Source organism: Providencia sp. Marseille-Q8014 (assembly GCF_965112055.1).
This window is the reverse complement of sequence record NZ_CBCOPT010000001.1, coordinates 1,903,159-1,960,829: the sequence shown is the minus strand read 5'-3', so window position 1 is coordinate 1,960,829 and position 57,671 is coordinate 1,903,159. Positions and strand designations below refer to the sequence as shown.

Genomic DNA, 57,671 nt, shown 5'->3' with positions numbered 1-57,671 from the left:
GACTATTAGGGGATTACCCATTAAGTAAAGTTAAGATGATGTTTACTCACTCAACCCATACGATAGTCGCTTATGATAAGAATTTCATCGTTGGTGTTGTATTCAGTTTTAGCCCATATGCGGACACTCTGCCGCCTCTTGCTAAATATATTACACAACAATTTAGTGAGTTTATGGAAAATAATTGGTTTTACGGTCCTGTATGTATTGATAAGACCTATCGTGGAAAGGGTATTCTCCAAGCACTTTTTGATGCGCTTCGTGCCAAGCATGCAGGAAATCCTATTGCCTTTATTAATGCCAGTAATCAACGCTCTTTAATTGCTCATCAAAAAATAGGTATGCAGGAAGTGGCTCAGTTTACGTTTAATAATGTAGATTATTATCTTGTCACTCACTAATGGCTCGATACTTATAAATAGGCCACGCTGATCTTTTTGTGTTATTTTATGTACTAAATAGTACATTTTTTTGTTTTTATTTCCGTCATTATCGGTTACATTAGAAAAATGTGTATTATGGAGTACTCTTTTATGACTGATTTTTTAACTTCCAACCGAAAAGCGTGGGATAAGCAAGCGCAGCAACAGCAGCCTTGGTCTATTCCTGTTGACTCACAAACGGTAGCCAAAGCAAAACAAGGCGATTGGCAAATTCATTTAACCCCTTCTCCCCTACCTAAAGTATGGTTAGGTGATATTAAAGGTAAACGGATCCTGTGTCTCGCTTCTGCTGGGGGGCAACAAGCGCCTATTTTAGCCGCTGCTGGCGCAGATGTGACCGTATTTGATCTTTCCGACAAACAATTAGAGCAAGATAGGCAAGTTGCGATTAGAGATAACCTAAAATTAGAAACTGTCCAAGGAGATATGCGTGACCTACATCTATTTACGGATAACAATTTTGACCTTATTTTTCACCCTATCTCAAATCTCTATATTCCAGATGTCAATCCTGTATGGCAAGAGTGTCAGCGAGTCTTAAAACCACAGGGAAGATTGCTATCCAGTTTTTTTAATCCTGTTGTGTTTATTGGTGATCGTGATCCACAGCTACGTGAACAACAATTGATTAAACCTATTTATAAACTGCCTTTTTCTGAAATAGAAGTACTTACGGAAGAGCAAATTAGCTTGAAACAACACAATGAGGAAGCTTTTGTCTTTGGTCATTCATTAACTGATCTAATTGGTGGGCAAATAAATGCTGGTTTTAATATCGCAGGTTTTTTAGAAGACTGGCAACCTAATCCACGATTTGTCATCGATAATTATCTACCGACTTTCTTAGCAACATTCGCCATTAAAGTCGCCTAATTTGAAATTATTCAGGTTGATTTTCTGTTAGATCAGCCTGATTGTTATCTTGACAATATCTCGCCCACACTAATTCAAACTGTTCTTTTGGAATAATGTCATCTATTTCTTCAACAAAGGGAATAGATACCATCGTTTTGCCTACCGCATTTTTATGATACCTAACAATAAAGCGCTTGAAACCGTAAGGGAGTTCATTCTTAAACCCGAAGACTTCCCCACAATAATACCCCGTCTCTTCACCATCTGCCGTTTTGTTCAGCATATGATAATTAACGTTTCTATATTGGGCCGCAGTTGGATAAGCAAGAAAATCTTCCACTGAATTTTCAATTTTTTTCTTAGTGTCGAATTCTGATACCTGAGCGATATCAGTCATAATACCGGCAATATAGGCACCACCCACAATAAGCAATAGCACTAGGCTTCTTAATAACATATTTCTCACAGTGATTTTTATGAAATGTAAACTGATTTATTATAGTAAATTGTAACAAATTGCGACAGAAAAATAATCACCTTAAAAAAATAATTTAATCCTATATCATCTGCTTTTGTTGCTTATTGTATAAGAGATTAACTTATATTGCTTGCAAAGTTATTGATATATTTGCCAAAGATAGATCAATATGGCTGCGGCTAAAATCCAATTGAGGGTTGCAACGCCTAAGCAAACCCACGCTGAAGTCTTCATCGCTAACAAATAAACTGTTAATAAATACAACATATAAGGGATTAATGACCACAAGCCAAATAGTGCGGTTTTACGTAAAGCTAACGCTCCCTGCTCTTGAATCACTATGATGTGTGCAATTAATGCAAAAGTTGGAAATAAAGGAACCAAACCAGCAATATAAAACAGCTTACTTTTTGATAATAAAGCAATAATTAAAACTGCAAGCGCACCTAACGAGCACTTTATAAATAATGAAAACATTATGACCTCTTCATGTTATTCAATTATTGAACGTCATTATCGCTGAACAAGCAAAAATACTCAGCGATTTTATACCGCATCGAGTCACGTTAAGTTTACCTGAGGAACATGGGGCAATACAATTTTAAAACAATAAGTTATTTTTAATAACATTAAGTTAGCTTCTGTATATATTTAAATTATTTTCCTTTTGAATATAAAGTATACACTGTTTTTGCCGATATCTTTGATTAGTGCCTACGCCTGACTTCTGTACGACTGCCATAAGGTATTGCCAGATTGTTTATATCTATTTGGTCATCACTTTATATCTATCAAGTAGTTTATTTGTACATGCTCAAGCATGTTATCGACAGTATGTAAGGAAATAATCAATGATGTCTGCTATTGCAAAAAAAACTAAATTACCTAATTTCCGATTTTCGTTTTCAGGTCTTAAAACAACTACACTCATTTGGCTGTTATCAGGATTACTGATTGTATTATTGCTTTCTTCTTGTTGGTTATTTTTTAGCTATCTAAAAAACTACCAAATAACCGTCGATAAACTGGACAACATTTATCAAGAGCAATCCACGTTAAATAAGACATGGCAATCTCTTTTACAAGCGAGAAATACTATAAATAGAGCAAGTTCAAGACATTTATTAGTTATTAATAAAATGCAAACAGCAAATACTGACGTTGATAGTTTAGTCAAACAATTTCATGAAAAAATAGAGGATACAGAACAGCAATGGCTAGAATTCGCCAGCTTATCACAAAATAAAAATGAGTTAATATTTAATGAGTTAGATAAAAGTTATATTGAACTAAGAACCGCGCTAATAGAGTTGTCCAGTTTTTTAGTACAAGGCAAAACGTATGATTTTTTGAATCAACCGACACAAAAGTTTCAAGATGCATTTGAACAAAACCTCAATTATTATCACCAAAATCTCAATCAAAGCTATCATGAAATATCCGTTGCGAGTGAACAGCTATACCGAAAAAGCATTATAGGTATCATTACGGTCATTGTGATTCTAACGCTAGTCACATTATTAATTCGCTTCATTCTTCAATATCTATTTATTCGTCCTCTAAACCAAGTCATTGACGGCATCGAAAAAGTCAGCCAAGGCATTCTTTACCACAATTTTGATCACACAGGCCTTGCTGAAATAAAGTTACTTAAATCACATGTTTCTAACATGCAAAAAAAACTGATCGATATTGTCAAGAATATCCATTCAAACGCGCATAGTATAAAAAATGAACTAAATGAAATTACACAAATGAATCAAGATCTTTCTATTAGAGCAGATCAGCAAGCAGCTGCAATAGTTGAAACTGCGGCAAGTATAGAAGAACTCGATTCCTCTTTTAAACTTAATAGCGCCCATACTCATGAATCATGCCAATTAATGGAGAAAACCAGCATAACGATTGACAAAAGCAATGAGCTTATTTCTGATGTAGTTGAAAATATGGATGATATCGTCGATTTTTCGAAAGAAATTAGCAAAATTACCTCTACAATTGATAATATTGCCTTTCAAACTAACTTGCTGGCTTTAAATGCCGCTGTAGAAGCCGCGCGTGTAGGTGAGCATGGTAAAGGCTTTGCCGTCGTCGCTAATGAAGTGCGCGAGCTTTCCATGAGCTGTAACCAAGCTTCTAAAGAGATTAAAACGCTGATCGATAATTCGAATGAGAAAATTCATCATTGCTTTCAACTTGCCGCGGATGCTAATGACAATATTGTTTCCATTGCGAAAAGTACATCCAATATTAATGATATGATCCAAAGTATTTCTCATGCATCCACTGAACAAACCCACGGCGTTGGACAAATTCATCTTGCCATTAATGAGCTGGACAATACAACCCAAGCTAATGCAACAATGACTAAGGAATTACAGAGTTCTCTACAATCTTTAAAAAAACAATCTGAATTACTAAAAGAAATTATGGATATATTTCACCTTGATGCGACTTCTAACACATTAGAAACACAGAATACTTGAACTCAAAATATTTAATTTTTTAACTGGGTAGTGGCTTATTAGTCACTACCTTCGTAATTTTCTTGCACATAGAAAGCATTTTTAATAAGTTATTTTTTGGCTTTATTCTGATATAACGATGTTGCTAATAAGAGATTAACCAAATATATAATGAGTTAACATGACAATAAAAATATCCGTTCTTGTTGATAATAATACCCTTATTGATAGCTATTTTTGTGGTGAACCCGGAGTTTGCTATCATATTGATGCTGATGGACATCAAATTCTTTTTGATACTGGCTATTCAGACATATTTATCGATAATGCACACACAATGGGCATAGACCTAGCAAATATCACTGACTTAGCCTTATCACATGGACATAATGACCATACTTGGGGGCTAAATCATTTAATACAACACTATGACCGTCGTAACAGCCTTTTCCCTAAAAAAATACGTCTGATCTATCATCCAGATGCCCTTCTTCCCAAACGTTTTGGTGATAAAGTTATCGGCGCTAATATTCCTAAAGCTGTATTAACGGCTTATTTTGAAAACCATGAAACCGTTAAGCCATTTTATCTGACTGATAATGTTATATTCTTAGGACAAATTCCCAGAACTAATACTTTTGAAGGAAAAGAACCTATTGGTACGACAGTTGATAATAACAATCAGCCTATTGATGATTATGTATGGGATGACAGTGCATTAGCGATTAAAACGTCTGAAGGCCTAATCGTTATTACAGGCTGCTCGCATGCAGGTATTTGTAATATCGTTGAATATGCGAAAAAAGTTACCAAAATGGATAAAATAGTCACTGTTATCGGTGGGTTTCATTTACAACAAGCTTCTGATGAAGTCTTAAACCAAACTGGTGACTATTTTAGCCAACTTGATGCTAAACAGATACATCCTTGTCATTGCACTGATTTAGCAGCTAAAATTCATCTTTCAAAATATACTAAAATTCAAGAGGTTGGTGTCGGGTTAGTATTAAACTATCCTTCATAATCACCCGCAGAGTGATGGTGCCTACTCTTCACCATCACTCGATAATTTTGTTGTATTCCTCAATAATAGCTATACTCTTGAGCCAAGATCACCATCGCTTTTTGCGCCAGAAATCATTCTCGTGAGTTCTTCACAACGAATAATTTTCCCGTCTGATAAATGGAAACAAGCGAACACTTCAAATTCACTCACCTCTCCATTTTTTTTCTCTGCATGTGCAATATGCTGAGTATGAACACAGTTCTGCCCTTCAGCAATAGATTTGATCGTGATAGTAATACTATTGGTGGCTTCTTTTAGTACTTTGAGATGAGCAACAAATTCATCATAATCTATTTGCTTACCATCAACAATTTGGATGTAATTCGGTGAAAAATATTGTTCAATAACCGCAACTGAGCCAATTTCTTTGCCAAGTACGCTTGTAAGAGCCTGTTGAACAAAATTCATATTATTCATATTTAATTTCCATCTATTTAAAAACATTATTCAATACATATTTTGTCATTGCACATTCTTTTCAAGTCTATTCTTCAAAAATGCCATGAAAAAATTAATTATAGGTAAAAAACGCGAACAAAAGCCAACAAATAGGATTTTATGCGCATATAACAATAGCACTGCTTTTTGTATTCAATACTATAAGCTTGACTATTTTAATCCTCTGATAAAAATAGAATTTATTAACCTTAATACATATGAGTCATCATGTTAAATCCAATTGTTGTCACATATCATACCGTTGGTTATTAAGGCCACATGAAATTTTTTAAGTGAATTCACCTATCAAGATAGCCTCTCAGAAGAATAAGCCTTTAGCCTAAAGCTATATACCTCTTTTTATTTCAACCATCTTATTATTAAAAAAATCTTATTCTCACTTTTAATTTAAAATAAAATCTGCCATTTGTTTTATATTCATGTCGCCTTAAAATTCATTCTAATTATCGATTGGCTTTTAATTGCCATTTAAAATCAATCAATTAAATAAAACTAAATTTAATTGATGTTCATCACAATAAATAATAGCTGATTTATCCTCTGCATATTATTAATAATAAAATTTACATACCCCCCACAAACAGAGGAGACTATCATGAAAAGTTTCTTGCTTATACTTACTATTCTTTGTTCATCAGCTTTCGCAGCTTATGCCACTGAAACGGTAACATGGTGTCCGCCAAATCCAAGTATTGACCCTCTCACTGGCGAAGCAATTTGTATCAACTATACGCCAGGAATAGGTGGTATTGATTCCGGTGGTGAAGGACCATAACGCATTACTATCTTAACTTAATATTAAAACCCTCGACATGAGGGTTTTATCATCATTATTCATAAAGAAATCTTTGTAACCATCTGACTAGATGCTCAAAACTTCAATTAAACTAGCTAGATTTTTATTGATTAAATTAATGACCAAAACGAATTTTCCAACATACAAATAACGTCCATTAATAAAATTAATGATTATTCATCATTGTCCATAAAAACACCTTCAAACTCTGCCTAAACAACTTAACCATAATCTTCACTGTCAAAGGTGGATATCCGCCTTAGATCATCATGCTCTCTTTTACATGTAAAGAGAAGGCTCCCCATCTGGCCTTGTTTTAAACCGTCTATGTGCCCATAAATACTGTTCTGGCGCTTTCATGATTTCTTTTTCTAATACAGAGTTAATCGTTGCCGCATCACGTAATGTGTCATTAGTTGGATAATCAATCAGTTCCTTACCTAACACTAAATCATAATTCACACCATTTTTATTCCGTAGCAGTGTTACCGTAAGTGTTGGAGAATGAGACAGTTGCGCAAGTGTTGATGTGCCTTTTGAGGTTGAGGTATTTTGAACTGAGAAAAAGGGGACGAATACCGTTCCTTTTTTACCAAAATCTTGATCGGGTGCGAACCATATTGCTTTCCCACTTTTCAATTCTTGGACCATAAATTTTAAATTCTTACGATCAATCATCCCTTTGCCTGATCTGCATCGACCTTTAGTTTGAATATATTCCATCGCTTTATTATTATGCGGCCGATACATAGCGTTCACAGGAAAACAGAGACCCATTATCCGCCCTCCCAGCTCCAGCGACATAAAGTGAACGCCAACTATAATGACACCTTTATTTTTCGCAATGGCTTCTTGGTAGTTATCAATTCCTTTTACCTGAAATAATTTTTTAACTCTTTTATCACTCCAAAACCATGCAATTCCCGTTTCAAATAATGCAATACCTAAAGATCGTAAGTTTTCATGAACGAGATCATCTATTTCTTTACTATTTTTATTTGGAAAACATAGCTCTAAGTTTCTTTTTATAATTGAAACTCTTCTTTTAATAAAATACTTCGAGTTTTCCCCCAGAAATGCACCAAGCCACAAAAGCCATTTGTAAGGTAATTGAACTAATAAAAACAATAGGATGATTCCCAACCATGTTATAATATATTTAGGATGGAGCAGTTTTAGGGAGAATAGATTTTTAGCGTACATATATTTCTCTGTATTTTATCTTTACGGTATGCAATCAAAATTAGACATTAACAACTAATTTTAATTCAAAAAGATTATGACATGATTATTTATAAAAAACGATTATTTTGATTATATAAATAAAGATTATATTATCTCCTCTTGCAAAGGGAATGCATTTCTGTTTAAGTCATCAATAATTGACGCCAACTAAGAATAAAAAAGGCTGCACAATATGTGCAGCCTAATATATTGATGTAACCTATTATGATGATTGCTTATCTTTATTCTCTATCGCTATCATTTGTGGTTTTTCCTCCTCTGGCAATTCATATTCAATATTAATTGTGAGCAGCCCACTGGATAGGTCCGCTTTCTCTATTTGGACATTCTTACCGAGGTCAAACTGTAAGGTAAATTGTCCTTGAGATATACCTCGATGGATCCACTTTTCGTTATCTTCCTGAATTTTTTCTTCTTTTTTCCCTTCTACCAATAAGCGACCACCTTTTAATGAAACCGTTAAATCACTTTCTTGATATCCAGGAACACTCACCGTCAGCTCATAGCGGTTATCATCAACCTGTTTGAGGTTATAAGTTTGTATAGGCGATGAAATAGGCTTACTTCCTGTCAGTTGACTAAATAAACGGTCTATTTGGTCAAATCGATTGGAAAGTATATTATCAGAAAGTGTTGGAAATAATGAAAAAGGTCTAATGTTAGCCATAATTCCTCCTCCAATATTAATTAAACTTAAGGGTCTCTTACCTACCCATGATATAAATAGGAACTCATAATCGTTTTTCAAGTCCCCAAGACATAATTTTTATATTTCCTTTTAACCCCCTTGATTATCAATCAACTAATCAATTATCACCCAACGCTACGTATAATCAACTATGGGGATAAGCTATAAATTTTTCAAGGTGCTAACACCAGGAGACATATAAATGATACCAACAGCGCTAGTTTGCATGCGTCTAGTGATAATAATACCGACAGATTTCCTTGATGAAATCCCATGCTAGCCATTAAATTACGTTAAAATAACTTATATTCAAATAGCAGCATAATGGATAAGCAAATGAAAGAAGCCATCAAAAAGAGACCGACCCCATACACTCCTAAAACATGCCCTTTCTGTCATTTTTATGGAATACGCAAAAATAAAAATAACTGGTCATGTGACATGTGTGGGCGCGTGTGGACAAAAGATAATGACCCAAGGTTAAAGGAATAGCGAAGTGCATTTGCAAAAATGTAAACAAGAGAATATTGGGTTTTATCCACCCAGAACAGCTTGCCTTAGTCAGCAATTTTTGATTATTACGTTTGTCGGCATTGAAGCGTTCAATAACAGAGTCTGAATAAAATTACTTAAAGCTACACGCCTCAAAATTCGAACTTTCCTCAATCAACGGTGCGGTCAGATTATTGGGAAAGATATCAAAGTGATATTGAATTTTATTCGTGTACATTTCCATGTGCTTTTTTATGAATTTCATCTTTCATTGCTTTCGTTATTTTTTGGTAAATTTCTAACGTTCCATCACTAGAAACGGTACCCATATAAATATCATCACCACTCTTCTGAATAACAACTGAAACTTTTACCGGTTCTATCTTACCAAGATCTTTTGGTTCTACTTTCCCATTGATTGTATAAGTCATGCTGGTGACTTCTTGCGTTAGCACACTGGATTTTGGGTCAAAACGCCATCTAGATTCCTGCTTTACCTCTTCGACATCATTCCCTGCTTGAATCAATAATGAGTCTATCGCAACTCCATCTGGAGCTAGTATCATAAGTTTAAGAATTTTTATTTCTGGAGTGTTATAAGCATCAAACCAATAGCCATATAAGTCACTCTCGGAGTATGGTTGAGGAAGTTTTTCAATTTTTTGTATTTTGTTATTAGTATCAGCAACACTGACACTAAATATACAAGGAAGTACAAATAGCAGAGCAATTGAAGAGAGAGCTTTTTTCATCATATTCACAAGTAATTTATGATTTATCAGTAATAAAGCAAAATACAGCTTCTAACGCTGTCCCACAACCTCAATTCAAGAGTGAGCATCGGAATATTAACTGAGTGGAAGTGCAGATTCTATTGATTATCCAATTTATAAGTGGTGATACCAATGACTTCACCAAAAGGAACTTTCATGACGACAAACTCGACAGTACCATAGTGTGTTTTAATGGTTTTCTTTATACCCTTATTTTCGAAAGTGGCGCATAATTTTGTTAATTCCGTTAATTGTGTCGTGTCAACACCCAGACTCGAAAGGTACTTAATTTCTTCAGGTATGCTACCGCAATCACTCTTTTTAGATTCACTCACATGATACCCATTTGTCACTGAAATCAGCTCGTTATCTTTAAATAACAGTATGGCATTCATAGTCCACGGAGTGAAAGGCGCTTTATCATTTGAAAAATACAAATCGATATCGCATGCCTTATATTCGCGCATACTTTTGCAATTTCTTAAATCGATATCTTCATTTTTATTGACGTCTTCAAAGCTTTGTTTCCACTTCAAGCCGAATGGCGCTTTAGTTTCATTATTTAGCTCCGCTGTATAACCATTAAAGCAAGCCATTGTTAATAAACCAGCTACAACTCCCTTTTTCATACATCACCATATTCATATTTAAGTTAAGTACGTAAATACTAGGATAATTGCAGATTTCAGACAATAAAAAATCACCAAAATAACTGATAAAACAACTAAGCCAACGGTATTCGTTGTCATCTACTTCTTATCAATACTCAATACGAGAATTTGAATAACTTCATTTTGCGCATCCGATGCAAATATATCGTCAACATTTATTATCGGTGGTTTATTTTGATATATGACATCAAAAATAGAATATCTAGCACCTTCAAATTCACACAACTTATCTAAATCATATTCAATACAAAAACCATTATGGCTATCAGCATAATGCGCCCATAACAATTCATCAGTAAAAGTCTTACTCAAAGAGTAAATTCCAGACTTATCTTTAGTAGCAATTAAATCACTAAATGCTCCCTTTAATAAATCAAGTGAATTTAAAGAGGTTTGTTTTGTATTACCAAGCGCACTATTTAAAACATCTAATTGATCAAATACTTGATCTGTTAATACTAGACCTTCACATGGGTCGTTTAACTTATCATAATTAGGAGACCAAAAATAATCCTGTTCTAATGAAGATAAATCCCTTGAAAACACATCTTTATCTCCACCTCTATACTTGAATACTCTCATACTAGTTTCCCTTAGGACGATGTCATCAAGATATAAATTATCTGTAGATAATGTAGGCTATTTTTGATAACCGTTTCAAATGTGACAATAAAAAACGGGAACTATTAAGCTCCCGTTATTAATCACACCACGTAATAAATTACATGTGTTTGATGATTGCGTCGCCGAACTCGCTACATTTCAGTAGCTTAGCGCCGTCCATCAGACGTTCGAAGTCATATGTTACGGTCTTAGCTTCGATTGCGCCTTCCATACCTTTAACGATTAGGTCAGCGGCTTCAGTCCAGCCCATGTGACGTAACATCATCTCAGCAGAAAGAATAATTGAACCTGGGTTCACTTTATCCTGACCTGCATATTTAGGTGCTGTTCCGTGTGTTGCTTCAAACAGCGCACATTCTGAACCAATGTTTGCACCTGGAGCGATACCAATACCACCAACTTGTGCCGCTAATGCGTCAGAAATATAGTCACCATTTAGGTTCATACATGCGATAACATCATACTCCGCTGGACGCAGCAGAATTTGTTGCAAGAAGGCATCGGCAATCACATCTTTAATGATGATATCTTTGCCATTTTTTGGATTCTTAATTTTAACCCAAGGGCCGCCATCAAGTAATTCACCGCCAAACTCTTCTAGAGCTAGTTGGTAACCCCAATCTTTAAAGGCACCTTCAGTAAACTTCATAATGTTGCCTTTATGCACTAGAGTAACTGAATCACGCCCATTATCGATCGCATATTCAATCGCCGCACGAACTAAACGTTTTGTCCCTTCTTCTGAGCAAGGCTTAATACCAATACCACAGTTTTCTGGGAAACGAATTTTGGTGACACCCATTTCATTTTTCAGGAAATTGATGACTTTATCTGCTTCTGCGCTACCCGCTTTCCATTCAATACCTGCATAGATATCTTCTGAGTTCTCACGGAAAATAACCATATCAGTCAGCTCAGGCTGTTTAACTGGGCTTGGTGTACCTTTATAGTAACGAACTGGACGTAGGCAGATGTAGAGGTCAAGCTGTTGACGTAGTGCAACGTTCAAAGAACGAATACCACCACCAACTGGGGTTGTCAGAGGGCCTTTAATCGAAACACGGTAATCACGGATTAAATCGAGAGTTTCTTGCGGTAACCAAACATCTTTACCATATAATTGAGTAGATTTTTCGCCGGTATAGATTTCCATCCAGGAAATTTTGCGCTCGCCGTTATAGGCTTTGTTAACTGCCGCATCAACCACTTTCAACATCGCTGGAGTTACATCAACACCAATACCATCACCTTCAATGTAGGGAATGATTGGGTTGTTTGGAACATTCAGTTTGCCTTTGGCATCAATGGTAATTTTAGCGCCTTCTGCCGGAACTACTACTTTGCTTTCCATTAACCTCTCCTTTCACTTGCGCATTTGCTTGTTAATTTTTTGTAAGAGACCCGTCAATACTACTTCAATCTTTCTCTAACGCCAATGGTTAGTCGTTCAAGGTTTTATGTGGATCGCATTAAACGTGTTTATCAATGATTGTTACATCCCTATAAAAAAGAAAGAATCGGATTAAAATCATAACATTACAAATCCCTTTGAATTACTGGCGATATCACATAAAAATTATGTCGAAGCAATAATTTATTAAACCAATAAAAAATTGGTGAAAAAAGAAACTATTAACAGGTCACTTTCAATCAATAGCATTGTTAAATTTTATTTAATTTATATATATAATATTTGTTAATGTGTTTTTTATATTAATGTAATTTATTAAATATCACTGAGCCTATATAAATATATTTATTCGTTATGTCTATTTTTAAATAAAACGGATTTATCCAATCTTTTTAAGACAAAAGTGCCAATAGAAAATTCAGTCGCCTTTCTACCTGATAGGTATTTTTTACAGTATGTTTGACACATGTAAATCGAACGCATTTTCTATTTACCCCCCTCAAAATGATAGAGAAACAACGATATTTTGTGAGTACATTGCTCCGAAAATAGCAAATTACTGTAAACCGTTATTTATCGATTAACGGAAATAACATCGCATCAATCTACAGCTGCTGACAATGACGCTTTTTAAATAAATGGATTAAGTACCCACCGTTTTCTGCTCGTTAACTGTGGCTAATTTGGTAAATACCTAATAAAAATCCTACAAGGATAAGTGAAATGGCGTGTCCTCATGCGATTGATAATACTGGAATAAATACCATAGCGTTATTCTTTGCTTATTAACTTATCGTATCCTATTATGATTTTACTGCTTGAATTAGCCCTGTATTTTAGTTTTGCTTCGCTCACGCTTATCCCGGTGTCATTTTGTGTGAAAATCAACTAGACTAAAAAAATCAGTCAGTAGAATGCTGGCCTGAGTTTTATTAATACAATATTAATCGGTTAAAATGAGTTCCCATGCCCATAGCGAATCATAAAGCAAAGCCTCCAGCCAATAAAAAAAGTCAACGTAAGTTTGTTCGCAAACCAGCCTCTAATCATTCTCATGCATTCTCATCTAAACCTAAATCAGTCGTTGCACGCAAAGTCATCTTATTTAATAAGCCCTTTGATGTGCTCCCTCAATTTACCGATGAGCAAGGCCGAGATACCTTAAAAAAATATATTCCTATTACAGGCGTTTATGCGGCTGGTCGATTAGATCGTGACAGTGAAGGCCTCTTAATTTTGACCAATGATGGAAAATTGCAAGCGCACTTAACGCAGCCACACAAAAATACGCATAAAATTTATTATGCACAAGTCGAAGGCATTCCTGACGAAACCTCGCTAGAAATGTTTCGTCGCGGTTTAGTGCTCAATGACGGACCAACTCGCCCCGCAGGTATCGAGTTAGTCGATGAGCCAAGTTGGTTATGGCCAAGAACGCCCCCTATCCGTGAACGAAAACACATTCCAACAAGTTGGTTAAAAATCACGCTTAATGAGGGGCGAAATCGCCAAGTCAGGCGAATGACCGCAAATATTGGCTTCCCGACTTTACGATTGGTCCGTTACCAGATCGGTGAATATACACTGAATAATTTATTGCCAGGCGAATGGAAGGAGATCACTCTTGTTTAAACCTCACGTTACCGTTGCAACAATTGTCCATGTAAACGATAAATTTTTAGTTGTTGAAGAGCTAGTTAATGGTAAAGCGACATGGAATCAACCAGCCGGTCATTTAGAAGCGAATGAAACGCTACTCGCTGCTGCTGAACGCGAGCTGTTCGAAGAAACAGGGATCAAGGGACAACCTCAAAGGCTCATTAAAATTCATCAATGGATTGCGCCTGATGAGACACCATTTATACGTTTTCTCTTTTCTTTAGCGCTGACTGAACAGTGTGAAACTCAACCTCAAGATAGCGATATCTCTTGCTGTCACTGGGTTAGTGCGCAAGATATTCTTGAAAGTCAATGCTTACGCTCTCCACTTGTTGCTGAAAGTATTCGATGTTTCCTTGAAGGAACTAGCTATCCTCTTGATGTACTTGGTGCATTTGGTGATCACTATCGATAATCAATGCTCCACCATAATAACAGCCTATAGATGGCTGATTAAAGATACATCCCAGCTATGTTGTCATGGCAATGGCGTGCCTCAATACGGTGAAGATGTAATCTGTTACGAGCGATAAGAATATTCCCCCGGCTAACGCTGGCGTAACAAGGGGACAACATGGTAAAGTATGGGGCTTAATTTTTCCGCAGTGAGAGTATTACATGTCAGATAACAGCCAAAAAAAAGTCATCGTCGGTATGTCCGGTGGTGTTGACTCATCCGTTTCAGCTTATTTGCTCCAGCAGCAAGGGTATCAGGTTGTTGGTCTGTTCATGAAAAACTGGGAAGAAGATGACGATGAGGAGTATTGCTCCGCAGCGACCGACTTGGCTGATGCGCAGTCCGTTTGTGATAAATTAGGTATTGAACTTCATACCATCAATTTCGCAGCAGAATATTGGGATAATGTTTTTGAACATTTCCTGTCTGAATACAAAGCTGGACGCACACCAAATCCAGATATTCTATGCAACAAAGAAATTAAGTTTAAAGCATTTCTTGAATTTGCAGCAGAAGATCTCGGTGCAGATTATATTGCAACTGGTCATTATGTCCGCCGTCGTGATGTTGATGGTAAAAGCCAATTACTTCGCGGCTTGGATAGTAATAAAGATCAAAGTTATTTTCTTTATACACTCAGCTATGAACAAATCAGTAAAAGTCTGTTCCCTGTTGGCGAATTAGAAAAACCTGAAGTTCGCCGTATCGCTGAAGAAATTGGATTGGTCACCGCAAAGAAAAAAGATTCAACCGGTATTTGTTTTATTGGTGAGCGAAAATTCCGCGATTTCCTTGGTCGTTATTTACCTGCACAGCCAGGTCCTATTGTTACTGTTGAAGGTGAAACCATCGGCGAGCATGAAGGATTGATGTACCACACGCTCGGTCAGCGTAAAGGACTTGGTATTGGTGGGACAAAAGAAGGTTCAGATGAACCTTGGTATGTCGTCGATAAAGATGTTGAAAATAATCAGCTGATTGTTGCGCAAGGCCATGAGCACCCAAGGCTAATGTCTACAGGACTGATCGCACAACAATTAGACTGGGTTGATAGAGAGCCATTAACACAAACACTACGCTGTGTTGTTAAAACGCGCTATCGCCAAGCAGACATCCCTTGTACTGTTACCCCGCTCAATGAAGGTAAAGTTGAAGTCACTTTCGACTATCCAGTGGCAGCAGTTACCCCAGGTCAGTCTGCTGTGTTTTACCTTGATGAGGTATGCTTAGGTGGCGGTATTATTGAATCCCGTATTCAGGAGTAATTGTGGCTAAAAATTATCGCGATATTACACTTGCGCTCGCGGGCATTTGCCAAGCAAGTCACATGGTACAGAAACTTGCTCAAGAAGGTATTTGTAATGACCATGACCTTGAAGTCATGGTCAACAGTTTAACTAACATGAATCCATCTTCAACGATTGATGTTTATGGTAACGACCCTGCGAATCTAAAAGTCGGACTAGGCGCGATGCTCAGCATGTTATCAGGCGGTAATAGCGGTAGTGGTTTATCTGCCGAAATGACCCGCTATATGTTAAGTATCATGGTGCTAGAACGACGTCTCAATAAAGATCAACAGGCCATGAACCAACTTGGACAACGTATTGAACAATTCGAGCGCCAAGCGGATTACTTTGAACCGATGTCTGAAGGTGTGTTTAATGCATTAGCTGGAATTTATGTGGATGTGATCAGTCCACTCGGTCCACGTATACAAGTTACAGGTTCCCCTGAAATTTTAAAAAATTCACTCGTGCAAGCCAAAGTCAGAACGCTCTTGCTGTGTGGTATTCGAAGTGCTGTATTATGGCAGCAAGTTGGGGGAAGCCGTCTGCAATTAATGTTTTCCCGAAGCCGTCTGAGTCATCAGGCGAAAGAAATTTTGTCTCACCTTTAAATCTGGAGTTGCTACCAATGGAATTATCCTCACTGACCGCTGTATCCCCGATTGACGGCCGTTACGGTGATAAAGTCAGCGCACTACGCACTATTTTTAGTGAGTTTGGCTTACTGAAATTTCGCGTTCAGGTTGAAGTTCGCTGGCTACAAAAACTGGCGGCAACCGCCCAAATCAAAGAAGTTCCATCATTTGATGCTGACGCAAACGCTTACCTAGATGAAATAGTCGCGAACTTCTGCGAAAAAGACGCAATGCGTATTAAAGAAATAGAGCGTACCACCAACCATGACGTTAAAGCGGTTGAATACTTTCTAAAAGAGAAAGTGGCACAAGTCCCCGCCTTGCACGCCGTTTCTGAGTTTATCCATTTCGCTTGTACCTCTGAAGATATCAATAACCTTTCGCATGCATTAATGCTAAAAACAGCCAGAGAAGAAGTGTTACTGCCTCAATGGCGTCAAATTATTGATAAAGTGAAAGCAATGGCGCATGAATATCGTCATCTCCCTCTGCTTTCACGTACTCACGGCCAGCCGGCGACACCTTCTACCATTGGTAAAGAGTTTGCCAATGTTGCTTATCGTATGGAGCGTCAATATCGCCAGTTAGAGCAAGTGGAAATTTTAGGTAAGATCAATGGTGCTGTAGGTAACTACAACGCACACATTGCGGCTTATCCTGAAGTCAACTGGCATGAATTTAGTGAGACTTTCGTGACCTCTTTAGGGATCACATGGAACCCATTCACCACACAAATTGAGCCTCATGATTACATCGCTGAGCTATTCGATTGCGTCGCTCGTTTTAATACTATCGTATTAGACTTTGATCGTGATATTTGGGGTTACATTGCGCTCAATCACTTCAAGCAAAAGACAATCGCTGGTGAAATCGGTTCTTCAACCATGCCACATAAAGTCAATCCAATTGATTTTGAAAACTCAGAAGGTAATTTAGGTTTGGCGAATGCCGTACTTAACCACCTTGCTGGTAAATTGCCTGTTTCGCGTTGGCAGCGTGACCTAACGGATTCTACGGTGTTGCGTAACCTTGGCGTCGGTCTTGGCTACGCTTTAATTGCCTACCAATCGACTCTTAAAGGCTTGAATAAGCTAGAAGTTAATGAGCAGCATCTGCTCGATGAGTTAGATCAAAACTGGGAAGTTCTGGCTGAGCCAATTCAAACCGTTATGCGCCGTTATGGTATTGAAAAACCATATGAAAAGCTAAAAGAGCTAACACGCGGTAAGCGAGTCACTGCGGAAGGCATGAAACAGTTTATTGATGGATTAGACCTCCCTGAAGAAGAAAAGACGCGCTTGAAAGCAATGACACCTGCCAATTACATCGGTTACGCTGTCACTTTTATTGATGAGTTAAAATAGCGTTTTATTTCAATAAGTCTTAGTGGAATCAAGTAGGCGAAGAATTCTTCGCTTACTTTTCTCTTTTTTTGACATATCTCTGTTTTGTTTGCCTTTGGTTTACTTAATCTCTTGTTGTAAAGCACATATCTTTTTACCATATCCCCTCTAGTGCGACTATTATGGCGATAACTATCGTCAAGTAACCTGTAATTCTTCTTTAATATGAGGTTTTAGATGCGAATTCTTATCGTTGAAGACAACGCTCTTCTTCGTCACCACTTAACTGTGCAACTTAAAGAACTGGGTCATCAAGTTGATGCAGCTGAAGACGCTAAAGAAGCTGACTATTTTCTACATGAAAGCCGCCCAGATATTGCAATGGTTGACCTCGGCTTACCCGATGAAGATGGTTTATCCATGATTAAACGCTGGCGTAGCACACAAATCAATATCCCTGTTTTAGTGCTGACAGCGCGTGAAAGCTGGCAAGAGAAAGTACAAGCATTAAACAGTGGTGCAGATGACTATGTCACCAAGCCTTTTCACCTTGAAGAGCTAGTCGCTAGGATGCAAGCATTGATGCGGAGAAACAGTGGACTTGCCTCTCAAATTTTAGAGTTAGATGGCTTTGTCATTGATTTATCAAGAAAAGAATTTATGGTAAATGGTGAGTCCGTTAAATTAACTGCTTTTGAATACACCATTATTGAAACCTTGCTCCGCAATAACGGCAAAGTGGTCAGTAAGGATTCCTTAATGCGTCAGCTGTACCCTGACGCGGAGCTGCGTGAGAGTCACACTATTGATGTATTAATGGGGCGGTTACGGAAGAAAATACAACAATTCCACGCAAAAGATGTGATAGTGACAGTCCGTGGACAAGGCTATCGCTTTGATGTGAATGGCTAATATGCGTTCAAAAAAATTTAAACTTAAACCTTTATCGCTGAGAGCACGTTTTTTATGTGCCACCTCAGCGGTTATCCTCGCGCTTACGCTTTCTTACGGTATCGTTGCGATATTAGGCTATCTGATTAGCTTTGATAAAACCACATACACCTTACTTCGTAGCCAAAGTAATCTTATTTATAGCCTAGTTCAGTGGCAAAATAACAAAATTGATATTCGTGTACCGCCAAATTTCACACTGAATAATCCAACACTTATCATCATTTATAATGAAAATGGACAAGTACTTTGGCGACAACGTGAAGTGCCTAATGTCGAAAATCTTATTCGTCGTGATTGGCTAAAAAAAGAAGGCCTGTACGAAATTGATACCGATATTGGTGAAACACGCCAGCTGTTACAAAATAATCCGGAATTTAACAGCAAGTTAGATGATATGAACCACAACGATGAGCCATTAACGCATTCCGTTTCAGTAAACCAATATGGCGCAACAGAAAATCTCCCTCCCCTTACTATTGTTGTGGTTGATACGTTACCCCAAGACTTACAAAAAACAGGCTTAGTTTGGGAGTGGTTTGGTTATGTGCTGCTGGCTAACTTAATTTTAGTGATTCCACTACTTTGGCTGGCTGCATATTGGAGTTTACGTCCAATAAAATCTTTAGTATCACAAATTAGTAGCCTCGAAAAAGGCGAACGTGAAATGTTGGATGAAAACCCACCAAATGAATTACGTGGCTTAGTTCGCAATTTAAATAACTTGCTGACTAATGAACGCAAACGTTATAGCAAATATCGCACTACCCTTTCTGATTTAACACATAGCTTAAAAACGCCTTTGGCCGTTTTGCAATCGACTTTGCGTTCACTGCGAACAGGGAAGCAAATGACCATTGAGCAAGCAGAGCCTATCATGTTAGAACAGATTGGTCGTATCTCTCAACAGGTTGGTTACTATTTACACCGTGCTTCTACTCAAGGCGATAATAACCTGATGTTACGCGAAATCACCTCAGTCCCCTCTGTGTTAGATAGCCTTGCAAGTGCTTTACATAAAGTCTATCAAAATAAAGGCGTGTCGATTACAGTCGATATTTCTCCTGAAATCACCTGGTTAGGCCAACCGAATGACTTTATGGAAGTCATGGGTAATATTATGGAGAATGCGTGTAAATATTGCCTTGAATTTGTCGAGGTGACAGCAGCTGTTGGGCAAGATAGTTTAGTGATTACTGTTGATGATGATGGGCCTGGCGTGCCAGAAAGCCAGCGTAATATCATTTTCGTCCGTGGACAACGCGTAGATACGTTACGCCCAGGTCAAGGCCTTGGATTATCCATTGCCCTTGAAATTATTGACCAATATGACGGTAATATCACGATCAGTGATAGCCCACTTGGCGGCGCCAGAGTACAAGTGACTTTCCGTCGACAGAGTGTCAATGAAGATAGTTAATCTGTGATCATCGTGTCTGTTTACCATCTGCCGTAGTGGCAAATTCAGGTATACTATCAACAGATATGTTAACCTAGGACAATAAGATGGATTATAAACTGAATCTTGACTGGCAGAGTTTTCTCGATAGTCATTGGCAGAAACGCCCTTTACTCATCAAAAACGGTTTTACACGTTTTATTGATCCTATCTCGCCTGACGAACTCGCGGGACTAGCGATGGAAGATGAAGTTGATAGCCGCCTTGTCAGCCACAATGAGGGCATATGGCAAGTGGCTCATGGTCCTTTTGAAAGCTATGAGCATTTAGGCGAAGAAAACTGGTCTATTTTAGTGCAGGCAGTAGACCATTGGCATCACCCAAGTGCAGCTTTGATGAAGCCTTTTAGAGTCTTGTCTGATTGGCGAATGGATGACCTCATGATCTCCTATTCTGTGCCGGGGGGTGGTGTTGGGCCTCATTTGGACCAATATGATGTCTTCATTATCCAAGGTGAAGGCCGTAGACGTTGGCGTGTTGGTGAAAAAGTGCCGATGAAACAGCATTGCCCGCACCCTGACCTTCTTCAGGTTCAACCATTCGATGCGATTATCGATGAAGAAATGGAGCCGGGTGATATTCTGTATATTCCACCTGGATTTCCCCATGAAGGTTATGCGATTGAACCATCATTAAACTACTCTGTTGGTTTCCGAGCGCCGAATACACGTGAGCTCATGAGTAGCTTTGCAGATTATCTGATCTCAAATGACTTAGGAAGTTATCGTTACAGTGACCCAGACTTGTCATTTAGAGATAACCCTGCCGAGATTTTACAAGGCGAGCAGATTAAGTTACGGGAAATGATGGAATCTATGCTGCATGAACCAGATGTTTTCCGTAAATGGCTGGGTGAATTCATTTCTCAGTCACGTCATGAACTGGATCTCGCACCACCGGAACCACCTTATGAGCAAGACGAAATCTATGACCTTCTCAAAACTCAGCAAGAGACCTTATATAAACTCAATGGGTTGAGAGCACTACGAGTTGGCGACCAGTTTTTTGTCAATGGCGAATGCCTAGAAACAACTTGCTATGAAGCTGCTGATAGCCTATGCCGTTACGATTCCGTTAACGTTCAGCAACTCGGTGATGCTATTGATGATGTGAATTTTATTGCGTTAATCACAGCACTAATCAATAGCGGTTATTGGTATTTCGATGATTAATTAAATATTTCTATCATACCGTACCTTATGTTCTCCATAAGGTACGGTAACAATGCTATTTACTGCTCGTTTTTTGCTCTTTGCGCAGTCAATTCAGCGATACGCATAATCACTTCTACCGCTTTCTCCATGCCTTCTAATGTAATAAACTCATGTTTACTATGGAAATTATAGCCACCCGTAAAAATATTCGGGCAAGGCAGTCCTCGATAAGATAATTGAGCACCATCAGTACCGCCACGAATAGGTTGAATAATGGGTTCAATACCACAATCCTTCATAGCTTGATGAGCAATTTCAATAACATGTGGGTGTTTCATCACTTCTTTATGCATGTTGTAATAACTATCATCGATCGTCAGCTCAATATAACAGCTGGGATGTAGACCTTGCCCTACTTTCTCTGCAATACGAATGATATTTTTCTTACGTGCCTCAAAGCCCTGACTATCAAAATCACGAATAAGGTAATTCATTTCTGCTTTTTCAACAGAGCCTTTCATTGAGTTTAGGTGATAAAAACCCTCATAACCTTCCGTATTTTCAGGTGTTTCTTCTTTTGGTAATTCAGCATGGATACGATTTGCTAATGCTAAAGCATTCACCATCACCCCTTTAGCTGTTCCCGGATGAACGTTATTTCCTACGATTTTTATAGCGACATTAGCGGCATTAAAATTTTCATATTCGAGTTCACCGACAGCACCACCATCGACCGTATAAGCCCAACGAGCATCAAAAACTTTTAAATCAATATGTTGTGCCCCTCGGCCAATTTCCTCATCAGGCGTAAAAGCAAGACAAATTTTACCATGTGGAATTTTATTCTCTTTAAGACGAACTAAAGCCGTAATGATCTCTGCAATACCCGCTTTATCATCAGCGCCCAGTAATGTCTTACCATCGGTCATGATCAGCGTTTTACCAATCATTTCATGTAAGACCGGAAACATTACGGGTGATAACACTTCGTCACCAATCCCTAGAGCAATATCACCACCACGATAATTTTCCAAAACTTGTGGAGCCACATTTTTACCTGAAAAATCAGGTGACGTGTCTAAATGTGAAATAAAGCCGATGGTGGGAACTTCCCAATCAACATTGGCGGATAAGCAAGCCGTTACACACCCATACTCAGAAAGCGCGACGTCTTCAAAGCCCAACATTTTTAATTCATTGACGAGAGCACGAGCAAATTTTAATTGCCCTGTGCTACTAGGTACTGTTTTTGCGTTGAGTTTTGATTGTGTGTCAAAAGCGGTATACTCAAAAAACCGCTCTAAAAGTTTATCCATGCTTTATTCCCCCCTAATATTTATTGCCTTATTATGGGGATGAACGTATCAACAATTCTTGTTTCAAATCACTTTTGCGGTTAATCACAAATCGTTTTAGACAAAAACATCGTAGAGATGATAATAAAATAGCCTTATTGAATAATTTTTATAAACCTATTTTTCTCGTTATTCTCTATTGGTGACGATAAATAGGTAAATTTGTCATTATTATTTCAATTCAAATTTCATTTTAATCTATTTAAAATAACGAAATAACTAATACCTTATACGTTGAAACAGTTAACGTTTTATATTAATTTACAGACGATTATTTCGGACGTGAATGTGCCCCAATAGCTTCTCCTTTCGACTGTTCATTTAATGTCGATGTTGCAGCCAATATCTCTGTTGATGTCTCTAATAATGGCATGACCAATTCTGCAAATCGATGAGCTTCTTCTAAGTGTGGATAACCCGATAAAATAAATTTGGTGATACCGATAGCTTGGTATTCCTTTATGCGCGAGACAATTTGTTGTGGGTCCCCTACCAGTGCCGTTCCTGCCCCAACACGCACTAAACCAATCCCCGCCCATAAATTAGGCGCAATAAATAAATTTTCTCTTGAACCTTTATGCAGCGCCTGCATACGAGCCTGCCCCTTCGAGTCCATCCGTGCAAAGGTCGCTTGTGCCTGTGCAATGGTATCATCATCAAGATGAGCAATCAGTTTGTTGGCTTCATCGATAGCTTCTTGTTCAGTCTCTCGCACAATGACATGTAGGCGAATACCAAACTCCAGACAATGACCTTTATCGGCTGCGTGTTGCTTAACCTGATTAATTTTTTCAGCGACCTCTGCCAATGGTTCACCCCATGTTAAGTATGTATCAACATATTCTGCGGCAATTTCCATTGCTTCAGCCGATGAGCCTCCTAAATATAGCGCGGGTCCTGAAGGTTGTAGCGGCGGATACAGTAGATGGGCATTTTCAACTTGAATATAGTCACCTTGATAATTAACTTGTTGGCCATTCATTAGCGGTTTATAAACTTCAAGGAACTCTTTCGTCATATGATATCTTTCTTGATGATCGAAAAAGAGGCCATCACCTTTATTTTCTATCGGATCCCCGCTTGTCACCACATTTATCAGCACCCTTCCACCAGAAAGCCTATCCAGTGTTGCTGCCATACGCGCCGCAAGACTTGGTGGTTGTAAGCCAGGCCTAACCGCGACTAAAAATCGTAATTTTTGTGTCACTGACACCAGCGCTGCCGCGGTTACCCATGGATCCTCACATGCCTTTCCTGTGGGAACGAGCACACCATGAAAACCAATATTATCTACCGCTATCGCGAGCTGTTGTAAATACGCTAGAGTGACCGCACGTCCCCCTTTTGACGTTCCTAAGTAGCGTCCATCTCCCTGCGTCGGTAAAAACCAAAATAGTTGTTGTTTTTGCGGTATTGCCATTTTTAAATATGCCTTATTCTTGTTACCATTAAAATGTTTTTAGCTATCTTGCTGATTAATGTTTATCGACCCATTAGCTCACATTGAAAATATAATAATTATCGATTAAGAAACGCTTCCCTACATCTACATTATATTGACAAGGAGCTCTATAAAAATAAATTTCATTTTAATTCATCTATTAATAAAAAATATCAGGGTACTACTTCAAGCCCTATTAATTTTTATCTTTTATTAAAATAAAAACTTACTTCATTATAATGACAGCGGTGTTAGCCATATTTTCAATCAAGCCAAAATAAAACTTTGTTGGATGAAAAATGCATTGATTTTAAAGAGTCGCCACTCAAAAAGACATTGAACATATTAATCATTCATTCCCATTAATTATTTGACACTTAATAGGTGTTATTTAATTAATTTGAACATTAAATATTTATACTAACAGTAACGACAGCTGTACTATAATTACATACTTGCCATCCACATTAACGGATAATGACTTTATTTATTACCTGTATAGACTCTACATTGACTCACAACAACTTCTAAACAGCTTTAATCAGTTGAAAATAAAGAGAATAATGATGAAAAAAACATTTTTAGTGTATGGTGTTAGTAAAGGATTAGGAAAAGCACTCATAGAGGGTATTCCTACGGCTCAAGATACTATTTATGGGGTTTCTCGTTCAATTCCTCAATTCATTGGCGATAACTTCCATTGGATTCAAACTGATTTAGCAGATAACCATTCAGCGCAAACTGTCAAAACCATTCTTCAAGATACGCCTATTGATTGTCTCATCTTTAACGTCGGTATTTGGGAAAAACATGCTTTTACTGATGAATATCTGTTTGAAAAAACAGAAGACACTGAAATAGTCAATATGATTCAGACCAATATTAGCGCCTGTATCTTGCACCTTAAAGCAATGTTGCCAAACCTACGTCTTGGAAAAAAGAGTAAAATCATTTTAATTGGTTCAACTTGGGGTCTGGATAACCATAATGGTCATGAAGTGACTTTCTCTGCTTCAAAATACGCATTACGCGGTATTGTTCAATCGTTAAGGGAAACACTACGCCAAGATAAAATCGCTATCTCAGTTATAAACCTCGGTTATTTAGCAACTGAATATGATTTATCAACGCCTATCGAAGATGTTATTTCACGAACTGAAGGAGCACTGATCCCATTACAAGACGTATTAAATGCGGTGAAGTTTATCTTAAGTACTAGTGATGCAACCTGTGTAAAAGAAATTACCATGCCGGCTATGTTAGATGAGAACGTCTAATATAAATTCATAAGCATGATGATGTGAGGGGGAGAAGCATCCCTCACATACAGGGGTTTATCATTGACTTTCGCGAGTCGAACTCAATTCACTCATAAGCTGATTGACGTAATCCACCACCACTTGGCTAGCAAGACCATAATGCTTCTCTTCAAATTCACTTTCAACTTGACTCGGCTCTAGATTAAGCTCAACGGTATGTGCCCCATTTAACCTTGCTTCATGCACAAAACCCGCAGCGGGGTAAACATGTCCAGATGTGCCAATTGCAATAAAAATTGTCGCTTCTTCAAGCGATTGGTAAATTTGGTCCATACCAAAGGGCATCTCACCAAACCAGACGATATGGGGTCTTAGTGGTTGAGGAAATTGGCAACAATGGCAGCGTTCTTCCACGCTGAGATCCCCTTTCCATTCCACGACTTGATTTGACCAACTACAACGTACCTTCAATAATTCACCATGCATATGCACAATACGTTTGCTGCCCGCACGTTCATGTAAATTATCAATATTTTGAGTAACGAGCAGAAAGTTATCGCCTAGCAACGCTTCTAACTGTGCTAATGCAAAATGTGCAGGGTTTGGTTTAATATTTTCTTGTTGCAGCTGACGGCGACGCTCATTATAAAAACGTTGTACTAATTTAGGGTCTCGCGCAAATCCTTCAGGGGTTGCAACATCTTCAACACGATGTTCTTCCCATAATCCATCGGAGGAACGAAACGTTTTAATGCCTGATTCGGCTGAAATTCCGGCTCCTGTTAATACGACTACTTTCACATTTTTCATATTGGTTATTCTATTTTCACTGTAAAAAAAACGTTTGCGATCTCGTTGACGACGTAACATTTTAATTTTTTTAAGTTTCTTTAGCCTATGACGAAAACGCAACATCGATATACTTCCTTCTTCCATGTCTTTATAGCACAGATGCCATACAGTACCTTGAATAACAAGGTTGATGACTCAAACCTAAATCGAATGTAAGTATAACGCAATAGATAACAACAGAAAGTGTGAGGATGAATGTTTAGCGACAATTTTAATTAAGGATTATGAAAACACGCTCTTTTACAAAATAGTGTATTTTCATCGACCATCAAATATCGAAGTCTTGAGTGAGACGAGCTAAAATAGCCCCACTTTACGCACGTCTTAATTATTTCATCACAGATAAAAGGTTAGCATGGAAAAATTATTTGAAAAAACGATGTATGCTTCACGTTGGTTACTCGCACCTGTCTATTTTGGGCTATCACTGACCTTATTAGCGTTAACCATTAAGTTTTTCCAAGAGCTGTGGCACGTTATCCCCAATATATTTTCTATTCCTGAACCTGATTTAATTCTGATCTTATTATCATTAATTGATATGGCATTAGTCGGCGGTTTGCTCGTGATGGTGATGTTTTCAGGATACGAAAATTTTGTATCTCAACTTAATATCTCTGACAGCAGCGAAAAATTGAACTGGCTAGGTAAAATGGATGCCACCTCGCTAAAAAATAAGGTCGCAGCCTCAATCGTCGCAATCTCTTCGATTCATTTATTAAAAGTGTTTATGGACTCAAAAAATATACCTGATAATAAGTTAATGTGGTATGTCATCATCCATCTAACCTTTGTTCTTTCTGCATTTGTCATGGGTTACCTCGACCAATCGATCATGAAAAAAAGCAAATAGCCCTCTTGATTAAAGGAAGAGTCAATGCTCTTCCTTTAAAACACATTTTACGACATGAAAAATCATTCTTGTTGAGGAATAATAATCTTCAATTTATAGATAAATGAGCATAACAATGAGCAAACATTTTGTTGGGCAATATGAGGCAGAAATTAAGTTCAAATTACCTCACCACCAGCAATTTTTACACGCTATCAAGGCTAATGGCGCCGACCTTTTTACTGCCGACAATACGGAAACTGACTACTTTTTTGATACCCCAGATCAGCAACTAGCGCAACAGGGTATAAGTATGTCGGTACGAGAAATGCACCCTTCAGGAATTAAACTGTGGATAGTGAAAGGGCCTGAAGCCTCTGAATGTAAAGCGATTGATATTGAGGATTGTACTCACGTCAAAAAGATGCTCACCACCTTAGGATACCAGTGTTATTTTACTGCCAGTAAAGTGCGTAGTATCTATTTTCTTGGTGATGCTCACATTACCATTGATTATTTGGTCGATATTGGGTGGTTCGCGGAATTTGCGATTATGACTAACGAATCTCATCTGCTTCCCCAATTAACCCAGCAGATGCTGCGACTCGCTCAGCAATACGGTTTGAATGAAACAATGATTGAACGACGCAGCTATAAAGAGATCCAACTTGCACAGAGCAATATCACTTGCTAAGCATCGCTGGGGCGCTATTCCCCCAGCGAATTACGCTTTATTGACCACTCAAAATACGTGCAGGGTCTAATTTGCTAGCTCTACGCGCTGGATACCAACTAGCGACTAGGCTTAATACTACCGTCGTCAACAACACATACACCACATCTAACAGATGCAGTTGAGAAGGCAGGAAATCGATAAAATACACATCACCTGATAAAATAGGATGGCCAATCACATATTCAAGACCTTTGATGATGGTGGTTAGATTTAAGGAAATCACCACACCCAGTACCGCACCAATGCATGAGCCCACTAATCCACTTAACAGACCGTACCACAAAAATATCGCTCTAATTTGCCTGTCTTTAGCGCCCAGTGTACGTAATACCGCAATATCACTGCTCTTGTCCTTCACTGCCATGACCAGTGTTGAAACGATATTGAAACATGCAACGCCGATGACAAGGATCATGGCTAAATACATAATACCGCGCACCATTTGAATATCGTTGTACATGTAACCATAATCGCCAATCCAGCTCTTCACGACGACATGATGCATTGTCTTCAACCCTGCATCATAAACAATTTTATCGGCATTAAACGGATCATCTGCTTTAATTTCAAATCCTGTAATACCCTCGCCATAGTCTAAATACGCTTGGGCATCGGCCAGCGGAATCAAGGCCAGTTGATGGTCCAGCAAACCGCTTAAACGAAAAATACCGGCAACCTGAACACGGATCCGTTTAGGTTGTTGTATTTTTAAACTCGCATCCGTATTGGGGATCATAATAGTGACCCAATCGCCTACTGCGACATTCAATGCATTCGCCACGCCTTGACCCAAAATAATCGATTGTTCCCCGGCCTTAAAATTTTTCCAAGCATCGTCGAGAACAAAATTCGGCAGTTCACTCACCTCAGACTCTGTTTCTGGTGAAACCCCCATTATTTGTATCGCTTTGAGATTAGCTCCTCGCTCTAACAAGCCTGTAAAACCAACATAAGGACTAACGGCTTTAACGCCCGGCGTATTGCGGATCACATTATTTGCGTACTGCCAATCTTGATAAGGCGCCTTAACTGCGTAAATTTGCCCATGGGGAACAACTGACAACACACGATTTTTCAATTCACGTTCAAAACCATTCATGGCGCTCAAGCCAATAATCAGTACTGCCACACCAAGCACAATACCGAGTGTTGAGACAATAGACACCAGTGATACCATGCCCGTACGACGGCGACCTCGGCTAAAGCGTAGCGCAGTGAGTAAAGTCAGTGGTAATCCAGACATTACACTGCCCCCAGAGTAACATCTTGTTGTAGATGACCATCACGCATTTCTAGCTGGCGAGATAAGCGATGGGCTAATTTCATATCATGGGTCACGACTAGAAATGCCGTACCTTGTGTGCTATTCAATTCACCTAATAATTCAAAAATGGCATCTGCATTACGCAAATCAAGGTTACCTGTTGGTTCATCAGCCAGTACCAGTGCAGGTTGATTCACCAATGCTCTGGCAATCGCCACACGCTGACGTTCGCCTCCTGAAAGCTCAGAAGGACGATGCCCTGAGCGATGAGCTAGCCCGACAGCCTCCAGCATATGAGTTGCACGCTCAAAAGCTTCGGCTTTTTTGATGCCACCAATCAATAGTGGCATCGCTACATTTTCTAATGCCGTAAAATCAGGTAACAAATGATGAAACTGGTAGATAAATCCTAAGTCTTTATTGCGAATAGCCGCTCGTTGATCAGAAGAAAGTCGATTAATATGCTGACCGCGGAAAATCACCTCACCTTCTGACGGTGTATCTAGACCCCCTAATAGATGCAGTAGTGTGCTTTTACCGGAACCTGAGCTACCAACAATGGCCATCATTTCGCCTTCATTCATCGAAAAACAGACATCTTTTAATACTTGTGTTGATAGTGTCCCTTCTTGATAGATTTTACTTAAATGCTCACAGACAAGAAGTGGTTGTTTATTCATAACGTAACGCCTCAGCAGGTTGCACAGCCGCCGCACGCCAAGAAGGATAAAGCGTCGCAAGCAGCGAAATCAGCATTGCGGATATCGCAATAATTAAAATACCAGAAAAATCAAGCACGATAGGTAATTGAACGCCTTTTGGTAACATACCAAATAAAGGCATTAAAATATTCAATTGACTCGAAAGTAGCATACCCAGTAGTGTGCCTATCAGGGTTCCCACAATTCCTGCACCTGCCCCTTGGATCATAAAAATGGCCAAAATACGGCCACGCTTCAGACCTAAGGTTTTTAAAATGGCGACTTCCGCTTGTTTTTCCATCACAAGTAATGACAGTGATGTAATAATATTAAAGGCCGCAACTGCAATAATCAGGCTTAGTAACAAGCCCATCATGTTTTTTTCCATTCTAACGGCTTGGAAAAACTCACCTTTACGTTCTCGCCAGTCAGTCCATACCAATCCTTCGGGTAAACTTTGCTGACTCAATGTGTCGACTTTTAATGGTTCATCGAGAAATAAGCGCCAGCCAGTAATATGCCCTGACGGGTAACGCATCATTCTTGCCGCATCATCTTGTGCCACAATCAGTTCGCTCGCATCCGCTTCCCCATTGGTTTGAAATATCCCAGCCACCGTAAATAGACGCTGGCTGGGAATACGTCCCATTGGCGTCAATTGACTCACACCCGGTATAATTAAACGAACTTCATCACCCCGTTTTAGACCTAAATTTTCAGCTAACTTTTGGCCTAAAAACACGCGGTACTGCCCCGCGACCAATTCTGAGCGCTGCCCATCAATTACATTATCTAACAAGGGTGACCTTTCCTCTGACGTGACACCCACCATCATGCCTACCCCAACATTCGAACGGCTTTGTAAAACCACATCCGACTGAACAATGGGCGTAATATGTTTAACCCCTTGTAGATGCTGTAAATCCGCTATTGGGTATTTTTTAGGATCGATATGCCCTGAAGCCGATGTTAAAACGGCCTGCGGCATGTAAGAGAGTATGCTATCTTGTAACGAACGTTCGAACCCATTCATGACAGAGGTCACGGTGATCAGTGCAGCGACCCCTAACGTGATACCAATCGCTGATAGACTGGATACAAAACGGCCGAATTTATCGACAGCTCGTCCGCGCATATAACGCAGACCTATAAATATTGAGACAGATTGAGACATGAAATCTGTAACGCCCCTGTTGCCAAAGCGAAGTGTTCAGCGATAATAAAGGGTACGAATGATGAATGGAACCACCCGGCCCCGGTTTTGTGGTTTTTTTTCTTATTGACACGGCCTGTTTGTCTTACTTTCAGACAATTGTACGGGGTAAAACAGGTTGTTTAACCATGATGCATTGAGAAACCGAATATTTTTATGTCTGCAAAATTTCGTTATGAACTCCCTACGCGCGGTGGTGATGTCCGTCATCTAGGATGCTTGATTGGGGCCGCTGGTGCGCTTGAATGTGGAGAGATGATAGAGCGTCATCAAGGGCCTGTGGTCATCATCACAAGAGATATGCAGAACACACTGCGCCTACGCGATGAAATTCAACAATTTACCCAACTACCGATAGAAATACTTTCTGATTGGGAAACATTACCCTACGATAATTTTTCACCACACCAAGAAATTATCTCTCACCGTTTATCAACCTTATATCGCCTACCGACAATGCAAAAAGGCGTGTTGATCCTGCCCGTCAACACCTTAATGCAAAAGGTATGCCCTGCTGAATTTTTAACTAGTCACGCGCTAGTCATGGCGAAAGGCGATAAACTTTCACGTGATAGCTTGCGTGATGAACTTGATAAAGCAGGCTATCGTCACGTTGAACAGGTTTTAGAGCATGGGGAATATGCAACTCGAGGCGCGTTACTCGATTTATTCCCAATGGGTAGCACTTTACCGTATCGAATTGACTTTTTTGATGATGAAATTGATAGCTTACGGACTTTTGATGTCGATAGCCAACGAACCCTTGAAGAAGTAGCACGTATCAATTTATTACCCGCACACGAATTTCCTACCGATAAAGAGGCTATTGAGCGTTTTCGCAGCCAATGGCGCGAACGTTTTGAAGTTAGACGCGATCCTGAGCATATTTATCAACAGGTAAGTAAGAAAACGTTGCCTACCGGTATTGAATACTGGCAACCCCTATTTTTCAGTCAACCGCTACCCTCTCTATTTGACTATTTGCCTGCTAACACACTGTTTATTTCGCAACATTATCAAGAAGCAGCAGAACGTTTCCAAACAGATACCCAGCAGCGTTTCGAAAGCCGCGGTGTCGACCCCATGCGTCCTCTGCTACCGCCAACCGATTTATGGCTCACTGTCGAACAACTTAACCAAGCATTAAAACAATGGCCTCGAGTTCAGCTTTCGGTTGAGAAATTAGCGGATAAAGCAGCGAATACCAATTTAGACTATCAACCTTTACCCGACATTAGTACTCAAGGGCAAAGCAAGCAACCATTGGAAAAGCTCCGTCAATTTATTGAACATTTTGATGGAACCGTGGTTTTCTCTGTTGAAAGTGAAGGTCGACGTGAAACGGTGACTGAACTATTAGGTCGCATAAAAATTCGTCCTGAAATTATTAACCGTTATACCAGTCCATCCGACAGCCGTTTTGCTATTATGGTCGGTGCCGCTGAACATGGCTTTATTCAGCCTCAGCAGCACCGCGCTTTAATTTGTGAAAGTGACTTACTTGGGGAGCGTGTTGTTCGGCGCCGTACGGATAACCGTCGAACGATCAACACCGATACGCTCATCCGCAACTTAGCCGAATTACGTCCCGGTCAACCCGTTGTACACATTGAACATGGCGTTGGACGTTATCAAGGTTTGACCACCTTAGAAGCCGGTGGCATTAAAGCTGAATATTTGATCCTGACCTATGCAGGTAACGATAAGCTATATGTACCTGTTTCCTCTTTACATCTTATTAGCCGTTATTCTGGCGGTGCAGATGAAAATGCACCTCTCCATCGTCTTGGCAGTGATAGTTGGGGCAGAGCCCGTCAAAAAGCGGCAGAGAAAGTACGTGATGTGGCAGCAGAACTACTCGATATTTATGCGCAGCGTGCAGCCAAGCCTGGCTTTGCATTTAAGCACGATAAAGAGCAATACCAAGAGTTTTGTCAAGGCTTCCCCTTTGAAACGACGCCCGACCAAGAATTGGCTATCAATGCCGTCCTTAGCGATATGTGCCAACCTATCGCCATGGATCGTCTAGTGTGTGGTGATGTTGGTTTTGGTAAAACCGAAGTGGCTATGCGCGCGGCCTTTTTAGCTATCAACAACAATAAACAAGTGGCGGTACTTGTACCAACCACCCTACTTGCTCAGCAACATTTCGATAATTTCCGCGACCGTTTCGCAAATTGGCCAATAAGAATCGAAATGCTTTCCCGTTTCAAAACGGCAAAAGAACAGCAGCAAATTATTGAGGAAACTGCGGAAGGGAAAATTGATATTCTGATCGGTACGCATAAATTGCTACAAAGCGACATCGTCTGGCATGACTTAGGCTTACTTGTGGTGGATGAGGAGCACCGTTTTGGTGTTCGTCATAAAGAACGTATCAAGGCGATGCGTGCAGATGTCGATATTTTAACATTAACCGCAACACCGATTCCTCGTACATTGAATATGGCAATGAGTGGTATGCGAGACTTATCGATTATTGCGACACCGCCAGCTCGCCGTTTAGCCGTCAAAACCTTTGTGCGTCAGTATGATGACCTAGTTGTTCGTGAAGCGATTTTGCGTGAAACATTACGTGGTGGACAAGTCTACTATTTATACAATGATGTCGAAAATATTGAAAAAGCCAAAAAACGCCTTGAAGAATTGGTTCCAGAAGCGCGCTTTGTGGTTGGCCACGGTCAAATGCGCGAACGTGAGCTTGAACGCGTGATGAGTGATTTCCACCATCAACGTTTCAATGTCTTAATTTGTACTACGATCATTGAAACAGGTATCGATATTCCAACGGCAAATACAATCATTATCGAGCGTGCTGATCACTTTGGACTAGCACAGCTGCACCAATTACGTGGTCGTGTAGGTCGTTCTCACCACCAAGCTTACGCTTATTTGTTGACCCCGCATCCTAAAGCCATGACAACTGATGCCCATAAGCGTTTAGAGGCAATCTCTTCACTTGAAGATCTCGGCGCTGGTTTCGCACTAGCAACTCATGATCTTGAAATTCGAGGAGCCGGTGAATTACTTGGTGAAGAGCAAAGCGGCCAAATGACCACAATCGGTTTTACACTGTACATGGAGTTATTAGAGAATGCGGTAGATGCATTAAAAGACGGACGAGAGCCTTCATTGGAAGATCTCGTGAATCAGCAAACGGAAGTCGAATTACGCATGCCCGTGCTACTGCCTGATGATTACATTCATGATGTCAATATTCGCTTATCATTCTATAAACGTATAGCAAGTGCGAGTGATGAAAGGGAGTTAAGCGAGCTGCGTACAGAGTTAGTGGACCGTTTTGGCATGTTACCCGATGCTGGGCGCTTTTTACTGGCGAGTGCAGCCATTAGGCTTGAAGCAGAAAAATTGGGTATTAAGCGTATAGAAGCTCATGAGCAAGGTGGATTTATTGAGTTTGGCGAGAAAAATAAAGTGTCGCCAAACTTCTTAATCAGTTTATTACAGAATCAACCTAAAACGTTCCGCCTCGATGGGCCTGTGAGACTCAAATTTGTTCACGATTTAAATGATAGACATGCTCGTATTGAATTTATCAAACAGTTATTAAATGACTTTGCGGATAACTTAATCGATTAATTCTCTGCTCAAATGCCTTGAAACAACCTTCAGTTGAGCCTTCTCTGGAGGTTGTTTCAATAAATATTAATCAAAATAGGCGTACGTATTCTTTCCAGGATAAATCTCAACAGCGTTATTGAATGTGTTTGATACTTTTTCATCATTTTTGACACAATAAAAAGGTATTAGTGCATTAGCGTCGCTACGAGCAACGTCACAAAGTTCATTACTAGAAGCACTGAGATCTAAACGACCTTTTTGATCAAGAGGTATCAATAGCCCCGGCTCGTATGCTGTGCGCACTTTACCTAGCGTATTACCAATACGATACACCACATCATAACCCACAATGATTTGTTCGACTTTCTCAGTAATGACACAGCTACGATATTCACGATCCACTAATTTAGGCAAAGACTGACTTTGTAATGTTTGGATCATAAATACCATCTTACATTCACTTTGTGCTGGATGGTAACGTGATAAATATGCTTGATTAAACCCATCTAGCACCCCCATGAATGAACAGTTTTCATGCTCAATCAGCCGATGTGATTTGATAGGTTCAATAGACAGCACTGTTGCGTGTTTGGTTGGCTTCTCAGACCAGCTTAACGATACTATTGATGCAATAATAATGAGGCAAATAGCTATTGCTGCTAATAAAAACTTATATGTTAGCTTCATAGGCGCCCTTATTAGTTACAAAATTAGTAATATCTCTATTGTATCCGTTCATTTTGATAATTCGATGATTGCAGACAATATAGCCACAATTTTTGGAATTTTCTTAACTCACGATAACTTTTGAAAAATTCACTTTGACCTCATCCATCATTAGGTCAATAAATTAAAATGTAATTTAATTTTACATCTTGATTATGATCAATTTATTTTATTATATTTAGTGTTAGTCACTTAATCCTTTATCCCAAACCGATAAATTATCGATAACTATTTATTAAACAAGAAAATTATCAATCATGAAATTTTATATATTTTCTTAGTTTATTAGATAATGTTATATATTAGATAGTTAACTATTATATATAACATTAATATGCAAACTATTTTTTAATAAAAAAGCCTTTAAGGCTCATTAAAAAATCATGTTTAATCACTAAGCAATACGTAGATTAACTTAAACTAACAATGATTTGTTACTAAATAATTCACAAATAAGCCTCTATTTTTAGAATTAATAGAACTATTTTTATTGAATGAACACGTTATCAATAAAGTGGTTAATCTTTTTTAGTATCATGTGAAGGGTAATTAATCATTTGAATGAATATTTAATATAACAATAGTATTCATCAGAATAAAAACCCTCGTTCAACACTGAACGAGGGTTTCTGTGTAGAAGGTAACGACATAGAAAATTAATGAAGCTTCAGCTTCGGACGGATAATACGGTTAATGCTGCCCACTAACATCATTAATCCCGTTTTGACGTAACCATGAAGCGCTATTTGATGCATTCTATACAATGAGATATAGACGAAACGTGCAATTCGCCCCTCAACCATCATATCGCCACGCATTAAATTCCCCATCAAGCTACCTACGGTACTGAAACGTGAAAGAGATACCAAAGAGCCGTGGTCTTTATAGACATAGTCTTTTAATGGTTTCTCTTTCATCATTGCTAAGATGTTATTATAACAATGCGTTGCCATTTGGTGTGCCGACTGCGCTCTTGGTGGCACAAAGCCCCCTTCTGGCTTAGCGCATGAAGCACAATCACCAATCGCAAAGATAGTATCATCACGCGTTGTCTGTAATGTTGGTTTCACGACCAGCTGATTAATGCGGTTAGTTTCTAGCCCTGCAATTTCTTTCATGAAGTCAGGGGCTTTAATACCTGCGGCCCACACCATTAAGTCAGCACGAATTTTTTCGCCTTCTTTGGTATTCAAACCGTCATCATCTGCACTGGTTACCATGGTTTTCGTCAGGACTTTGACGCCAAGTTTGTTTAATTCTTGATGCGCGGCTCCTGAAATACGAGGAGGTAGCGCTGGCAAAATACGTTCACCTGCCTCAACCAAGGTGACATTCAAAGCATCCGTATCCAGCCCTTTAAAGCCATAACTGGTTAACTGTTCTACCGCGTTATATAACTCAGCAGATAGCTCAACTCCAGTAGCACCAGCTCCGACTATCGCAATGTTCACTTTTTCTTCCGCATTATCACGGACTGAATAACGTAAAAATAAGTTAAGCATCTCATCATGGAAGCGGTGTGCTTGCTGAGGATTATCTAAGAAAATACAGTGTTCTTTGACACCCGGCGTACCAAAATCATTGGATGTACTTCCTAGCGCCATCACCAATATGTCATAGTCAATTTCACGTTCAGGAACTAACAGTTCATTATTTTTATCTCTCAACTCCCCCAAAATGACCTTTTTATTATCGCGATCAATTTGCGTTAATGAACCTAGTTGGAAATTAAATGCGTTATGGCGTGCATGAGCTAGATAACTAAGTGCATCAACACCATCATCTAATGACCCCGTAGCAACCTCGTGCAGCAGAGGCTTCCATAAATGACTTGGATTCCTGTCGACAAGGGTGATTTCCCCACGCTTTTTACGTCCTAATTTGCGCCCAAGACGGGTTGCTAGCTCTAAACCACCAGCACCACCACCGACTATCACAATCTTTGGTTGAGAAAAGGCCATGGATACCTCATTACAAAATAAATTAATGTTATTTAAGCCTTTTAAAAGATAAAACACTTAAATAACACTCATTTCATCGATAAACCTCAACTCCATGTTGAGAATAACACGCTTGGTTATTTGGTCATACCAAATATTGACGCATATCAAATTGACTGATTAATATGACACCGATCACAGGTTAGTTTCATATTATGCAAAATACGAATCGTGTCAGCTAGCGATATATTGATATTAATCAATATTCGAAATAATTTCCAACCTATTTGATAATGATAATTAGTTAGTCTAGCCTGCGACCTTACCCTCTTTATAAGGGCAATAGCAAATACAATTCGGATAATGTTTGTATCACTCTATTCAGCTGTACCTAAAATACTTAGATATGTCGAATGGACGCCTATCATAAGATCAATACGAAGGGATATGTTGAGTGAAGTTCCTTATCTATCAAACCGTGACTAGTATCGTATCCGCTTGATTGCTTTCTCTTTCACTTTTGTTATCACTTATACCATGACGTTATGACTTGTTCTCCTATTTCTGCTAGCAATTACAGTAACCCCTTCACTCGACGAAAACATAAACACTTAGCAAGTCACTCTCATGATTAGTCTACTTAAGCACCCGATTTTCTTGGTGACACTCATCCCATTGCATAAAGCTTTTAGGTTGTGTAAGAGAACAAGACAGAGTGCAAAACTAAACGACTTATCAACGGCCTTTCCCGCTAAATCAAATGATAGAAAAAAACACCCAACGAATGAACGCTTGGGTGTTTTTTTATACTGACGACAACAACATTGCCTAATAGGACAATATCATCGCATTGTAAGGTCAATTCACTAACGTTGTTCTTGCCATTGACGGGATAAACCAACCAACTGTTTGTGGCTTTCTTGCCAACGCTGAGTACTTTGTAACTCTTTAAGACTATATTGCCGTCCACTGTGGAATAACGATGAGGCTAAGCTGCCATGTTGCTTGGGTAAATTGTCTAGTACACTGACTGCACCATCACGGTTATTACAGACTAATACCATATCACAGCCCGCAGATAATGAAGCCGCAGCGCGTTCCGGATAACTTCCCATGATAGCGGCCCCTTCCATCGATAAATCATCCGAGAAAATGACCCCATTGAAACCAAGTTGCTCACGTAAGATGGATTTCAACCAAAAAGGCGAACCACTTGCAGGGCGTTCATCCGCTTGAGTATAGATAACATGTGCTGGCATCACTGCATCCAATAAATCACGCTGGATAAAATCTCTAAAAATTGACATGTCTTTTTTGCGAATGATCTCAAGGTCACGGTCATCCCTAGGCGTTTCTTTATGTGAATCCGCTTTTACGGCTCCATGCCCTGGAAAGTGCTTACCCGTTGTTTTCATGCCTGCATTACGCATACCTTTAATAAAGCGTTCTGCCATAACCATGGCTATTTCCGGATCTTCATGGAAAGAACGTTCACCAATGGCAATACTTTGATGACCAAGGTCAAGTACCGGCGCAAAGCTAATATCGATATCCATGGCTATCATTTCAGATGCCATCAACCAACCCGCTTCTTCGGCCAACCTAGCCCCTTCTGACTCACTGTTTAATGCAGCAAAAGCTTGTGCGGAAGGCAACGCGGTAAAACCATCACGAAAACGTTGAACACGCCCACCTTCTTGATCCACAGCGACCAATAGGCGGTGGCGTGATGCATCACGAATTTGACGCACTAGCTCCCTTAATTGTGCTGCATCATGAAAATTACGGGTGAATAAAATTAATCCCCCCACTAACGGATGTGCCAGTATTTCACGCTCTTCACTGTCCAGCTCATAGCCCTGAACATCTAGCATTATCGGACCCATACATGCCTCACTATTTAAACTATTTTGCGGTCATAACACGCATTTCAATGCTTTCATTTGTGTTAAACAAAGCGGTTTAATACGGCAAATGAAAATATTGCCTTAATGCTCCAGAGTGTAACAAAAAATCGCTATTTTGACTTTGATTCCATTGCACTTCATACCACATCAACATCATATATTTTACCCATGGTGTCCATTGGCGACACTGAGCAGCCAACCGTTCAGCATCTGTATATGATTGATGTTTATTACAATATTCTGATAGGAAGTCATGTCGTTGTTGGGTGTTTAGTTGATTGGCTTGAAAGTAGGTTTCTAATGACAACCCAATATCTGTATTCGCAGCATATTCCCAATCTAACAAAATGATACTGTTATCCTCTGTATAGAGAATATTACCCCGATGAATATCCATATGGGCGGGAGCAAGCTTTAACGTTTTAGGCGTTGGGGCGGACAAAAAATATTTATGCCACCGTAGCCATCGTGGGTTTTTACGCTTTGGATCAATCAACTCCCCATAATGAGCCATCTCTTGCCGCAGCTGTAACGGGTAACTTAATAAGGGTTGAGTATGCAATTTAGCGATGGTTGCCGCTAATAACGATTGAAATTCAGGTGATAAATATTGAGTATGGCTTGGATGTTGACCATCACACCACGAGAGTAATAACCAGTCTCTGTTTCTTGCTAGCTGTTTTGGGGCTTGGCCGAACCCGTGCAACTGCTGTAGCACTTTTGCTTCTTTACGACGGTTGACATAGAGCGCATGTTGAACTTGCCCCTGTGCACGAGCAATTAACTCAACGACTTGATCTGCCAAGGCGGCTCTCAAACGATAAGTTCCCCCAGACAGCCCCGCTAAGGGCGTTATTTCCCAGTGTTTAATATCAATCTTTGGGAAATAACGCCTTAACAGTAGCCACAATGAATCATTATTGGTCAATATCGTTTTTTCCTGACCAAATAATCTCACCGCTTTGTACTGCCATAAGCTGCATTTCAATATCACGTTGCTTATTTGAGCCTGAAATTACACTGTACAACACATAGTCTGCTTGCACATAGCGCCCCAGCCCAATCGCCTTACTGCGCGTGACTAAGCTATCATCTTGTGATAAGCCTAACGTTTTACGTGCTGTATTCACAACATCTTGAGGAACAACTTTAAAAAGGTGACTACTATCAACCGCTTTTACAATCGCTGAGGTTGCGTTTTGTACGGAAAATGAACCGTTTGTGTTGTTTTTGACTGAATCGACTAACAATACTTTGCCACTTTCAATACCGCTTGCTCCAGACATTTCACTCACCAATGGTGATACCGCCGCAGACCAGTCCGTCGTTTTTTGTTTAGGTGGCGTAGGGACCTTATCGATTGGTGGCGGTGTGACTGGTTCAGTCGGCTCTACGGGTTCAACCGGTACAACAGGCGGTGGTGTTTTTGGTCTTTCTGATTGAAAAGAAGGACACCCTGCCAATATCATCGCTGCCGCTGCAACAAATAGGATACGTTTCATTATTTTTCTCCAAGCGTTTTCGGTAAGAAGACATAAATACGTACATTACGCGCCAGTGATGAAGTACTTTGATTACTAACACTAATAGATAAATTGGCAGGTATTGTTTGCTGTATATCATGCGTTGTCGCTATTTTTAAGCCGTTATTATCATACCAATAAAGGCGGTACATGATGGTCACCGCCTCGGATTGACTGTTACTCATATTGACTTTAGCCACTGTCGCATAGTTTTCAACACTCACTACGGGTTGTTCTACGATAATGCCATGCGCTAAAACCGAGGGCTCCATAATGACACGTTGCTGTTCATTAAATACCAAGCCATCATTTTTTCCCCACAGGCAGCCGCTCAGTGAAAAGACCACCATACTGAGCGCCAACACACGTATTAGTACATATTCGACTATCTTCACGTCATTGCCTTATTTGGCGAGTAATGGACCTAGAGGGCGACCACCAACTAAGTGCATATGAATATGAAACACTTCCTGCCCGGAATCTTTATTGCAATTCATGATTAAGCGATAGCCACTCTCAGCAATGCCTTCTTGCTGAGCTATTTTTGCTGCAACGATAAATAAACGTCCTAATACCTGTTCATCTTCCGCAGCTACATCATTCACTGTTGGAATTAATTTATTTGGAATAATAAGAATATGTGAAGGCGCTTGCGGCGAGATATCACGAAATGCGGTAACAAGCTCATCCTGATAAACGATATCAGCAGGGATTTCACGTCGAATGATCTTACTGAAAATTGTTTCTTCTGCCATTTCAACTTCCTTTAATATTGACTAATAATTACGCGTTGTTATCGCCGACATTCAAATGAAAGAGGCGGTTAAAGTTTTCAGTGGTAATACGCGCCATTTCTTCTGGGCTAACCCCTTTGAGAACAGCCATATATTCTGCTACATCACGGACATAGGCCGGTTGATTCTCTTTACCACGATGAGGAACCGGTGCCAAATAAGGTGAATCCGTTTCGACCAAGATCCTATCTAAAGGAACAATTCTTGCTGCTTCACGAATTTGTTCTGCATTACGAAAAGTCACAATACCAGAAAAAGAGATGTACATCCCAAGGTCGAGTAATTGTTTCGCGGTGTCTTTATCTTCGGTAAAACAGTGTAATACACCGCCACAATCAGTCACATTCTCTTCACGCAAAATGGCCAAAGTATCGTCTCGTGCATCCCGAGTATGTACAATGACCGGTTTATTTACCTGACGACCAATACGAATGTGCTGACGGAAAGACTCCTGTTGCAGTGCCGCATTTTCTTTTTGGTAATAATAGTCGAGTCCCGTTTCCCCTAACGCAACCACTTCCTCCCCTGCCGCTAACTGTGCTAAACGCTCAAAATCATAGCCTTCATCTAAATTAAGCGGATGGATCCCACAAGAAAATGCAACATTATCTCGTTTGCCTATCAGGGTTTTCATACTATCAAACCCATGTAGCGTTGTGGCAACCGCCAACATAAAACCCACATCGCGCTGCGATGCTTTTGCGATAACATCATCGACACCTGTATGTAATTTTTCATAATCAAGGCAATCGAGATGGCAGTGTGAATCAACTACAAACATATTTCACTCTTTTTCATCGTATTAGAGTCGCAATTAATGCTTCCCATTGTAATAACTGATTGGTTAAAAGTAACTCTTGATTCAGTGCAGGCACTGTCATCAATTGGTGGCGGCATTGTTGCCAAGCTTCATAAACGTTAAACAATTGCGTATAGGTCATTCGTGACGCGAGCACACTAATGAGAGGCAACTGATCCTGATTTAAACAGAATTGTGCAGCTTGTTGTTGTAATTTCATGCTATCGGTTAACAATCCGAGCAACCAGCCAATCAATTCAGTGGCCTTATCATTATTCATGACAGATAACAGAGACAACATATCATTATGCTGCATTGCATGGGCTAGCCCTTGACACAAAGCATGACGCTGCTGCCAATTTTCAGGCTGCAACAGTGACATCGCCGCTACTGGCGCCCCTTGGCAGAGCTTTAATGCGGTCAATGCATCATTATAGTTAACGCCTGCAATGTGTTTTTGTAACCAATACCATGCCGTCTGCAACTCTGGAGGTGACAAATAAGTATATAAACAGCGGCTACGGAGTGTCGCGAGTAAATTTTCTCGCTTTTCACAGCCTAATAAAAAATAAGTCTGTTGTGTTGGCTCTTCTAACGTTTTTAATAAGGCATTTGCCGCCGCATCGGTTAACGCTTCAGCACGCGGAATATAAGCAACTTTCGCCCCATTTTGCTGGGCATAGCCACTTAAGGTTTCCGTCAGTTTCCTTACTGCATCTACACTGACGGTGGTTTTACCTTTTTCAGGTTCTAATACATGGTAATCAGGGTGTGTACCGGCCAACATCAGCTGGCAGCTATGACATTGACCACAACTTTTTAGACCGTCGGTGTTTTGGCAAATTAACCAGCGGCTGATCCCATAACATAGCGCCTCCACACCATTACCAGATAGTGAATGCAACAATAATGCATGGTGCCCACGGCCTTGCTGATAGGACGTTATCACTTGACGATAAGTTTCATTCAACCAAGGGTACCAGTTCATTTTCTCACCTTACTTCGCCAACCACTGCTGGAGTGTTTGGCGAATATCTTGTTGTACTTGCTCAATATTTTGGCTGGCATCGATCGTCAAAATGGTTTCGTCTGTTGCCGCTAATTCAAGATAACGAGCACGAGTACGCTCGAAAAATGCCAAGGATTCTTGTTCAATCCTATCCAACTCACCACGCGCCCGAGCGCGTTGTAAACCAAGTTCTGGTGGTAAATCTAAATATAAGGTTAAAGCAGGTTTAAACTCCCCTAACACCAAATCACGCAAGGATTGCATCAATTCGCGATCAATCCCTCTCCCCCCGCCTTGATAAGCTTGGGAAGATAAATCATGCCTATCCCCAACAACCCATTTGCCCGCGGCAAGGGCGGGTTTGATGACATTTTCAACCAATTGAACACGTGCTGCATACAGCATAAGCAGCTCCGCAGTATCGGTCACTTTCTCACCACTGATTCCTTGCTTGATCAATTCACGTAATTTTTCTGCTAACGGCGTTCCCCCCGGCTCACGCGTAAAAGCAATATCTTGAATACCCGCTTGGTTTAAAGTTTCAACAACAGTTTTAATCGCCGTTGTTTTCCCTGCTCCCTCTAATCCTTCAATGACAATATAGGCATTTTTCATTTTACTTATCATTCTGTTTTTCAATTTTTCGATACACTTTGACTGCACGATTATGGTCATTCAGCGTACGGCTGAATGTGTGACCACCAGTACCATCTGCAACAAAGTATAAATAATCCGTTTTAGCCGGATGGGCTGCTGCTTTAATCGATGCAAGGCTCGGCATTGCAATCGGTGTTGGAGGTAGCCCATCAATACGGTAAGTGTTGTATGGCGTATAGTTATCTAAATCACTACGATAAATTTTCCCCTGATACTTATCACCTAAACCATAAATTACCGTTGGGTCGGTTTGTAAACGCATATTTTTTTTCAATCGGTTCACAAACACTGAAGCGACTTGATTTCTTTCACTATCGACGCCGGTTTCTTTTTCAATAATTGATGCCATGATCAACATCTCATAAGCATTTTTATAAGGCAGATCTTTATCACGTCCCTGCCATATCTCCTCGACATTTTTTTTCATCTGTTGATGAGCTCGTTTCAAAATATCGACATCGCGTGTTCCCGCGGTATACAAATAAGTGTCTGGATATAACCAACCTTCCAGAGTTGTATCGCCATCAAAGCCAATCAGTGCATATAACTCAGTCGGGGTTTTTCCTTCAATCTCATGCTGCAAATAAGGCGCATCAAGTAAAATATTCGTCCAATCGGATAAACGATAACCTTCAACAAAACGGATAGAAAACTGTGCTTCTTTACCACTCGCAATTAATGCCAACATCTGTTCAATATCCATATTCGGCTGCAAGCGGTATGTTCCTGCTTTCATTTTGGCTAACTCGGGACGAAACTTTAACAGCCATTGGAATTTATCAGTTTGATTAATGATGTTTTGATTAACTAATAAACCCTCAAGCGCAACACGCCCCGTTCCCGATGGCACGGTGAAAATTTTTTCTTGGGTTAAATTAAGCGGTTCTTTCGCGTAGTTTAAAACTTGTTGATACAAGACGTAGGCTACACTTCCTGCAATCAACACAATCGCGACCGCTGCAATAAATATTTTTTTAGCTAGTTTCATTCATCAACCATTTCTGTGACTAAATTTGGCAACGTAACAACAAATATTCAAATAATTCTCTAGAGGAATATTGCCAGAGAGGCTTGTTTTTACCTAAGTTGATCGTCGCAACCGGTAATATCGGCATCAAAGCATTACAAATAAACACCTCATCACAACATCCTAAAACTTCAGGGAATCGTTCAACTTCTTGTAGATCGTACTGACTGGTTGCTAAAAGCGCTATAATCTTTTGTCTCATTAATCCATTTACCCCTGAAAACGTTAAGTTTGGAGTAAATACTGTTTCACCTTTGCGCCAAAAGAGATTTGCACTGCAACACTCAATCAAAATACCATCTGAATCAACAACTAATGCTTCATCCGCTTGAGCTTCATCAATTTCCTGACGAATTAAGATCTGTTCGAGACGATTGAGATGCTTAATGCCGGCTAAATATGGGTTCTTGCTGATCGGCACACTGCTCAACATCAAGTGAATACCCGATTTCTGCAATGCTTGATAATGCAAAGGGAAAGGCGCTATCGACATAATCACTGTTGGTTGATTGAAACCCAAAGAACTATAGCCTCGGCCACCTGTACCACGACTCATGATCACTTTGAGTACCCATTCATCGTGACTTTGTTGCTGACAAATGGCGAGAATTTGCTCTTGCAGACGTTGCCAATCAGGTTGAGGTAACTTGAGACGAGCGCTATCCTGCACTAAGCGCCTAATATGGTGCTCAAGCATTTTGGGCTGCTGATTAAACACATGAATCGTCGTAAAGCAGCCATCACCAAATTGCACAGCGCGATCAGAAACATTAATATGACGGCATGCAATTCCATTAACCCAATATGACATTGATAATTCTTATAATAATGGCTGATAAATCAGTCAGTAACAGGATGTTTATTATCATAAACTAAACTGACTGAGACTGCAAAATGACAATAAAAGAAAAGCCCCTGTATGGAACATACTGGGGCTTTAAATACATTATAGCGCTAATAATAAGGCAATAATGTTAGATTAATTTACTCTTGGTGATAACGACGGAAAATTAATGAGCCATTGGTGCCGCCGAAACCAAATGAATTACACAGAGCATACTCCATGTTTTCCACTTTTCTTGCTTCACCTGGAACGAAATCCAGTTTGCAGGCTTCATCTGGGTTTTCCAGATTAATCGTTGGCGGAACAATCTGATCAGCCAATGATAAGATCGTAAAGATAGACTCAATCGCGCCTGCTGCACCTAATAGGTGACCAGTCATCGATTTGGTTGAGCTAACCAGTACGTTAGTGTCTTCACCAAAGACAGATACAACGGCTTGGGCTTCAGCTAAGTCACCCGCTGGCGTTGAAGTCCCATGAGCATTGATATAGCCCACGTCGTTTGCTTCAATTCCAGCATCGTGCAGAGCATTCATCATCGCCAACGCTGCACCTTCTCCATTTTCAGGAGGTGATGTCATATGATAGGCATCACTACTCATGCCGAAGCCAGAGACTTCTGCATAGATTTTAGCACCACGTGCTTTAGCGTGCTCATACTCTTCAAGAATGATAATACCCGCACCATCTCCCAGCACAAAACCATCACGGTCTTTATCCCATGGGCGGCTAGCTGCTTGTGGGTCATCATTACGAGTAGAAAGAGCACGTGCAGCACCAAAACCAGCAACACCTAATGGTGTTGTTGCTTTTTCAGCGCCACCTGCGAGCATAACATCCGCATCACCATAAGCGATCATACGAGCCGCATGACCGATATTGTGCACACCTGAGGTACAAGCAGTGGCAATAGAAATACTTGGGCCACGGAAACCGTACATAATGCTCAGATGACCTGCGACCATGTTAATGATCGTAGAAGGAACGAAAAATGGGCTAACTTTACGAGGACCGCCGTGTTGTAGTGCTTCACAGTTCTCTTGAATTAAGCCTAGACCACCAATACCAGAACCAATCGCCAAACCGATACGAGTAGCATTGGCTTCTGTTACTTCCAGACCTGCATCTTTGATGGCTTGATAGCCAGCAGCGATACCATACTGGATGAATGGGTCCATCTTCCGTGCTTCTTTGCGGGAGATACCATAATCTTCGTAATTGAAATCTTTCACTACACCAGCAAATTTAGTTGCATGGTTTGTAGTATCAAAATGTTCGATGAGGCTGATACCACTCTGTCCGTCACAAACAGCTTTCCATGATGATTCAACTGTATTGCCGACAGGAGATAACATGCCCAGTCCAGTTACGACTACACGACGCTTAGACACGTATATCCTCCAAGGAGGGAAAAAGTTACCAAAGAAACATAGGCGGTCGAGTGACCGCCTAGATAAGTTTTAAAACAATTACTTAGATGCGTTCTCGACGTAGTCAATCGCAGCCTGCACTGTTGTGATCTTTTCAGCTTCTTCGTCAGGGATTTCGATATCGAACTCTTCTTCCAGAGCCATAACCAGCTCAACTGTGTCAAGAGAATCAGCGCCCAAGTCATCAACAAACGAAGCTGTTGTTACAACTTCTTCCTCTTTAACACCCAGTTGCTCAACGATGATTTTCTTAACGCGTTCTTCGATAGTGCTCATACTATTAAAATTCCTATCAAAACTCGCTTTCGCGATGGTTTTCGTAGTTTATAAAATACAGGAAAAGATACAACCCAATCCCGGCTGTTGGAACCTAAATTTTGCATTATTTTGCGCTAATTAACACTAATAATGCAAATGGTTCCATCATTTCTTTAGATCATGTACATGCCGCCATTGACATGTAATGTTTCACCTGTGATGTAACCAGCTTCATCAGAAGCTAAAAACGCTACAGCACTGGCAATTTCTTGCGCATCACCCAGCCTATCGGCAGGAACTTGAGATAAAATGCCTGCACGCTGTTCATCTGTCAATGCTTTGGTCATATCAGTTTCAATAAAACCAGGAGCAACGACGTTGACGGTGATACCACGGGAAGCAACCTCGCGTGCTAATGATTTGCTAAAACCAATTAGCCCAGCTTTCGCTGCTGCATAGTTCGCCTGCCCCGCATTTCCCATCACACCCACAACAGATGCGATTGAAATAATGCGCCCACAACGTTTTTTCATCATGGCGCGTAATACGGATTTAGATAAACGGTAAACGGATGATAGATTGGTGTCAATAATATCTTGCCACTCATCATCTTTCATACGCATCAAAAGGTTATCACGAGTGATACCTGCATTGTTAACCAGTATATCAATTTCGCCAAATTGTTGACGAATATTATTCAAGGTTTCATCAATTGATGCAGGGTCTGTCACATTCAGAGCAAAACCTTTGCCTTTTCCATCTAAATAAGCAGAAATCGCTTCTGCTCCTTTATCGCTTGTTGCTGTACCAATAACAGTCGCACCACGCGCAGCAAGTGTTAAAGCAATTGCTTTACCAATACCGCGACTCGCGCCTGTTACCAGTGCAATTTTTCCTTCAAAGCTCATATCGTCCTCAGAGGTTTTCTAACGCAGTGCCTAATGATACAGGATCATTGGCTGCAACGGCAGTTAAATTAGAGACAATACGCTTGGTAAGACCAGTTAACACTTTACCTGGGCCTACTTCAACAAGGTGTTCAATACCTTGATCTGCCATTAATTCTACAGTTTCAGTCCAACGAACCGGATTATACAATTGACGAACCAAAGCATCACGAATATTTTCAGCTGATTGTTCAATTTTTACATCAACGTTATTGATAACTGGGAAATTTGGCTGATTAAACGTGATGTCTTGCAATGCAACCGCTAATTTTTCAGCCGCGGGTTTCATTAACGCACAATGCGAAGGAACACTGACTGATAATGGCAACGCACGTTTAGCCCCAGCTTCTTTACAGGCTGCACCCGCGCGTTCTACTGCCTCTTTTTCACCTGCAATAACGACTTGTCCCGGAGAGTTAAAATTCACAGGCGATACAACTTGACCCTGTGCGGCTTCCTGACAAGCTTTTTCAATAGATTCGTTATCTAAACCGATAATCGCATACATGGCTCCGGTTCCCTCTGGGACCGCTTCTTGCATTAATTTACCACGTAATTCAACCAGTTTAATGGCGGCTTTAAAATCGATGACACCAGCACACACTAGCGCTGAATACTCGCCTAAGCTATGCCCTGCCATCATTGTAGGCATTGGCCCTTGTTTTTCTTGCCAAACGCGGAAGATAGCGACAGATGCAGCTAACAAAGCAGGCTGAGTTTGCCATGTTTTGTTCAATTCTTCTTCTGGTCCATTCTGGACAAGTGCCCAGAGGTCATAACCTAATGCTTCAGACGCCTCAGCGAATGTTTGCTCTACAAGCTGACTTTCTGCCGCTAATGCAGACAACATACCAAGAGACTGAGATCCCTGACCGGGAAAAACCATAGCAAATTGTGTCATGTCTATTTTCTCAGTAAATTAAAAACGAACGAGTGCAGAGCCCCAAGTGAAGCCACCACCGAATGCTTCTAACAGCACTAACTGGCCACGTTGGATACGCCCATCACGCACGGCTTCATCAAATGCGGTCGGCACCGATGCAGCAGAGGTATTACCATGTTTATCAAGCGTCACAACCACCTTTTCCATGGTCATATCCAGTTTTTTTGCTGTTGCTGAAATGATGCGTAAATTCGCTTGATGCGGCACTAACCAATCGAGTTCTTCTTTTGCAATACCACTTTCCGCTAATGTTTCATCAACAATGTGAGCTAACTCACGTACAGCAACTTTAAATACTTCGTTGCCCGTCATGGTTAAATAGGCTTCATCTTCTGAGCCGCGCTCACGATTTGGCAGCGCCAACAAATCACCATAACGGCCATCGGCATGAAGGTGTGTCGATAAAATACCGGGTTGCTCAGAAGCGCCAATAACCATGGCCCCTGCTGCATCACCAAATAAGATAATCGTACCACGATCATTCGGGTCTAATGTTTTAGAGAGTGCATCAGCGCCAATGACCAATGCTTTTTTTACCATGCCCGTTTTTACAAATTGGTCAACAATGCTAATCGCATAGGTGAAACCCGCGCAAGCAGCAGCAACATCAAATGCCGCACAATCGTGAATACCTAACATTTGTTGAATTTGACATGCGGCACTTGGGAACGCGTGAGTCGATGACGTTGTAGCAACAACAATTAACCCAATGTCACTGCTATCGACCTGAGCCATTTCTAACGCTTTTTGTGCGGCGTGAAACCCCATTACCGCAACACTTTCATCTTCGCCTGCAATTCTTCTTTCATGAATACCTGTGCGAGTCACAATCCACTCATCAGAAGTATCAACCATTTTTTCCAGGTCAGCATTCGTTCTAATTTGTGCGGGTAAATAGCTGCCTGTGCCTAATATTTTGCTATACATAGGTTATTGATCACTCCTGGGTAATACGATATTCAGTCGAGCTGCTATTCTGTCTGGAACTTGTCTGTCTACTGCTTGAACTGCACGTTCAATAGCCGCTTTAAATGCATTTTCATTTGCTGCGCCATGACTTTTAATGACAATTCCTTTTAATCCTAACAGAGTTGCACCATTATACTGGTCGGGGTTCAGCTCCCCAAAACGCTTCATAAGTCGTTTTTTAAGCCATTTTTTAGCCAGTTGCATCAACCAGCTAGGTTTTTTATTCTTTTTGCTTTCTTCTGTTGATTTTAACAATGAAAGAATGACGCGGATCACCCCTTCCATTGTTTTTAGCGTGACGTTACCTGCGAAGCCGTCACAGACTAGTACATCCGTTTTGCCTGTTAGCAATTCATTGCCTTCAACATAACCGATATAATTTATTGCCGCAGTTTCTTTGAGGAGTGCGGCGGCTTCGCGGATATTATCCAACCCTTTGGTTTCTTCTTCACCGATGTTCAGCAGTGCCACTCTCGGTGAGACAATCTTAGCCACTTCTTCTGCAACCACTGACCCCATCACAGCGAATTGCACCAGCATTTCACTGTTACACGTGACGTTAGCCCCTAAATCCAGCACCACTGTTTGACCTTTTTGTTGATTCGGCAAAATTGTCATCAACGCAGGTCGCTCAATGCCTTCAATCGATTTCAACATCAGTTTCGCCAAGCCCATCAGCGCCCCAGTATTACCGGCACTCACGCACGCTTGTGCTTGCCCAGTCTTGACTAACTCTAACGCCGTTCGCATCGATGTTCCTTTGCTTTGTCTTATTGCCGTAGAGGGTTTAGCATCGTTAGCAATCACGTTTTCAGCAGGAATAATTTCGACACGAGAAGTCAGCTCGACACTTTGTTGTGCAAGCAGAGGTTGAATGGCGTCAGGTTGACCGACTAGCAGTAATTTGAGTGATGGATTAGATGCCAGAGCCTGCAATGCAGCAGGCACTGTGACGCGGGGACCAACATCCCCGCCCATAGCATCTAACGCAATGGTTAGATTAGCCAAAGTATCAACGTGTAAATCAGAAACTACTTGTTGATAACCTTACGGCCACGGTAATAACCGTCTGCTGTCACATGGTGACGCAGGTGGGTTTCACCTGAAGTTTTGTCTACAGAAACTAGGGTAGCAGTCAGTGCATCATGTGAACGACGCATACCGCGTTTTGAACGAGTTGGTTTATTCTGTTGTACGGCCATTGACCTTACTCCTTAAGTACTTTTCTTTAAACTGGCTAATACGGCAAATGGGTTTGGTTTTTCCGCCTCTGGAGGTAGTTCACCAAAAACCATGTCCGCTTCGGACACTTCACAGTGTTCAGAATCATGAACCGGAACCACTGGTAAGGAAAGAATTATTTCATCTTCTATCATTCCCAGCAAATCTATTTCACCAAATTCATCAATTTGAATTGGTTCGTAGGCTTCCGGTAATGCTTCGGCCTTTTCGTCATTGACGACAGGACTAAAACAATACGATACGTAAACATGATGCTTGAAATCTTTTCTGCAACGCTGGCATTGTAGGGTGACATCCACATCAGAATGCCCCTCTATGACCGTCAGACGCTGATTATCAATTTTAAATGATAATTCGCTCTCAACATCACTGTCTACACTGACTACTGATTCAGCAATACGTGTTACCTGCTCAGGCGTGTAACTCCCGACATAGTCGAGGTTTTTTTGAGCTGCACGCTGCGCATCGATAGTCAGGGGTAATTTTACCTTTTGCATAAGGCGCGCATATTAACTTTGTAATGAGCTATAGTCAAAGAAAAAGGCGGACAAAACTCGCCTTTTCACCAAAAAATCGCCTGTTAAGCGCCGGATAGTTTAAAATGAGTTCACCCTTTTGGCTATGAGTTTCGAGAAAAAATATGAAATCGATTATTTTAGCATCAACCTCACCCTATCGGCAGCAGTTGCTAAAGAAGCTAGGTGTGCCCTTTTTAGCCGTTGCGCCCAATGTGGATGAAACCCCGATATTAAATGAATCCGCTGAAGCATTAGTGACTCGTCTCGCCCACGCAAAAGCCCATGCCATTAGCGAACAGCATCAACAACATTTAATCATTGGTTCGGATCAGGTTTGCGTCATTAATGGGAAAATTGTCGGTAAACCACTCAATTACGACAATGCGTTTAAACAGTTGAAGCAAGCCTCAGCAAGCAAGGTGACATTTTATACTGGGCTGTGCTTATTAGACTCCGCAACAGGCAGTTATAATGTGCAATGTGAATTATTTAATGTCTATTTTCGCGCTTTAAGTGATCACGAAATCGACACTTACTTACGCAAAGAAGAACCTTATCAATGCGCAGGAAGTTTTAAATCGGAAGGACTTGGTATCGCTTTGTTTGATAAGTTAGAAGGACGCGATCCAAACACATTAATTGGTTTACCGCTAATCCTATTACTGGACATGCTACGCCACCACGGATTTAATCCGTTAAGCGATTAAAAAGAGGCTAGAGAGGTCGGCAGGAACCCTACCGACCTCTTATTAGCAATCTCACGATATTAATGTTGTTTTTGTGCGCGTAGAGCCTTCAAGCACTGATTCAATTCGTCATCAAGTGGCGCTTGTAAGCGCATCTCTTCGCCACTTTTAGGGTGTATAAATTTCAGCGAACTCGCATGTAAAAATAATCTTTTTAACCCTGTACCGGCTAATTGGCTATCGAATTGTTTATCCCCATAACGGTTATCAAATGCAATCGGATGCCCTGCATGCAGCGTATGGACGCGAATTTGATGCGTACGCCCCGTAACCGGACTGGCTTTGACTAACGTGGCTTGTGCAAAACGCTCTTCAACTTTAAAACGCGTTTCTGAAGGTTTTCCCTCAGGACTTACTCGAACAACGCGCTCACCACTTTGTAAAATATTTTTCAGTAATGGCGCTTGAATCACTTTAGTATGGGATTGCCACTGCCCGCGTACTAACGCCAGATAATCTTTTTGCATCTGTTTAAGACGTAATTGCTCATGCAACGCCCTCAGTGCTGAGCGTTTCTTCGCCACTAATAATATTCCTGACGTATCGCGATCAAGACGATGCACCAATTCCAAAAAACGAGCTTCTGGACGTAATGCTCTCAATCCTTCAATGACCCCAAAACTAAGCCCACTTCCGCCATGCACTGCCGTACCAGAAGGCTTGTTAATCACTAATATTGCGTCGTCCTCATACAGGATACAATCAGCCAAAGCGGAGACTTTATCCAGTTTTGCCGAAACGGGCGCTGCTTCGCGCTCTGCAACCCTGACTGGCGGAACACGAACTTGATCACCTGCGGCAAGCTTATACTCAGGTTTGATGCGCCCCTTATTCACCCGCACTTCTCCCTTACGGATAATGCGATAAATCATACTTTTAGGCACACCCTTTAATTTTGCGAGCAGAAAATTGTCGATTCGTTGTCCGGCTTCGTCATCGCCAATATCGATAAACTGAACTTGATTTTGTGTTTTCATTCAAAAATATGTTAACTCTGGTTGATTAAATTACGACCTTATTTGCAGGATATATCATACCGACTCCGTAAATTTTTTTATCATTTTTTTTTAATTGGTCAAAGAATAGCTTGTTAGTCATATTTCTAAATAAAATTTTCATATAACTCATGTCTCGACTTGCTATAATGAGGTCGGCAATGGAATAATATGCAATTGCCACCATGTTCGATAAAACGATAATTGGCATAAGATACAAATTTACTATTTGATTGAGTAAAAGTGCAGCAATGGCGTAAGACGCTTCGCGAAATCAAATAATTAGCGAGCAACGATTATTAGCTTTTTGGGTTAGGAACTTCCGTTAATACAATTATGACGGCTTCCTGATTAAGAACGCTGAATTTTTAATCTAAAAATCAGGTTCACCGAATACTGCGCGTCTCTATACGAACGACTGCCGGGAGGCAGGCGGTTTTGTAAAAATCACGAGGCCATCGGTTTACAATAGCTCCCTTTTTCGCTGCTCTATTATTGAAAGAAAAATAATGAGTAAGTAACAATATGAAAAGAATGCTAATAAACGCGACTCAACAGGAAGAGTTGCGTGTTGCCCTTGTTGACGGGCAACGACTCTATGATTTGGATATCGAAAGTCCAGGTCATGAGCAAAAAAAGGCAAATATTTACAAAGGTAAAATCACTCGTATTGAACCTAGTCTAGAAGCTGCTTTTGTTGATTACGGTGCTGAAAGACACGGTTTCCTTCCCATCAAAGAGATCGCTCGCGAATACTTCCCAAGCAACTATCACTCCCAAGGTCGTCCTAATATTAAAGATGTTCTCAAGGAAGGCCAAGAAGTGATCGTTCAAGTTGATAAAGAAGAGCGTGGCAACAAAGGTGCCGCACTCACTACCTTTATTAGCCTAGCTGGAAGCTACTTGGTTTTAATGCCAAATAACCCACGTGCTGGCGGTATTTCTCGTCGTATTGAAGGTGAAGATCGTACGGAATTAAAAGAAGCGTTGTCTTCGCTCGAAATTCCAGATGGTATGGGTTTGATTGTCCGTACCGCAGGTGTTGGCAAATCAGCGGAGTCTTTACAACAGGATTTGTTGTATCGTCTACGTCACTGGGAAGCCATCAAAAAAGCGGCTGAAAACCGTCCGGCTCCTTTCTTAATCCACCAAGAAAGTAATGTGATTGTACGAGCATTCCGTGATTATCTGCGTCCTGATATTGGTGAAATCCTGATTGATAACCCAAAAGTTGTCGAGATGGCGCGTAACCATATTGAAGCCATTGGCCGTGGCGATTTTGCCAGCAAAATCAAATATTATAGCGGTGATGTTCCGCTGTTTAGCCACTATCAGATCGAATCACAAATCGAATCTGCGTTCCAACGTGAAGTTCGTCTTCCTTCAGGGGGCGCTTTGGTTATTGATACCACAGAGGCTCTCACCGCTATTGATATTAACTCCTCACGCTCTACTCGTGGCGGTGATATCGAAGAAACTGCATTTAATACTAACCTTGAAGCGGCAGATGAAATTGCACGTCAATTACGCCTCCGTGACCTTGGTGGTCTCATTGTTATTGACTTTATCGACATGACGCCAGTTAGGCATCAACGTGAAGTCGAAAACCGTTTACGTGAAGCTGTTCGTCAAGATCGTGCGCGTATTCAAATCGCACGTATTTCACGTTTCGGCCTATTAGAAATGTCCCGTCAGCGTTTAAGCCCATCTTTGGGTGAATCTAGCCACCATGTCTGCCCTCGTTGTTCGGGAACCGGAACCATTCGTGATAATGAGTCTTTATCGCTATCTGTACTTCGTTTAATTGAAGAAGAAGCACTGAAAGAAAATACTCATGAAGTTCATGCGATTGTCCCTGTACAAATCGCTTCTTATCTACTCAACGAAAAACGTAAAGCCGTAAGTGAAATTGAGACTCGTCAGCGAAATGTTCGTGTGGTTATCGTACCAAACGACCAAATGCAGACCCCTCACTTCCACGTGATCCGTATTCGTAAAGGTGAAGAAGTTAACACTCTGAGTTACAACCTTGCGCAATACCACGAAACCGAAACATTAAATGGTACAGAAGACGCTGCTGCTGAACGCAAAATGCCTGAGCAGCCGGCTATTTCTGCATTTGCTTTACAAGAACCTGTAGAGCAAACAGCAGTGGCTAAGCCAAAAGAGAGCAAAACACGTCCTGAGCCAGCAAAACAAACGGCTAAAGTCGATGCTCAACCGGGTTTATTCAGCAAACTCGCTGCGTTCTTTAAAAAGATATTCGGTGAAGAAGAGAAAGTTGCCGAAAAACCTGTCGAGAAAAACCGTCAGAACTCGGGTAACGATAAACGTCGTCATAATGAACGCCGCAACAATCGCCGTAATAATCGCCGTGATCGTGATGAAAACAGCGATAACCGCGAAAATCGTTCTAACCGTAATGCTCAAGCAGACGATAATAACAATCGTAAAGGCCGTAACAATAAAAATTCCGGTCAACAAGAAGAGCAAACTGTTGATAATGCTAGCCGCGAAGCTCAACAACAACAGCGTCGTGAGCAACGTGCTGAACGTCGTCGTCGTCAAGATGAGAAACGCCAACAACAGGCCGCTAAAGCTCAACAAGATGCGACTCAAGATACCGATACCACCGCTACTGAGAAAGAAGAAGCTCAACCGCGCCCAGTCACACCGCGCCGTCAGCGTCGTCAGTTAACTCAGAAGGTACGTATCACTGATACCGTAGACATTGTTGAACAAAACGAAGATCCGACCAAGGCTGAAGTCGTTACCCAAAACAGTGCTAAAACGGTTGCAGCATTACCGGCACCAGTACACATCGCTGAGCAAGATATCGAACTTGTTGACGTTAACGAGGAGCATTCACAAGATAACCAAGGCAATGAGGAAGAGAAGCAAGACACGATCATTCCTCGTCGCTCACGTCGTTCACCACGTCACTTGCGTGTCAGTGGTCAACGTCGCCGTCGTTATCGTGATGAGCGCCATTTAACTAAATCACCAATGCCGCTGTTCGCCGCTGTTGCTTCTCCTGAGCTGGCTTCAGGTAAAGTGTGTATCAGTTACCCGCTTGTTCAACCACAGCAAGAATCCATGGCGATCATCACCAATGAAGAAATGCTTGAACAACAAGGTGTTTTAGCCGTAGCAACGGTTGAGGCAGCGGAAGCGATTTCTTCTTCAGCGACTCAATCCTCGCAAGAAGTTACTGAGGTCGTCACTGTTGAGCAAACGCAAAAAACAGACGTCGAAGAAGCTGAGATTGTTGCTGAATCAACCGATTCACAAGTCATGACGCTTGAACCTGCAAGTGCTCCGCAAGCGGAACCGGTTATCGCTGTACATACCGAACAGCCTGCTCAGTCAGCTCAAGAAACTGTTCAATCACAAGTCGTGAGTGATGAAAAACAACCTGCGGTTGAATCTACGACTATTGTAGAAGAAGTGATTGAAAATACCGTTATTGAACAAGCTCAACCTGTTGCGGATACAGAAGAAACACGGGTCATACAACCACAGTCTATGGCTGTTGAGGTTGAACAAGTTTCAACTGAAGCCGTGGAAGCACCTGTTATCGCAGAAAAAGTATCAAAACCTGCTGTGATAGTCACTAACAAGGCTATCCGCCACGCAACCTCGCCAATGATGAAAGCGCCTGCGCCTGAAGTCGTTGAATCTTCATTCGAGATTAAAGTTTACCAACGTGAAGCATCAACTTTTGTTGGTAAAGGTGCTGGTGGCCACGT

The 57,671-nt window shown here is 40.5% G+C and carries 55 protein-coding genes (2 of these 55 only partly in view); 19 read left to right on the top strand and 36 right to left on the bottom strand.

Annotated elements, in window-relative coordinates; translation table 11 throughout:
- A protein-coding gene (locus tag ACWPW6_RS08570) for an N-acetyltransferase (protein ID WP_195848151.1) crosses the window boundary here: on the top strand, positions 1-401 show its 3' portion. Its footprint begins 88 nt before the window's first position; the window shows 401 of its 489 coding nt (coding positions 89-489); its start codon lies beyond the left edge, outside the window; the stop codon is at positions 399-401.
- A gap of 132 nt (positions 402-533) precedes the next feature.
- A complete protein-coding gene (locus ACWPW6_RS08565; RefSeq protein ID WP_250000405.1) occupies positions 534-1,316 on the top strand; it encodes a class I SAM-dependent methyltransferase in 783 nt (260 codons plus the stop codon).
- A gap of 7 nt (positions 1,317-1,323) precedes the next feature.
- Here ACWPW6_RS08565 and ACWPW6_RS08560 read toward each other — a convergent pair whose 3' ends face one another.
- Positions 1,324-1,755: a hypothetical protein gene (locus ACWPW6_RS08560; RefSeq protein ID WP_154622867.1), complete on the bottom strand. Its 432-nt coding sequence runs from the start codon at positions 1,753-1,755 to the stop codon at positions 1,324-1,326.
- A 159-nt stretch (positions 1,756-1,914) separates the two neighbouring features.
- Positions 1,915-2,253, bottom strand: a complete 339-nt coding sequence (locus tag ACWPW6_RS08555) for a GlpM family protein (RefSeq protein WP_154622866.1) — start codon at positions 2,251-2,253, stop codon at positions 1,915-1,917.
- A gap of 374 nt (positions 2,254-2,627) precedes the next feature.
- On the opposite strand from ACWPW6_RS08555, the gene ACWPW6_RS08550 reads away from it, so the two are divergent.
- On the top strand, positions 2,628-4,262 hold the full coding sequence (locus ACWPW6_RS08550; protein ID WP_250000403.1) for a methyl-accepting chemotaxis protein: 1,635 nt from the start codon (positions 2,628-2,630) through the stop codon (positions 4,260-4,262).
- 160 nt (positions 4,263-4,422) lie between these two features.
- Positions 4,423-5,265, top strand: coding sequence for an MBL fold metallo-hydrolase (locus tag ACWPW6_RS08545; protein WP_154622864.1), 843 nt, complete (start codon positions 4,423-4,425; stop codon positions 5,263-5,265).
- 69 nt (positions 5,266-5,334) lie between these two features.
- On the opposite strand, the gene ACWPW6_RS08540 is transcribed toward ACWPW6_RS08545, so the two are convergent.
- Entirely contained in the window at positions 5,335-5,724 is a 390-nt protein-coding gene (locus ACWPW6_RS08540) for a nuclear transport factor 2 family protein (RefSeq protein WP_196713174.1), read from the bottom strand.
- A 637-nt stretch (positions 5,725-6,361) separates the two neighbouring features.
- Between ACWPW6_RS08540 and ACWPW6_RS08535 the strand changes: the two genes are divergently transcribed.
- Positions 6,362-6,541: a hypothetical protein gene (locus ACWPW6_RS08535; protein ID WP_154622787.1), complete on the top strand. Its 180-nt coding sequence runs from the start codon at positions 6,362-6,364 to the stop codon at positions 6,539-6,541.
- A 300-nt stretch (positions 6,542-6,841) separates the two neighbouring features.
- On the opposite strand, the gene lpxL is transcribed toward ACWPW6_RS08535, so the two are convergent.
- From lpxL to icd, 6 genes are all read right to left on the bottom strand, one after another.
- Positions 6,842-7,765: an LpxL/LpxP family Kdo(2)-lipid IV(A) lauroyl/palmitoleoyl acyltransferase gene (lpxL, locus tag ACWPW6_RS08530; protein WP_250000401.1), complete on the bottom strand. Its 924-nt coding sequence runs from the start codon at positions 7,763-7,765 to the stop codon at positions 6,842-6,844.
- A 244-nt stretch (positions 7,766-8,009) separates the two neighbouring features.
- Entirely contained in the window at positions 8,010-8,474 is a 465-nt protein-coding gene (locus ACWPW6_RS08525; RefSeq protein WP_154622569.1) for an Hsp20 family protein, read from the bottom strand.
- 737 nt (positions 8,475-9,211) lie between these two features.
- Positions 9,212-9,739, bottom strand: a complete 528-nt coding sequence (locus ACWPW6_RS08520; RefSeq protein ID WP_250000399.1) for a hypothetical protein — start codon at positions 9,737-9,739, stop codon at positions 9,212-9,214.
- 119 nt (positions 9,740-9,858) lie between these two features.
- On the bottom strand, positions 9,859-10,389 hold the full coding sequence (locus ACWPW6_RS08515; protein ID WP_154622571.1) for a hypothetical protein: 531 nt from the start codon (positions 10,387-10,389) through the stop codon (positions 9,859-9,861).
- Positions 10,390-10,509: 120 nt separating this feature from the next.
- Positions 10,510-11,013, bottom strand: a complete 504-nt coding sequence (locus tag ACWPW6_RS08510) for a DUF2971 domain-containing protein (protein WP_250000397.1) — start codon at positions 11,011-11,013, stop codon at positions 10,510-10,512.
- A 139-nt stretch (positions 11,014-11,152) separates the two neighbouring features.
- Positions 11,153-12,406 (bottom strand): NADP-dependent isocitrate dehydrogenase, encoded by a 1,254-nt coding sequence (icd, locus tag ACWPW6_RS08505; protein WP_154622573.1) that lies wholly within the window; start codon positions 12,404-12,406, stop codon positions 11,153-11,155.
- Positions 12,407-13,432: 1,026 nt separating this feature from the next.
- On the opposite strand from icd, the gene rluE reads away from it, so the two are divergent.
- The 8 genes from rluE (at position 13,433) to ACWPW6_RS08465 (ending at position 21,431) form a co-directional block, all read left to right on the top strand.
- Complete coding sequence (rluE, locus tag ACWPW6_RS08500) at positions 13,433-14,098, top strand: 23S rRNA pseudouridine(2457) synthase RluE (protein WP_250000395.1); 666 nt, start codon at positions 13,433-13,435, stop codon at positions 14,096-14,098.
- Complete coding sequence (locus ACWPW6_RS08495; RefSeq protein WP_154624135.1) at positions 14,091-14,540, top strand: NUDIX domain-containing protein; 450 nt, start codon at positions 14,091-14,093, stop codon at positions 14,538-14,540. Before rluE ends, ACWPW6_RS08495 begins: the two co-directional genes overlap by 8 nt.
- A gap of 203 nt (positions 14,541-14,743) precedes the next feature.
- Positions 14,744-15,847: a tRNA 2-thiouridine(34) synthase MnmA gene (gene mnmA, locus ACWPW6_RS08490; protein WP_154624136.1), complete on the top strand. Its 1,104-nt coding sequence runs from the start codon at positions 14,744-14,746 to the stop codon at positions 15,845-15,847.
- Between the two features lie 2 nt (positions 15,848-15,849).
- The gene (gene hflD / locus ACWPW6_RS08485) at positions 15,850-16,482 is read left to right on the top strand and encodes a high frequency lysogenization protein HflD (RefSeq protein WP_163861391.1); all 633 of its coding nucleotides are present in this window, start codon (positions 15,850-15,852) and stop codon (positions 16,480-16,482) included.
- A gap of 17 nt (positions 16,483-16,499) precedes the next feature.
- A complete protein-coding gene (gene purB, locus ACWPW6_RS08480; protein WP_163861388.1) occupies positions 16,500-17,870 on the top strand; it encodes an adenylosuccinate lyase in 1,371 nt (456 codons plus the stop codon).
- A gap of 216 nt (positions 17,871-18,086) precedes the next feature.
- Complete coding sequence (gene phoP / locus ACWPW6_RS08475) at positions 18,087-18,761, top strand: two-component system response regulator PhoP (RefSeq protein WP_154624138.1); 675 nt, start codon at positions 18,087-18,089, stop codon at positions 18,759-18,761.
- A 1-nt stretch (position 18,762) separates the two neighbouring features.
- On the top strand, positions 18,763-20,220 hold the full coding sequence (gene phoQ, locus ACWPW6_RS08470) for a two-component system sensor histidine kinase PhoQ (RefSeq protein WP_196713177.1): 1,458 nt from the start codon (positions 18,763-18,765) through the stop codon (positions 20,218-20,220).
- Between the two features lie 86 nt (positions 20,221-20,306).
- Positions 20,307-21,431, top strand: a complete 1,125-nt coding sequence (locus ACWPW6_RS08465; protein WP_163861383.1) for a ribosomal protein uL16 3-hydroxylase — start codon at positions 20,307-20,309, stop codon at positions 21,429-21,431.
- 59 nt (positions 21,432-21,490) lie between these two features.
- Here ACWPW6_RS08465 and pepT read toward each other — a convergent pair whose 3' ends face one another.
- Both pepT and ssuD read right to left on the bottom strand, forming a co-directional pair.
- Complete coding sequence (gene pepT / locus ACWPW6_RS08460; protein WP_196713179.1) at positions 21,491-22,729, bottom strand: peptidase T; 1,239 nt, start codon at positions 22,727-22,729, stop codon at positions 21,491-21,493.
- 310 nt (positions 22,730-23,039) lie between these two features.
- Positions 23,040-24,188 carry an FMNH2-dependent alkanesulfonate monooxygenase gene (gene ssuD / locus ACWPW6_RS08455; protein WP_154622253.1) on the bottom strand — a complete coding sequence of 383 codons (1,149 nt, stop codon included), beginning with the start codon at positions 24,186-24,188 and terminating at the stop codon, positions 23,040-23,042.
- A 584-nt stretch (positions 24,189-24,772) separates the two neighbouring features.
- Between ssuD and ACWPW6_RS08450 the strand changes: the two genes are divergently transcribed.
- Entirely contained in the window at positions 24,773-25,486 is a 714-nt protein-coding gene (locus tag ACWPW6_RS08450; protein WP_230085859.1) for an SDR family NAD(P)-dependent oxidoreductase, read from the top strand.
- Between the two features lie 60 nt (positions 25,487-25,546).
- Here ACWPW6_RS08450 and cobB read toward each other — a convergent pair whose 3' ends face one another.
- Positions 25,547-26,380, bottom strand: coding sequence for a Sir2 family NAD+-dependent deacetylase (cobB, locus tag ACWPW6_RS08445; protein ID WP_195848174.1), 834 nt, complete (start codon positions 26,378-26,380; stop codon positions 25,547-25,549).
- A gap of 295 nt (positions 26,381-26,675) precedes the next feature.
- Between cobB and ACWPW6_RS08440 the strand changes: the two genes are divergently transcribed.
- Both ACWPW6_RS08440 and ACWPW6_RS08435 read left to right on the top strand, forming a co-directional pair.
- Positions 26,676-27,173 carry a TIGR00645 family protein gene (locus ACWPW6_RS08440; protein WP_154623836.1) on the top strand — a complete coding sequence of 166 codons (498 nt, stop codon included), beginning with the start codon at positions 26,676-26,678 and terminating at the stop codon, positions 27,171-27,173.
- 115 nt (positions 27,174-27,288) lie between these two features.
- Positions 27,289-27,846 carry a class IV adenylate cyclase gene (locus tag ACWPW6_RS08435; RefSeq protein ID WP_250000394.1) on the top strand — a complete coding sequence of 186 codons (558 nt, stop codon included), beginning with the start codon at positions 27,289-27,291 and terminating at the stop codon, positions 27,844-27,846.
- 37 nt (positions 27,847-27,883) lie between these two features.
- On the opposite strand, the gene lolE is transcribed toward ACWPW6_RS08435, so the two are convergent.
- The 3 genes from lolE to lolC are packed head-to-tail and all read right to left on the bottom strand — an operon-like array spanning position 27,884 to position 31,027.
- Positions 27,884-29,131: a lipoprotein-releasing ABC transporter permease subunit LolE gene (gene lolE / locus ACWPW6_RS08430; protein WP_154623834.1), complete on the bottom strand. Its 1,248-nt coding sequence runs from the start codon at positions 29,129-29,131 to the stop codon at positions 27,884-27,886.
- On the bottom strand, positions 29,131-29,832 hold the full coding sequence (gene lolD / locus ACWPW6_RS08425) for a lipoprotein-releasing ABC transporter ATP-binding protein LolD (protein ID WP_154623833.1): 702 nt from the start codon (positions 29,830-29,832) through the stop codon (positions 29,131-29,133). The genes lolE and lolD overlap by 1 nt, the downstream gene beginning before the upstream one ends.
- A complete protein-coding gene (gene lolC, locus ACWPW6_RS08420; RefSeq protein WP_250000392.1) occupies positions 29,825-31,027 on the bottom strand; it encodes a lipoprotein-releasing ABC transporter permease subunit LolC in 1,203 nt (400 codons plus the stop codon). The genes lolD and lolC overlap by 8 nt, the downstream gene beginning before the upstream one ends.
- A 195-nt stretch (positions 31,028-31,222) precedes the next feature.
- On the opposite strand from lolC, the gene mfd reads away from it, so the two are divergent.
- Positions 31,223-34,666 carry a transcription-repair coupling factor gene (gene mfd, locus ACWPW6_RS08415; RefSeq protein ID WP_154623831.1) on the top strand — a complete coding sequence of 1,148 codons (3,444 nt, stop codon included), beginning with the start codon at positions 31,223-31,225 and terminating at the stop codon, positions 34,664-34,666.
- Positions 34,667-34,732: 66 nt separating this feature from the next.
- On the opposite strand, the gene umoD is transcribed toward mfd, so the two are convergent.
- The 20 genes from umoD to yceD all read right to left on the bottom strand — a co-directional run bounded on the left by umoD (position 34,733) and on the right by yceD (position 52,160).
- Positions 34,733-35,335, bottom strand: coding sequence for a UmoD family flagellar biogenesis regulator (gene umoD, locus ACWPW6_RS08410; protein ID WP_154623830.1), 603 nt, complete (start codon positions 35,333-35,335; stop codon positions 34,733-34,735).
- Between the two features lie 695 nt (positions 35,336-36,030).
- The gene (locus tag ACWPW6_RS08405) at positions 36,031-37,335 is read right to left on the bottom strand and encodes an NAD(P)/FAD-dependent oxidoreductase (RefSeq protein WP_154624436.1); all 1,305 of its coding nucleotides are present in this window, start codon (positions 37,333-37,335) and stop codon (positions 36,031-36,033) included.
- 845 nt (positions 37,336-38,180) lie between these two features.
- Positions 38,181-39,200 (bottom strand): beta-N-acetylhexosaminidase, encoded by a 1,020-nt coding sequence (nagZ, locus tag ACWPW6_RS08400; RefSeq protein WP_154624437.1) that lies wholly within the window; start codon positions 39,198-39,200, stop codon positions 38,181-38,183.
- A gap of 76 nt (positions 39,201-39,276) precedes the next feature.
- Complete coding sequence (locus ACWPW6_RS08395; protein WP_154624438.1) at positions 39,277-40,149, bottom strand: phosphotransferase; 873 nt, start codon at positions 40,147-40,149, stop codon at positions 39,277-39,279.
- Positions 40,139-40,723, bottom strand: coding sequence for a penicillin-binding protein activator LpoB (lpoB, locus tag ACWPW6_RS08390; RefSeq protein WP_154624439.1), 585 nt, complete (start codon positions 40,721-40,723; stop codon positions 40,139-40,141). The genes ACWPW6_RS08395 and lpoB overlap by 11 nt, the downstream gene beginning before the upstream one ends.
- Positions 40,723-41,139 (bottom strand): YcfL family protein, encoded by a 417-nt coding sequence (locus ACWPW6_RS08385; protein WP_250000390.1) that lies wholly within the window; start codon positions 41,137-41,139, stop codon positions 40,723-40,725. Before ACWPW6_RS08385 ends, lpoB begins: the two co-directional genes overlap by 1 nt.
- A gap of 9 nt (positions 41,140-41,148) precedes the next feature.
- Positions 41,149-41,499, bottom strand: coding sequence for a purine nucleoside phosphoramidase (gene hinT / locus ACWPW6_RS08380; protein ID WP_154624440.1), 351 nt, complete (start codon positions 41,497-41,499; stop codon positions 41,149-41,151).
- 28 nt (positions 41,500-41,527) lie between these two features.
- On the bottom strand, positions 41,528-42,319 hold the full coding sequence (locus ACWPW6_RS08375; protein ID WP_196713184.1) for a metal-dependent hydrolase: 792 nt from the start codon (positions 42,317-42,319) through the stop codon (positions 41,528-41,530).
- 13 nt (positions 42,320-42,332) lie between these two features.
- Entirely contained in the window at positions 42,333-43,325 is a 993-nt protein-coding gene (gene holB, locus ACWPW6_RS08370) for a DNA polymerase III subunit delta' (protein WP_250000388.1), read from the bottom strand.
- Between the two features lie 9 nt (positions 43,326-43,334).
- Positions 43,335-43,961: a dTMP kinase gene (gene tmk, locus ACWPW6_RS08365; RefSeq protein ID WP_154624443.1), complete on the bottom strand. Its 627-nt coding sequence runs from the start codon at positions 43,959-43,961 to the stop codon at positions 43,335-43,337.
- 1 nt (position 43,962) lies between these two features.
- Entirely contained in the window at positions 43,963-44,991 is a 1,029-nt protein-coding gene (gene mltG, locus ACWPW6_RS08360) for an endolytic transglycosylase MltG (RefSeq protein WP_154624444.1), read from the bottom strand.
- A 19-nt stretch (positions 44,992-45,010) separates the two neighbouring features.
- A complete protein-coding gene (gene pabC, locus ACWPW6_RS08355; protein ID WP_250000386.1) occupies positions 45,011-45,841 on the bottom strand; it encodes an aminodeoxychorismate lyase in 831 nt (276 codons plus the stop codon).
- A 173-nt stretch (positions 45,842-46,014) separates the two neighbouring features.
- Positions 46,015-47,265: a beta-ketoacyl-ACP synthase II gene (gene fabF, locus ACWPW6_RS08350; RefSeq protein WP_196713187.1), complete on the bottom strand. Its 1,251-nt coding sequence runs from the start codon at positions 47,263-47,265 to the stop codon at positions 46,015-46,017.
- Between the two features lie 78 nt (positions 47,266-47,343).
- On the bottom strand, positions 47,344-47,580 hold the full coding sequence (gene acpP / locus ACWPW6_RS08345) for an acyl carrier protein (RefSeq protein WP_099110956.1): 237 nt from the start codon (positions 47,578-47,580) through the stop codon (positions 47,344-47,346).
- Between the two features lie 155 nt (positions 47,581-47,735).
- The gene (gene fabG / locus ACWPW6_RS08340) at positions 47,736-48,470 is read right to left on the bottom strand and encodes a 3-oxoacyl-ACP reductase FabG (RefSeq protein WP_154624446.1); all 735 of its coding nucleotides are present in this window, start codon (positions 48,468-48,470) and stop codon (positions 47,736-47,738) included.
- Between the two features lie 7 nt (positions 48,471-48,477).
- The gene (fabD, locus tag ACWPW6_RS08335) at positions 48,478-49,410 is read right to left on the bottom strand and encodes an ACP S-malonyltransferase (protein WP_154624447.1); all 933 of its coding nucleotides are present in this window, start codon (positions 49,408-49,410) and stop codon (positions 48,478-48,480) included.
- An 18-nt stretch (positions 49,411-49,428) separates the two neighbouring features.
- On the bottom strand, positions 49,429-50,379 hold the full coding sequence (locus ACWPW6_RS08330) for a beta-ketoacyl-ACP synthase III (RefSeq protein WP_154624448.1): 951 nt from the start codon (positions 50,377-50,379) through the stop codon (positions 49,429-49,431).
- A 3-nt stretch (positions 50,380-50,382) separates the two neighbouring features.
- Positions 50,383-51,429 carry a phosphate acyltransferase PlsX gene (gene plsX, locus ACWPW6_RS08325; protein ID WP_154624449.1) on the bottom strand — a complete coding sequence of 349 codons (1,047 nt, stop codon included), beginning with the start codon at positions 51,427-51,429 and terminating at the stop codon, positions 50,383-50,385.
- Positions 51,430-51,452: 23 nt separating this feature from the next.
- Positions 51,453-51,623: a 50S ribosomal protein L32 gene (rpmF, locus tag ACWPW6_RS08320; RefSeq protein WP_004253223.1), complete on the bottom strand. Its 171-nt coding sequence runs from the start codon at positions 51,621-51,623 to the stop codon at positions 51,453-51,455.
- A 12-nt stretch (positions 51,624-51,635) separates the two neighbouring features.
- Positions 51,636-52,160 carry a 23S rRNA accumulation protein YceD gene (yceD, locus tag ACWPW6_RS08315; RefSeq protein WP_154624450.1) on the bottom strand — a complete coding sequence of 175 codons (525 nt, stop codon included), beginning with the start codon at positions 52,158-52,160 and terminating at the stop codon, positions 51,636-51,638.
- A 143-nt stretch (positions 52,161-52,303) separates the two neighbouring features.
- Here yceD and ACWPW6_RS08310 point away from each other — a divergent pair, with 143 nt between their 5' ends.
- Complete coding sequence (locus ACWPW6_RS08310) at positions 52,304-52,888, top strand: Maf family protein (RefSeq protein ID WP_247047308.1); 585 nt, start codon at positions 52,304-52,306, stop codon at positions 52,886-52,888.
- 59 nt (positions 52,889-52,947) lie between these two features.
- On the opposite strand, the gene rluC is transcribed toward ACWPW6_RS08310, so the two are convergent.
- Complete coding sequence (rluC, locus tag ACWPW6_RS08305; protein WP_154624452.1) at positions 52,948-53,904, bottom strand: 23S rRNA pseudouridine(955/2504/2580) synthase RluC; 957 nt, start codon at positions 53,902-53,904, stop codon at positions 52,948-52,950.
- A 543-nt stretch (positions 53,905-54,447) separates the two neighbouring features.
- On the opposite strand from rluC, the gene rne reads away from it, so the two are divergent.
- Positions 54,448-57,671, top strand: the 5' portion of a protein-coding gene (gene rne / locus ACWPW6_RS08300) for a ribonuclease E (RefSeq protein WP_163861351.1). 52 nt of this gene lie beyond the right edge of the window; only the first 3,224 of its 3,276 coding nucleotides appear in the window; the start codon lies at positions 54,448-54,450; the stop codon falls past the right edge of the window.

Excerpts from the sequence above, each read along its gene's own strand:
- ACWPW6_RS08510 (WP_250000397.1), bottom strand. The coding sequence starts at position 11,013 with ATGAGAGTATTCAAGTATAGAGGTGGAGATAAAGATGTGTTTTCAAGG.
- lpxL (WP_250000401.1), bottom strand. The coding sequence starts at position 7,765 with ATGTACGCTAAAAATCTATTCTCCCTAAAACTGCTCCATCCTAAATAT.
- ACWPW6_RS08440 (WP_154623836.1), top strand. The coding sequence starts at position 26,676 with ATGGAAAAATTATTTGAAAAAACGATGTATGCTTCACGTTGGTTACTC.
- lolE (WP_154623834.1), bottom strand. The coding sequence starts at position 29,131 with ATGTCTGGATTACCACTGACTTTACTCACTGCGCTACGCTTTAGCCGA.
- tmk (WP_154624443.1), bottom strand. The coding sequence starts at position 43,961 with ATGAAAAATGCCTATATTGTCATTGAAGGATTAGAGGGAGCAGGGAAA.
- phoP (WP_154624138.1), top strand. The coding sequence starts at position 18,087 with ATGCGAATTCTTATCGTTGAAGACAACGCTCTTCTTCGTCACCACTTA.
- ACWPW6_RS08435 (WP_250000394.1), top strand. The coding sequence starts at position 27,289 with ATGAGCAAACATTTTGTTGGGCAATATGAGGCAGAAATTAAGTTCAAA.
- ACWPW6_RS08450 (WP_230085859.1), top strand. The coding sequence starts at position 24,773 with ATGATGAAAAAAACATTTTTAGTGTATGGTGTTAGTAAAGGATTAGGA.
- nagZ (WP_154624437.1), bottom strand. The coding sequence starts at position 39,200 with ATGGGTCCGATAATGCTAGATGTTCAGGGCTATGAGCTGGACAGTGAA.
- ACWPW6_RS08555 (WP_154622866.1), bottom strand. The coding sequence starts at position 2,253 with ATGTTTTCATTATTTATAAAGTGCTCGTTAGGTGCGCTTGCAGTTTTA.
- ACWPW6_RS08465 (WP_163861383.1), top strand. The coding sequence starts at position 20,307 with ATGGATTATAAACTGAATCTTGACTGGCAGAGTTTTCTCGATAGTCAT.
- icd (WP_154622573.1), bottom strand. The coding sequence starts at position 12,406 with ATGGAAAGCAAAGTAGTAGTTCCGGCAGAAGGCGCTAAAATTACCATT.
- hinT (WP_154624440.1), bottom strand. The coding sequence starts at position 41,499 with ATGGCAGAAGAAACAATTTTCAGTAAGATCATTCGACGTGAAATCCCT.
- ACWPW6_RS08330 (WP_154624448.1), bottom strand. The coding sequence starts at position 50,379 with ATGTATAGCAAAATATTAGGCACAGGCAGCTATTTACCCGCACAAATT.
- mltG (WP_154624444.1), bottom strand. The coding sequence starts at position 44,991 with ATGAAACTAGCTAAAAAAATATTTATTGCAGCGGTCGCGATTGTGTTG.
- ACWPW6_RS08310 (WP_247047308.1), top strand. The coding sequence starts at position 52,304 with ATGAAATCGATTATTTTAGCATCAACCTCACCCTATCGGCAGCAGTTG.
- ssuD (WP_154622253.1), bottom strand. The coding sequence starts at position 24,188 with ATGGCAATACCGCAAAAACAACAACTATTTTGGTTTTTACCGACGCAG.
- ACWPW6_RS08525 (WP_154622569.1), bottom strand. The coding sequence starts at position 8,474 with ATGGCTAACATTAGACCTTTTTCATTATTTCCAACACTTTCTGATAAT.
- ACWPW6_RS08545 (WP_154622864.1), top strand. The coding sequence starts at position 4,423 with ATGACAATAAAAATATCCGTTCTTGTTGATAATAATACCCTTATTGAT.
- ACWPW6_RS08565 (WP_250000405.1), top strand. The coding sequence starts at position 534 with ATGACTGATTTTTTAACTTCCAACCGAAAAGCGTGGGATAAGCAAGCG.
- ACWPW6_RS08375 (WP_196713184.1), bottom strand. The coding sequence starts at position 42,319 with ATGTTTGTAGTTGATTCACACTGCCATCTCGATTGCCTTGATTATGAA.
- rluC (WP_154624452.1), bottom strand. The coding sequence starts at position 53,904 with ATGAAAACACAAAATCAAGTTCAGTTTATCGATATTGGCGATGACGAA.
- ACWPW6_RS08520 (WP_250000399.1), bottom strand. The coding sequence starts at position 9,739 with ATGAAAAAAGCTCTCTCTTCAATTGCTCTGCTATTTGTACTTCCTTGT.
- rluE (WP_250000395.1), top strand. The coding sequence starts at position 13,433 with ATGCCCATAGCGAATCATAAAGCAAAGCCTCCAGCCAATAAAAAAAGT.
- phoQ (WP_196713177.1), top strand. The coding sequence starts at position 18,763 with ATGCGTTCAAAAAAATTTAAACTTAAACCTTTATCGCTGAGAGCACGT.
- ACWPW6_RS08560 (WP_154622867.1), bottom strand. The coding sequence starts at position 1,755 with ATGTTATTAAGAAGCCTAGTGCTATTGCTTATTGTGGGTGGTGCCTAT.
- mnmA (WP_154624136.1), top strand. The coding sequence starts at position 14,744 with ATGTCAGATAACAGCCAAAAAAAAGTCATCGTCGGTATGTCCGGTGGT.
- umoD (WP_154623830.1), bottom strand. The coding sequence starts at position 35,335 with ATGAAGCTAACATATAAGTTTTTATTAGCAGCAATAGCTATTTGCCTC.
- rpmF (WP_004253223.1), bottom strand. The coding sequence starts at position 51,623 with ATGGCCGTACAACAGAATAAACCAACTCGTTCAAAACGCGGTATGCGT.
- ACWPW6_RS08515 (WP_154622571.1), bottom strand. The coding sequence starts at position 10,389 with ATGAAAAAGGGAGTTGTAGCTGGTTTATTAACAATGGCTTGCTTTAAT.
- acpP (WP_099110956.1), bottom strand. The coding sequence starts at position 47,580 with ATGAGCACTATCGAAGAACGCGTTAAGAAAATCATCGTTGAGCAACTG.
- ACWPW6_RS08405 (WP_154624436.1), bottom strand. The coding sequence starts at position 37,335 with ATGGCCTTTTCTCAACCAAAGATTGTGATAGTCGGTGGTGGTGCTGGT.
- pepT (WP_196713179.1), bottom strand. The coding sequence starts at position 22,729 with ATGGATAAACTTTTAGAGCGGTTTTTTGAGTATACCGCTTTTGACACA.
- holB (WP_250000388.1), bottom strand. The coding sequence starts at position 43,325 with ATGAACTGGTACCCTTGGTTGAATGAAACTTATCGTCAAGTGATAACG.
- fabD (WP_154624447.1), bottom strand. The coding sequence starts at position 49,410 with ATGACACAATTTGCTATGGTTTTTCCCGGTCAGGGATCTCAGTCTCTT.
- yceD (WP_154624450.1), bottom strand. The coding sequence starts at position 52,160 with ATGCAAAAGGTAAAATTACCCCTGACTATCGATGCGCAGCGTGCAGCT.
- ACWPW6_RS08550 (WP_250000403.1), top strand. The coding sequence starts at position 2,628 with ATGATGTCTGCTATTGCAAAAAAAACTAAATTACCTAATTTCCGATTT.
- lolD (WP_154623833.1), bottom strand. The coding sequence starts at position 29,832 with ATGAATAAACAACCACTTCTTGTCTGTGAGCATTTAAGTAAAATCTAT.
- ACWPW6_RS08535 (WP_154622787.1), top strand. The coding sequence starts at position 6,362 with ATGAAAAGTTTCTTGCTTATACTTACTATTCTTTGTTCATCAGCTTTC.
- mfd (WP_154623831.1), top strand. The coding sequence starts at position 31,223 with ATGTCTGCAAAATTTCGTTATGAACTCCCTACGCGCGGTGGTGATGTC.
- fabG (WP_154624446.1), bottom strand. The coding sequence starts at position 48,470 with ATGAGCTTTGAAGGAAAAATTGCACTGGTAACAGGCGCGAGTCGCGGT.
- lpoB (WP_154624439.1), bottom strand. The coding sequence starts at position 40,723 with ATGAAACGTATCCTATTTGTTGCAGCGGCAGCGATGATATTGGCAGGG.
- purB (WP_163861388.1), top strand. The coding sequence starts at position 16,500 with ATGGAATTATCCTCACTGACCGCTGTATCCCCGATTGACGGCCGTTAC.
- lolC (WP_250000392.1), bottom strand. The coding sequence starts at position 31,027 with ATGTCTCAATCTGTCTCAATATTTATAGGTCTGCGTTATATGCGCGGA.
- ACWPW6_RS08540 (WP_196713174.1), bottom strand. The coding sequence starts at position 5,724 with ATGAATAATATGAATTTTGTTCAACAGGCTCTTACAAGCGTACTTGGC.
- pabC (WP_250000386.1), bottom strand. The coding sequence starts at position 45,841 with ATGTCATATTGGGTTAATGGAATTGCATGCCGTCATATTAATGTTTCT.